The sequence below is a fragment of the Streptomyces sp. 5K101 genome (assembly GCF_046506645.1).
In the GTDB taxonomy this organism is placed as follows: domain Bacteria; phylum Actinomycetota; class Actinomycetes; order Streptomycetales; family Streptomycetaceae; genus Streptomyces.
On record NZ_JBKFFO010000014.1, the window covers coordinates 112,152 to 166,753 of the forward strand.

Genomic DNA, 54,602 nt, shown 5'->3' on the forward strand with positions numbered 1-54,602 from the left:
TGTCCACGCCCTCTCCCGCGTACTGGTCCACGCCCAGGTAGCCGGGCGGCTTCCGGTGGGCCGCGCCGAGGTCCAGCGCGAGCAGTCCCCGGCGCTGGGTCCAGGCGAGGGCGTTGGCCTCGATGTACTTGTCGTACAGGGCGACTGTCTCGCGCTGGATGTGGGCGTTGATCTCCGGGTCGCGCTGGGTGTTCGCGCGGTGGATCCGCTGGAGGTACAGGCAGCGGGTGATGTGGTGGAAGTCGCCGACGTGGAACAGACGGCACATCAGGTCCTGATCGTCCAGGACCGTACGCGTGGCGTCGTACCCGCCGACCTTCTCGTAGGCGTCCTTGCGGAACGCCCGTACGTGGTTGGGCGCGTACCAGATGTAGGCGACGTTGTGCGGCGTCGGTTCCATGGACTTGGCCGCCAGCAGCTTGCGGCCGTCGACGCGCACCTCCTCGTACTGCCAGCCGTGCGTCGCGTTGAAGCGGGACTCCTCCCGCTTCCCGTCCTCGGTGATGTGCGCGGTGTTGCTGTAGACGAAGACGGCGTCGGGATGCGCGTCGAATGCCTTGCCGAGCTGCGTCAGACACGCCTTTGCCAGGAGATCGTCGTGGTCGAGTTCCACGAGGATCTCGCCGCGCGCCAGTTCACAGGCCCGGCGCTTGGCCGCACCGACGCCGCGGATCTCGTCCGCGATCTCCACACGGACACGCTCGTCGGGCCGCTCCGGCCGCCACCGGGCGCCGTTGTTGAGGACGACGATCCACTCCCAGTCCGAACAGGTCTGCGCCTGCAGCGTCGCCAGGCACTCGTCGAGAAAACGCGGCTGGTGGCTGGGAGTGAAGACGGAGAACCTCGGTGTCGCAGTCGACGTCATCTGGTACCTGCCCGGCTAGGTGTAGGTGAGGGTGAGGGACTTACGGAATCCTGGAAGGATTCCGGCAGTTGGGAATGCAGCGAGGGATCGGCCGCAACGGCACGACGGAAGGAGGCCTCGGCCTCTTCGTCGCGGTCCTTCTTCGCCAGGATGTTCCCGATGTGCAGATGGGCGGTGGCGGCCTTCGGGTTGACGGCAATGGCACGCTTCAGCAGCGTGAGAGCCCGGTCGGGCTCACTCGATTTCAGCAGCAGCGCCTGATTGAAGAGAGCCGACGTGAACGACGAGTCGATCTTCAGCGCCTTGTCATAAGCAGCATGGGCATCAGCCGTCCTGCCGTCCTGCTGCGCGAGGACACCCAGGTTGTACCAGGCGTGCTTGCTGCGAGGATCCAGTTCCAGCACTCGCCTGTAGGTACGGGCCGCGCCGTCGTAATCCTGGTACTGCCCCTGCATGATGCCGGCCTGCAGAAGTGCTTTCGCCTCCGTGGTCTTCCGGATCGCCGACGCGGCCTCGGATTCCGGGGCAGGGGCCGACTGGGACTGAATCGCCCAGATGACGACCCCGGTGGCAGCCGCCGCCGTGCCGGCGAGCCCTGCCCACAATCGCCTACGTTTCACTTGGTCACATCTCATGGAGTCGGTGAGGGAAGGGATGAATGTGGCTGATTCGGGTGGCTGACGTGCAGGAGCCCGTGGGTGGTGCCGGCAATACCGGATTCCGAACCACCGTGATGCTCACCAAAGTTACGAGGTGGTCCTTGTGTCGCCGCTGTGCGTCGGGGACTTAGGGCGTACAGTCCACCCGAATGTACGCATCGACTATGCGGTACGCGGGCATGGAAGTGGCGAACGCCCGGCCGACGTCGTGTCCTTGGGCGTGCCTGTTCCGCAATGCGTCGTCGCCGGCAAGGCCGTTGCCATGGGCCGGCGGTATGCGCCCGCGGTCGAATGCGTATTGTCGCGCTGTGTTTTGATCACGGCAGTTCTGATCACTGCAGTGCGCACTGCGGATGGTGAAGATTGCCTGATGTCCGGTCAGTTCGGATCCGCGGCGACGGTCTCTGCGACGCGAAGGCGGCCCTGACGGCGTCGCGCGTCAGCGGCGCGCTCTGCGGCGTCACCCGTCGGGCGTCGAGGCAGCGATGAGGGCAGGCGGGCTCACGCGATGTCCGGTGGCAACCCGGTCCGCGCGCCTCCCTCGGCACGCGGACCGGGGCCGTCAGGGAGCGCCGATCAGCTGCGTGTCGCGCAGCGCGGCGGTGTGCGCGTCCATCCGCTCGGCGGCGAGGATCGCGGCAGCTGTGTCGGCGCGGGACGCGGCGACCACCAGGGCGCGGCCCGCGAGCGCGTGCGCCCGCTGGTGGAGCGCGGCGGGATCGGCGTGGGTCAGGGCGGCATGCCGGGCGGGCGGCGCGCCGCGCAGCCGGGACACCTGGGTCGCGATGGCGTCCGCCGCGGTGTCGAGACCGAGCTCGTCGGTGACGGCGAGGAGTGCGGCGAGATGACCGGCGAGCTGGATGTCCAACTCCTCCTCGCGGCTGCGGTGCGGGTACTGCGCCTGGTCGGCCATCGAGTGGACCGACTTGGTGCGGATCGGCTCGTACATGGGGATGGCCTCCTGCTCACGATCAGGAGACCATCCTACATTGGATTCAGTCTAAAGTTGAAGCCGATCGGGACTTCGTCAGCTGCAGGCCGTATCCGAGCCCGACTCCGTCACCTCACGCACGGTGCTCAGTGCTGGCTGTAGCCGTCCAGGAAGGAGCCGATCCGGGTCACCGCGCCGGCCAGATCCTTCGCCGACGGCAGGGTCACGATGCGGAAGTGGTCCGGCTCGGGCCAGTTGAAGCCCGTCCCGTGCACGACCATGATCTTCTCGGCCCGCAGCAGGTCGAGGACCATCTGCCGGTCGTCCTTGATCTTGTAGACCGACGGGTCCAGCCTCGGGAAGAGGTACAGGGCGCCCTTCGGCTTCACACACGTGATTCCCGGGATCCGCGTCAGCAGCTCGTACGCGGTGTCGCGCTGCTCCAGCAGCCGCCCGCCCGGCAGGACGAGCTGTTCGATGGACTGCCGGCCGCCGAGCGCGGTGGCCACCGCGTGCTGCGAGGGCATGTTGGCGCACAGCCGCATGTTGGCGAGGATCGTCAGACCCTCGATGTACGAGGTCGCGTGCGCCTTCGGACCGCACACCGCAAGCCATCCGGACCGGTAGCCGGCGACGCGGTAGTTCTTGGAGAGCCCGTTGAAGGTGAGCACCAGCAGGTCGGGGGCGATCGCCGCCGTCGGCGTGTGCGTGGCGCCGTCGTAGAGGATCTTGTCGTAGATCTCGTCGGAGCAGACGACGAGACGGTGCCGCCGGGCGATCTCGGTGAGGCCGCGCAGCACCTCGTCGTCGTAGACGGCGCCGGTCGGATTGTTCGGGTTGATGATCACGATCGCCTTGGTGCGGTCGGTGATCTTGCGCTCGATGTCCGCGAGGTCGGGCATCCAGTCCGACTGCTCGTCGCAGCGGTAGTGCACGGCGGTGCCGCCGGACAGCGAGACGGACGCCGTCCACAGCGGATAGTCGGGCGCCGGTACGAGCACCTCGTCGCCGTCGTCCAGCAGCGCCTGCATCGACATCTGGATCAGCTCGGAGACGCCGTTGCCGAGGTAGACGTCCTCGACGTCGAGGTCGATGCCCTTGGTCTGGTAGTGCTGCATCACGGCGCGTCGGGCGGACAGCAGTCCTTTCGCGTCGCCGTAGCCGTGCGCGCTGCCGACGTTGCGCAGGATGTCCTCGAGGATCTCCGGCGGGCACTCGAAACCGAAGGCCGCCGGGTTGCCCGTGTTGAGCTTGAGGATGCGGTGACCTGCCGCCTCGAGCCGCATCGCCTCCTCGAGGACCGGGCCCCGGATTTCGTAACAGACGTTTGCGAGCTTCGTGGACTGGATCACCTGCATGCCGAGAGCTTACGGGCGCCCGCGAGTGATCGCTTCGTGTTTCGGGCCACGCGATCACGGCGCGAATGTCCGATTTGGCGGCTTCCTGTGGTGGCGGCCCCCGCACCCCTTCGATTGCGCTGAGTGAACGGCTGGATCGCCTGTGATTTCGCAGCCCGACAGCGAGGTGTTGCGCTCGTCACCTTGGGGACCGGAGCGGCGGTCCGGAACCGGTAGGGTGATCGTCCCGCAGTGCACGGACCGACCCGGGAGGTGAGACCCGTTTCCGCAGCAGCAGTCAGGGTGCTCCCCTCCCGTGGCCGTACGGTCGGCCGGGCGTGATCAGGCCGGGTGACCGCGGGAGTGCCCTTCGGTTCCCGAAAGGCTTTCCATGCCGGTTCCCCCCAGTTCCGTCTCCCACGTCGTCACCACCCTCCGCGCCGCAGGCTGTGTCTTCGCCGAGGACGAGGCGCGCCTGCTGATCTCCACCGCCCGCGACGCCGCCGACCTCATTGCGATGATCCGACGCCGCGTCGTGGGCCTGCCCCTCGAACACGTTCTCGGCTGGGCCGAGTTCCGCGGGATGCGCGTGGCCGTCGACTCCGGGGTGTTCGTACCCCGCAGACGCAGCGTGTTCCTCGTCGATCGCGCCGTCGCACTCGCCCCGCCGGGTGCCCTCGTCGTCGACCTCTGCTGCGGCTCGGGCGCTCTCGGCGCGGCCGTGGTGGACGCGATCGGCGGTGGCGAACTGCACGCGGCGGACATCGAGCCCGCCGCCGTCCGGTGCGCCCGCCGCAATGTCGCCGCCGTCGGCGGGCACGTCCATGAGGGGGACCTCTACGGGGCCCTGCCGAAGAAGCTCGCCGGCCGCGTCGACGTCCTCGTCGCCAACGCCCCGTACGTGCCGACCGGCGAGATCGGCTTCCTGCCGCCCGAGGCGCGGGACCACGAGCCGCTCATCGCGCTCGACGGCGGCGCCGACGGGCTCGACATCCAGCGCCGGGTGACCGCGGAAGCGGCGCGTTGGCTGGCGCCGCGCGGTGTGCTGCTCGTCGAGACGAGCGAACGCCAGGCCCCGAGGACGGCCGCCGCGTTCGCCGAGCACGGCCTGGCCCCACGGGTCGAAGTGTGCGAGGAGCTGGACGCCACCGTGGTGATCGGCGCGAGACCCGCGTAGCCCGTCGCACGGCGAGGCCCCGGGGAGCCGGTCGCTCCCCGGGGCCGAGCCGTCAGCGCGCCCGAGCGGCGCGGTGCGGCAGGTCTCAGTCGCTGAGGCAGGCGTTGCCGACGGCGGGGCTCAGCAGACCGAGGACGCTGAGGCTGTTGCCGCAGAGGTTCGCGCCGAGGTCGATCGGGACCTGGACGACGTTGCCGGACAGCAGGCCCGGGGAACCGATCGAGTAGCCCTCGGCGCCGGAGTCGGCCATGGCGGGCGCCGCGGTGCCCAGGGCCATGACGAGACCCGCGACGACGGCTGCGGCCTTCGTGTGCTTCATTTCGATCCTTTCAGCAGGGGCGCGTACGCGGTACGGCCTTCGTGCCGCGCAGCCGCATTCAGGCATGCAGGCGTGCGCTTCCGCAGAACTAGTATCGATTTGGTTCCCGCGGGGAAACCGGTACGCGACTACCGGTTGGAAAAGTCACTCGTATGCCTCACGCATAATGCGCCGAACCGTTCCGTGCAAATCCGGCCGGCGAATTTCCGGGACTTTACGGGAATTTCGATTTCCGGCACGGGGCCGGCCCCGTGCACCGGCACGTCCTCCAGGGACGTGGCGTTCGCGAGGCCGACGAGGGAGGACAGGTTCTTGATCACTTACTTGTCCCTTTTTGTTGGATAGTTTGGTTCCGCGGCGTCACTCGGATGCCGCGCACGCCCCGCGCCGTGTGGTGCCGGTGCCGCGTTCACTCGTATTGCCGAATGGATTCTCCAACTCCGGGGGTCGTCTTCCGGTGCGGCACAATAGGTGAATCCATCGGGTCGAACGAGTGGTGAATTCAATATGACAATGACAACTGCCGGATCCTTGTCCGTCGAACAGAGGGGGAAGCGGCACCGGGCGCCCACGGCCCCCGGTGAGGGCGGCGTCGGTGCGGGGCGTGGGTTCGCGTGGATGCTGGTGGTCACGGGTGCGGCGGGGCTGCTGGCGGCGTGGGTGATCACGATCGACAAGTTCAAGCTGCTGGAGGATCCGGGGTTCACGCCGGGGTGCAGTCTGAATCCGGTGGTGTCGTGCGGCAGCATCATGAAGAGCGAGCAGGCGGCGGTGTTCGGGTTCCCGAACCCGATGCTGGGTCTGGTCGCGTACGGCATGGTGATCGCGATCGGGGTGGCGCTGCTGGCGGGGGCGCGTTTTCGGCGGTGGTACTGGCTGGGGCTGGACGCGGGGACGCTGTTCGGCGTCGGGTTCTGCATGTGGCTGATGCAGCAGTCGTTGTACGAGATCAACGCGCTGTGCCTGTGGTGCTGTCTGGCGTGGGTCGCCACGATCGTCATGTTCTGGTACGTGACCTCGCACAACGTCCGTCATGGGCTGCTGCCCGCGCCGGCTGTGGTGCGGGGGTTCCTGGACGAGTTCACGTGGGTGCTGCCGGTGCTGCACGTCGGGATCATCGGGATGCTGGTGCTGACCCGCTGGTGGGACTTCTGGACCGGCTGAGGCCCCGCCCTTTTGCGGGCAGCCCGCCGCGACGCGGGGAGTGACGTGTCACCTTCTTGATCGTTGACCGGATGCGGCCGACTGGGCGGGTGCCGTCGCCTTCGGGAAGGTGTGGGTGCAGGCCGGGCCGGGCGAGGACCGTCAGGCCGTACGGTCGTGGAGCCAGCCGCGGCGGGGCGGCGGCGGAGACGGGCGCAGCCCCTGTTCCTCCGGCGGCGGCGCGGGGAAGAGGGTGAGCCGTGTCCACTCCCCGTCCGGCCGGCCCGGCAGGGTCCGGCCGGCGGCCGCCCACTCGCGCGTCAGCTGTTCGTAGATCGGGCTGCCGCCGGGCGGCGGCGCCACCGGTGCCGAGTCGGTTCTCGTGTGTACGCGCTGCCAACGAGCCGGCGCGGTAGTCGTTGCCATACAGCGGCCAACGCGCGCCCGGCTGTCGAGGTCACTGCCGCGCCCGGGCCGTGGGGTACGTGAGGAACGGCCTTTCGAAGCTGTCGCCCACGCGGTGAGTCGCCACGTGAGGGGTCGACCACACCGCCGACGGCGTCTCACCGATCCGGCTGCTGGTCCAGGCCGGTCAGGCGGTCGTCACGATGCCGTACGCGAACGCGCAGTGCTCCGCCCCCGCCGAGTGGCCGGCCGGCCGGCTGCGCGGCCGGCGGCGTGCTGCTGCTGCGCTGAGCGCATCCGGTGTCCGCGCGTACGACACAGGGGCCGGCCGGGAGATTCCCGGCCGGCCCCTGCGTGCGCTGCGTGCGTCCGCAGCCGTGGACGACCGCGGCCGCCCCCCCGGGGGGGGGCGGCCGCGACGGGGCGTGGGCCGGCTGGGCCCGGAACGTCAGGCCGCGGTGGAGCCATTGACGCCACGACGGCGCAGCATGTACGCACCGGCGCCGAGGCCTCCGAGCAGCAGGACCGAACCAGCGGCGAGGCCACCACCGGAGAGGGCCGTGCCACCGCCACCGGTGTGCACGCCACCGTTCGGCTTGTCGTGGTCGTCCTTCTTGTCGTCGTCCTTGTCGTAGTCGTCCTTCTTGTAGTCGTCCTTCTTGTCGTAGTCGTCCTTCTTGTAGTCGTCCTTCTTGTCGTAGTCGTCCTTCTTGTAGTCGTCCTTCTTGTCGTAGTCGTCCTTCTTGTAGTCGTCCTTCTTGTCGTCGTCCTTGTCCCAGTCGTCCGCGTTCACGAACGACAGGGCACCGCCACCGGTGTGCACGCCACCGTTCGGCTTGTCGTGGTCATCCTTCTTGTCGTCGTCCTTGTCATAGTCGTCCTTCTTGTCGTAGTCCTTCTTGTCCCACTTCTTGTCGTAGTCGTCCTTCTTCTCGTAGTCCTTCTTGTCCCACTTCTTGTCGTGGTCGTCCTTCTTCTCGTCGTCCTTCTTGTCGTGGTCCGACGAGTAGTCGTCCTTCTTCTCGTCGTCCTTGTCCTCGTCGTCGGCCATGACACGCGCCAGCGCGCCGCCACCGGTGTGCACGCCACCGTCAGGCTTGTCGTGGTCGTCCTTCTTGTCGTCGTCCTTGTCGTAGTCGTCCTTCTTGTCGTGGTCCTTCTTGTCCCACTTCTTGTCGTGGTCGTCCTTGTCCCACTTCTTGTCGTGGTCGTCCTTGTCCCACTTCTTGTCGTGGTCGTCCTTCTTCTCGTCGTCCTTCTTGTCGTGGTCCGACGAGTAGTCGTCCTTCTTCTCGTCGTCCGACGAGTAGTCGTCCTTCTTGTCGCTGTCCGACGAGTAGGAGTCGTCCTTGCTCCAGTCGTCGGCCATGGCTACCGCGAAGGTGGGTCCGGAGACGGCGAGGGCCGCCGTGGCGACGGCCGAGGCGAGCAGGATGCGGGCAGAGCGCATAGTGAGCCTTTCCTTTCGCCGCGACTGCGAGGCCCGACACGTCATCGGCTCATCTGATCGCAGTGGCGACGTGATTCACCGTCAGCCAAATCGCGAAGGCCCACCACTGGAGAGCCCGGCATCCGGGCGACACCATGGGCCCGATGAGTGACCCTCGGCGGGATTTTCACCCGAGGGACTGCACGCCACGCCGGGTGCAGGTTTGGCCGCCCGCCGCAGCGAAAATGCGGGGCGCTCGACCCCGGACCCGGCCGCGCGACCACGCTTCTCTCACCTCGCGCGCCGCCCCAGCACGTCCACCGCGGCAATCACCCGGTCCCAGAACCTGTCGGCGTCGAGGCGGACCGCGACCTGCGCGTTCACGGGCCGGCCTGTGTACCGGTGCAGGTCCACCACGGTCGCTCCCCGGGTGTACCGCCCGCACAGCTCGACGGCCACATGCGCGTCCACGCAGCGCACGGTCTCGGGGTCGATGACCCGCGTCACGGCCACGGGGTCGTGCACCGGCGGCGCGGGGAAGCCCCACAGCCGTCGGTAGGTCGACCCGAAGTAGGTCAGCAACTCGACACAGATCCGGGCGAGGTCGGTGTCCAGGGCTTCGATGCGCGCCAGTACGGCGGGGGTGGCGAGGGCCTGGTGGGTGACATTGAGCCCGCACATGGTGACCGGCACGCCACTCGTGAGCACGATGTCGGCGGCCTCGGGGTCCGCGTGGACGTTGAACTCGGCGGCCGGGGTCGTGTTGCCGCGCTCGGTGGAGCCGCCCATGAACACGATCTCGCGGATGTGCGCGGTGGCGTCCGGGTACCGCGTGAGCAACAGCGCCACATTGGTCAGGGGGCCGGTGGGGACGAGGGTGACCGGCTCCGGATGCCCGGTCAGGACGCGGTGCATCAGCTCCACGGCGTGCTCCGGGACGACGTCCACGGCCGGTGCCGGGAACCGCGGGCCGTCCAGTCCGGAGTCGCCGTGCACGTCGTCCGCGACCGTCAGGGGCTGCACCAGGGGTCGGGCGCAGCCGGCCGCGAGGGGGACGCCGGTGATGTCGGCGACGGTGCACACCCTGCGCGCGTTGAGCGTGGTCTTCTCGACGGTCTGGTTGCCGGCGACGGTGGTGATCGCAAGCAGGTCGACCGCCGGATCGGCCGCGGCGAGCATGAGGGCGAGGGCGTCGTCGTGCCCGGGGTCGCAGTCGATGATGATCGGAACGGACACGGCTCTCCTCGGCTCGCGGGGCGTGGACGCCCTCAGTCTCCGCTCGTGCGCGGCGTTTTCCGGCCGTCGGCCCTTCACCTCTTCGTCCCATCCGTGCCCGCCCCCTAGGCCCATCGGCCGACAGAACGGGCCCGGCAGATCACCCGCTTGTAGCGTCGCTTTCGCGGGCGCCGGCCGGCGCCGCGTCGATGCTCGCCGCTTTTCGCGGAGGCGGGCGGACAATCGGAAGGGTAAAGGGCCGATGCTCAGTGAGACGATGTCGAAAGTGATCGCGGGAACGATTCCCGTCGCAGCCGCCCTTGCCCTTTCCTTATCCGCTACGGCGCCCTTTCCGGATTCCGACCCGTATTCCGCCCGGCGTCCGGCGTCGGCTGCTCCCTCCGATGCGGCGTCGGCGCCGGCCCATGCTCCCGCGGCCGCCCGCGGGAAGGGGAGTCCGGAAACCACCGTGCAGCGGCTCAGGGGCGAGCTCATCCAATGCGCTTCCGGGAAACCCCGGCTGGCCCGGGCCCTGACCCGGGATATAGCCCGCTCCCTGGCCGACCGCACCAGCCGGGCCTCGCTCGTGCTGTACGACCGGACCACGCGCACGTCCTGCACGTACCGGGCCGATGAGCGCTACGACTCGGCGAGCATCGTCAAGCCGATCGTCCTGGGCGCACTGCTTCACGTCAGAGACGGGGAACTCTCCGCAGAGGAGCAGCGTCTCGCCCGGAAAATGATCGCGAATTCAGACAACGCATCGACGTACGTGTTGTGGGACATCGTCGGCCCCGACACCATCGAGTGCTTTCTGGACGACGTCGGTATGACGAACACCGCCGTCGACGAAGCCGGCTACATGGGCCTGACGCAGGTCACCGCCCGGGACCAGGCGAGCCTGCTCGCCATGCTCACGGGCGAGGACGATGCGGTCCTGGACGAGGACGAGCGCGCCTACATCCTCGGTCTGATGCACGATGTGCAGGAGGACCAGCGCTGGGGAGCCCCCGCCGGGGCGCCCGCGGACGCCGCCGTCCAGGTCAAGAACGGATGGCTCCGGCGTTCCGACGCGAACCTCAGGGACCCCTCGGACCGCGGGGACTGGAAGGTCAACAGCATGAGCGCGCTGACGGGACGGGCGTACGACTCCGGCCTGGTGGTGCTCACCGAGAACAACCGGGTCCCCGAGGACGCGCACCCGGATGCGGGGTGGTTCTACGGCATGGACACGATCGAGGGCGTGGCGCGGTCCATCCACCGGAACCTGTATCCCCGCCGGTGAAGCAGGGCGAGGCCACGGCGTCGCGGCTCGACGCGCGTGAGGAAGGGCGCTGGGCTTCAGGCTCAGCGCCCTGGCGCCGTTGGCTCCCGCCCGCGCAGCGGCTGACGGCCTTTCTCCGCGTCCCTGGCCATTCCGCAGGAAGTGGAAGAGCATTCACGTGAAAAGTTTTCACCTTTCGTCAGACGTGCCGGTCGGGCTCGGACAGGAAGGGGTGGTACGCGACATGCCCGGCATCAGGCTCACCGTGAGCACCTGATGCAGGGCCGGTGAGGTTCCCGACCTGGTCGGGCTACGATCGATCGCCGCGGACGCGCCGAGATGGGAGAGAGCCACCGTGTTCTATTACGTGCTCAAGTACGTCCTTCTGGGGCCATTGCTGCGGCTGCTGTTCCGCCCCAGGATCGAGGGACTGGAGCACATCCCCGCCGAGGGTGCGGCGATCGTCGCCGGGAACCATCTGTCGTTCTCCGATCACTTCCTGATGCCCGCGATCCTCAAGCGGCGCATCACCTTCCTGGCGAAGGCCGAGTACTTCACCGGCCCGGGCCTCAAGGGCCGGCTGACCGCCGCGTTCTTCCGCAGCGCCGGCCAGATTCCGGTGGACCGCTCCGGCAAGGAGGCCGGGCAGGCCGCCATCCGTGAGGGCCTCGGGGTCCTGAGCAAGGGCGAGTTGCTGGGCATCTACCCGGAGGGCACCCGTTCGCACGACGGCAGGCTGTACAAGGGCAAGGTAGGCGTCGCGGTGATGGCGCTCAAGGCCGGTGTGCCGGTGGTGCCGTGCGCGATGGTGGGCACGTTCGAGATCCAGCCGCCGGGTCAGGTGCTGCCCAAGATCAAGCGGGTCACGGTCCGGTTCGGCGAGCCGCTGGACTTCTCGCGGTACGCGGGCATGGAGAACCAGAAGGCGGCGATCCGGGCGGTCACGGACGAGATCATGTACGCCATCCTCGAACTGTCCGGCCAGGAGTACGTGGACCGGTACGCGGCCGAGGTCAAGGCGGAGCAGCAGGAGCTGGAGCAGCAGCAGCGGCCGAAGAGGTTCCCGACGCGACGCAATCGCTGACCGGTCCGGCCCTACGAAACGCCGCGCGGGTCGATGCCGACCGACGTCGTATGTCTTCGCCGGATTCCGCTCAGCGGTACAGGTCCGCGGCCGCCACGGCCAGCCCCTCGTCGAGCAGCTTCCGCAGGGCGCGCGCGTCGGCCGCAACGGCCGTGACCAGGACTGCCGGTCCGGCCAGCGGGGCGAGTGCGGCGGTCGGGCCGAGCACCAGCGGTTCGAGTGGTTTGTCGGTGTACGCCGGGTCGACGACCAGCAGTTGGCCGACGGCCCGGTGCCCGGCGAGCACGGCCGGGCCGTCCCAGCCGCCGGGCGCGCCGGGGCCGCAGGCCAGCTCCGTGTCGAGCAGGGGGCGGCCGGCTCGGTGGGCGGTGAGGCGCGTCACGAGCGTGCCCGGCTCCTCGCCGTGGCGGCCCAGGATCTGTTCCTCGCGCAGCACCAGCCGTGCGCCGGGCGCGAGTTCGACGCGGGTGCGCTGGTGGAGAGTGCTGCCCCGGGCCGCGATGAGCTGCTCGGGCAGCCAGTGCAGCACGGAGTCCTCCCCCGCCTTCAGGGTCACGTCGTAGCGGGCGAGCTCGCCGGTGGGTCCGGGCAGCGCGATGGTCGCGGCGGCGGAGTCCACGGTGAGCCGGGCCCCCTCGCACACCTCGGCCTCGATGGCGAGCCGGTCCCCGCCGAGCGGCGCGCTCATCGCGCCGACGACGGTGACCTTGCTGCCCGGGCCGGTGGCGCGGGTACGGCGCAGGGCGAGCGGCCCGTCGCTGACGAGGACGGGCAGACCGCTCCGGTCGGCGACGACGCGGGCCGTGGCTTCGATGCTCATCCGGCGCGATCAGGCGGTCCAGGCGGCGAGCTGTGCCCGTACCCAGTCGGCGACCGGGCGGACGCCGTCGGTCTCGCGCAACGAGGTGAAGACGACGGGCAGTTCGCCGCGCTGTTCCTTGGCGTCGCGGGCCATGCGCCCGAGGTCGGAGCCGACGTACGGCGCGAGGTCTGTCTTGTTGACGACGAGCAGGTCGGCGGTGGTGACACCGGGGCCGCCCTTGCGCGGGATGTCGTCGCCCCCGGCGACGTCGATCACGAAGATCTGGGCGTCGACCAGCCCCTTGGAGAAGGTGGCGGTGAGATTGTCGCCGCCGGACTCGACCAGGACGAGGTCCAGCGGGCCGACGCCGTCCTCCAGGTCCTCCACCGCTTCGAGGTTGGCGGAGATGTCGTCGCGGATGGCGGTGTGCGGGCAGGCTCCGGTCTCGACCGCCTGGATGCGTTCGGGCGGCAGCACGGCGTTGCGCAGCAGGAACTCGGCGTCCTCGCGCGTGTAGATGTCGTTGGTGACGACCGCGATGGACAACTGGTCACGCAGGGCGGTGCACAGCGCGGCGACGGTGGCGGTCTTGCCGGAGCCGACCGGCCCGCCGAGCCCGATCCGCAGGGCCCGCGGTGTGCCGTCGGGGCGCACGGCGTCGGCGCCGACGGCGGATGCGCCGGCTTCGTCGTGGCGGTGGTCGAGATGCATGGGGTGCGGCTCCTTGGTGGGGGTTCTAGGACGCGAAGAGGCGTACGGGCCAGGTCGTGTGCTGCTCGGCGGTGATGTCGAGCAGCGGGGCGGACGCGGCGGGAAGGGCGTCCATTCCTTCGTGGGCGGCTGCGGCGGCGCGGGCGGCGACCTCGTCCATCTCGGGCGCGAGGCGGGCGAGCACCGCCGTGGCCTGGAAGGGGTCGAGGCTGAGCAGCCGTAGGGCGGCGGTCGCCGGGCCGCTCACGCTCTCGTAGACGACGCAGTGGGCGGCGTCGTACGGCCCGAGGCCGGCCGCGCGGGCGGCGGTGCCGAGCACGATGGGCTGGTGTGTTCCGCGGGGGAACGCGGCGGCCAGTGCGTCGAGTTCGGGCCCCGGCCAGGCGGCGCGGGCGGCGCGCATCATCTGGCGCCCGAGCTTGCGTGCGGCGCCCCGCAGGGCGGGTGAGGGCGTACGCGCGTCTGCGGCGCGGTCGAGTTCGACGGGGTCGTGTCCGAGGGCGGCAGCGGCGGCGAGCGCGGCGGAGGTGAGGGCAGTGGTGTGCAGGCGCCCGCGGCAGAAGTCCGCGAGGCCCGCGGCGTCCCGTATCCGGCCCTCCCGTACGGCGGGCTCGGCACCGCCGGAGTGCGCGTGCCCTCCGGCGGGGAACCGTCCGTCGGCCAGCACGAGCAGCGCGGCGCGGCTCATGCGGCACCCGCCGGGGGCGCGTCGCGGGCATGGCGCTCCGGCCCCTGCCGGTGGCGGGCCGGACGCGGCTCGGCCGCCCGTGCCTGGCGGCGAAGCCGCCGCACCGGGCCCACGACGTACCCGGCACGCATCGGACCACCCGCACGCGTCGGGCCACCGGCACGCGTCGGACCATCCGCACGCGTCGGGGCACCGGCACGCGGCCGGGCCGCGGGAGCGGTCGCGGGTCGCCTCGGCCCTCGGTCACGGGCCCGCGGGCGCGCCGCCGGGTCGGTGCCGAGGCGCGGGGGCGCGGGCGGGCCGATGGGCCTCAGTGGTCTCGTTCGTGTGCGCATCAGAACAGGAAGTACCGCTGGGCCATGGGCAGTTCCGCGGCGGGCGCGGGCTCGACCGGCTCGCCGTCGATCGTCACCGTGAACGTGTCCGCGTCGACCTCGACCCGCGGCAGTGCGTCGTTCTCCCGCATGTCCGCCTTCGTGACCCGCCGGGTGCTCGCGATCGGTACGAACGTCTTCGCCAGCCCGAGCCGTTCCGGCAGGTCGTCCTCGATCGCCGCCCGGGCCACGAAGTTGAACGACCCGTGCGCCGCCGCGCGCCCCAGCGCGCCGAACATCGGCCGAGGCATGACCGGCTGCGGCGTGGGGATGGAGGCGTTGGCGTCGCCCATCTGCGCGTACGCGATCTGCCCGCCCTTGATGACGAGTTGGGGCTTCACGCCGAAGAACGCCGGTTCCCACAGCACCAGGTCCGCCAGTTTCCCGGTCTCGACCGAGCCGATCTCGTGGGCGAGGCCCTGCGCGACCGCCGGGTTGATCGTGTATTTGGCGACATAGCGACGGACTCGGTGGTTGTCGGCGCGTCCGTCACCCGGCAGTGGCCCGCGCCGCTTCTTCATCACGTGCGCGGTCTGCCAGGTCCGCATGACCACCTCGCCGATGCGGCCCATGGCCTGCGAGTCGGAGGAGATGATCGAGATGGCGCCGAGGTCGTGCAGGACGTCCTCGGCCGCGATGGTGGAGGGCCGGATACGGGACTCGGCGAAGGCGAGGTCCTCGGGCACGGCGGGGTTGAGGTGGTGGCAGACCATCAGCATGTCGAGGTGTTCCTCGATGGTGTTGACGGTGTGCGGCCTGGTCGGGTTGGTGGAGCTGGGCAGGACGTGCGGCTCGGACACCACGGTGATGATGTCGGGGGCGTGGCCGCCGCCCGCGCCCTCGGTGTGGTACGCGTGGATCGTGCGGCCGGCGATGGCGGCGAGCGTGTCGCCGACGAATCCGGCCTCGTTCAACGTGTCGGTGTGGATGGCCAGTTGGGCGCCGGTCTCGTCGCACACGGACAGGCAGGCGTCGATGACGGCGGGGGTGGCGCCCCAGTCCTCGTGGATCTTGAACCCGAGCGCTCCGCCGCGCAGCTGCGCGTGCATGGCCTCGCGCGACATCGTGTTGCCCTTGCCGAGCAGACCGATATTGACCGGGTACGTGTCCAGTGCCTCGAACATCCGGGCGAGGTGCCACGAGCCGGGTGTGATGGTGGTGGCCTTCGTGCCCTCGGCGGGTCCCGTGCCGCCGCCGACGAGCGTCGTCACGCCGGTGGCGAGAGCCTGTTCGACGAGGGTCGGCGAGATGAAGTGGACATGCGCGTCGACCGCCCCGGCCGTGAGGATCTTCCCGTTGCCCGAGATGATCTCGGTCTCGGGCCCGATGACGAGGTCGGGGTGGACGCCCTCCATGGTGTCGGGGTTGCCGGCCTTGCCGATGCCGGTGATACGCCCGTCCCGGATGCCGATGTCGGCCTTGACGATGCCCCAGTGGTCGATGACGACGGCGCCGGTGACGACGGTGTCCGGGGTTCCGTCGGCCCGTGTCGCACGGGACTGGCCCATGGATTCCCGGATCACCTTGCCGCCGCCGAACACGGCCTCGTCGCCCGCCCGGCCGGGCCCGCCGGAGCGGTCGTCCTCGATCTCGACGAGCAGATCGGTGTCGGCGAGGCGGATGCGGTCGCCGGTGGTGGGCCCGAAGAGATCCGCGTACACGGCGCGACTCAGCTCAGCCATCGAGGTGCCCTCCGGTCTCCCCGCGCAGCCCGGCGACGATGCGGCGGCCGGCCAGCGGGACGAGTTCGACGTCGACGGGGATGCCCGGCTCGAACCGTACGGCGGTGCCGGCCGCGATCGCGAGCCGCTTGCCGCGGGCGGCCGCCCGGTCGAACGCCAGGCCCGGGTTGGCCTCGGCGAAGTGGTAGTGGGAGCCGACCTGGACGGGCCGGTCGGCGGCGTTGACGACGGTGAGGCGGGTGGTCTCGCGGCCCGCGTTGAGCACGACGGGCTCGTCGGCGAAGAGGATCTCTCCTGGAATCATTGGCTCCGCCCCTCAGACGATCGGGTCGTGGACGGTGACGAGCTTGGTGCCGTCCGGGAAGGTGGCCTCGACCTGCACGTCGTGGATCATCTCGGGCACGCCCTCCATGACGTCGGCGCGGGTGAGCACCGTGCGGCCCGACGCCATGAGTTCGCCGACGGTGCGTCCGTCCCGGGCGCCTTCGAGGATGTGCGAGGTGATGAGGGCGACGGATTCGGGGTGGTTCAGCTTCACACCGCGCGCCCTGCGCTTCTCGGCCACGTCGGCGGCCACGTGGATGAAAAGTCGTTCCTGCTCGTGCGGGGAGAGTTGCACGCGTCCACCTCACTGTCGTCCGGCCCGGGGGCGTGGGACCCCAGGCCACGACGGTGTTGACCTGGGCACGGGGATCTCACGACCAGGGGTTGAACGTTAGGACGCAAGTTTTTCCTGCGCGTTAACTGATCTTGGGAACCTGCAGGGACATCAGTGACGCGCAGACCGTCCTTCAGCGCCTCGACGCGCACGTGGCCGACTCCATCAGGCCGGCCGCGGCCGCCCGGGCCGCCGTCGAGGACCGGGTCGTATACGGAGCGGTCGAGGACGCGCCCGGCCCGGAAGGGGACGCGCCCCCGCGGGGTCAGGCGTGGCGGTCGCCGGGGGCGCGGTGCTCGGCCGTCAGGCCGAACCGGCCGCGTGCGGCCGGCGCGGGCGACGACGAGCCGAGCGACGACACCGAGCGGACCACCTGCTCCTCCGCCGCCTCCCGTTCGCCCTCCAGTCGCTCCAGGTCGGCCGCGGACACCAGCGCCACGAGCGGCTTCCCGTGGCGGGTCACCACGACGCGCTCCCCGCCGTAGACGACGCGGTTGATCAGTTCGGCGAGCTCTGCGCGCGCTTGCGTCACCGGAATCTCGTAGGCCATGCCCCCATCATAACTGTCTGTACGTCCTGTACATTTTTTACAGAGCCCATCTCGCCACAGGCCCGAGGAGGCATGTCATGTACCGTTCCGCCGCCCGCTACGTCCTGCCCGAGTTCACCGAGCGCACCAGCTCGGGGACCCGCACCCTCGATCCGTACGCGCAGCTGCTCGACGAACGGATCGTCTTTCTCGGCACCGCCGTCGACGACACGGCGGCGAACGACGTCATCGCCCAGCTGCTGCATCTCGAGTACGCGGCCCCCGATCAGGACATCTGCCTGTACATCAACTCCCCCGGCGGCCCCCTCGGCGCCATGACCGCGATCTACGACACCCTGCAGGTCATCACGTGCGACATCGCCACCACCTGCCTGGGCCAGGCCGCTTCGACCGCCGCCGTACTGCTCGCCGCGGGCACCCCGGGCAAGCGGTCGGCGCTGCCGGGGGCACGCGTCGTGGTCCAGCAGCCCGCCATGGAGGAGCCGTTGCGCGGCCAGCCGTCCGATCTGGAGATCCACGCCGCCGAGTTGCTGCGCCTGCGGGAGCAACTGGCGGCCATGCTCGTGCGCCACACCGGACAGGACGCCGCGCGCATCGCGGCCGACCTGGAACGAGACAGGATCTTCGACGCCGAGGCGGCCAGGACGTACGGCCTGGTGGATCACGTCGTCGGGAGCCGCAAGGGCTCGCCGGCCGGGGCGAGGTGAGCGACGGGTGCTGCCTCCGGAGCTGCCGCCGCTGCCCGCGCTGACCCGCGCGGAGGCGGAGTTGATCGACAGCTATCTCGAAGTGGTCGATCTGCTGGGGCGGATCAACCCCGCCCGCGCCACCCACACCTACGGCGCGCTGCGCGCCGCGCAGGCGCTGGTGGGGCGGGCGACCGCCCTGAAGGACGCCCTGACGCTCATGCATCTGCGCGGGGAGAGCGAGGTCTACGCGGACACCCTCGCCGAGGCGCTGCGGATCCTCGACGGGGAACGCCGGGCGAACCGCGTGACCATGCCCCCGGCTACGACGAGTTGACGGTCGGTCCACTGCACCGCCGGCACCCAAGCGGTAGTGGCTTTCCTACCCCGTTCGGTGGAGCTTCGGCGAAATTGTCGCGCGCCCCAGGACTTGCGCCGCACGCACCACCGATTTGGCGGAATCGACGGTTTCGATGCTGGTACGACCATGATTCCGCGTCAGGCGAGACGACCCCCAACACCCGTGCCCACCTGAACAGATCAGTCGTGAATGACTTCACAAAAGCCGTTTCAACTCGGAAATCGGACATTTGTGAGTCACGATCACTGAGACGACAAGCCCCCGTCACCTTGACGGGGCGGTCCGGGCGGACGCTGAGTCCTGCCGCCGCACCGGGCGTGGGTCGACAGAAGTGCATCGGCAGGAGTGGAGGACCCGAGCAGCACGGGGTGACCGGTGATCCCGGTAGGCCCCTTGGGGTGAAGCCGCTTCGGCGGCCGGGCGTCTTCGCCGGTCCGAACCCGACAGGTCATCCTTCACAGGCGGCTGACGAAGGGTTGCGCATGACTGCGCAGAAGAATGTCCCGTTCCTGCTCACCCGCGCGGGCGCCGTATCGGCACTGACCATCGCCGCCGTCGGCGGCACGCTCCTCGCTCCCGGCGCCGCCCCTGAGGCGTACGCGATCACCAGCCACGCGAGCAAGGCACTGGAAGTGGCAGCGTCGAAGAAGGGGTCGCCGTACAGATTCGGCGCCGTCGGCCCCCAACGCTTCGACTGCTCCGGGTTGACGCAGTACTCGTACAAGAAGGCCGGCAAGAAGCTGCCGCGGACCGCTCAGCAGCAGTACAACCGCACGCGCCATGTCCCCGCTTCCCAACGGAAACGCGGTGACCTGGTCTTTTTCCACTCCAGCGGCTACGTCTACCACGTGGGCATCTACGCCGGCAGGGGTCGGATGTGGCATTCGCCGAAGACGGGCGACGTCGTACAGCTGGCCAAGATCTGGACCAGGAGCGTCTCGTACGGCCGCGTCCGCTGACGCGCCGGGCGGTCAGGCGGCCCCCGGCGGCGTCCGGCCGGCTGAGAGGACGTCAGCGCGTCGGCGCACGGTGCTGTGACCGACCGGCACCGGTCAGTGCGCCAGCGGCTGGACCAGCAGGGTCGCGCCGAGCGCGGTGAGCGCACCGCCCGTGACGCCTTCCACGGCACGTGTGGTGCGCGGCCGGCGCAGCCACCGGCCCAGCTGGTCCACCAGGAGTGCCACGGCCGGGAACCAGATCAGCGCCAGCGCGACGACGATCGCGGCGAGCAGCAGCGTGCGCGGCAGCACCGCCGCGCCGTCCGGCACGAACTGCGGCAGCAGACTCAGGAACAGCACCGGCGCCTTCGGATTGAGGACATTGGTGAGGAAGCCCTGCCGCAAGCAGCGAGCGACGCCGTGGGAGGGCGTGTCGCCGTCGGGGGCGGCGGGCCCGCCGAGCGGGCGCAGCGCGGAGCGCACGGCGCGCAGGCCGAGCCACAGCACGTAGATCCCGCCCGCGATCTGCAGCGTCCGGTACAGCACGGGCACCGCCACCAGCACCGCGGCGAGCCCCGCCACGGCCAGTGCGGTGTGCACCAGCAGCCCGCCCGCCACCCCGACCGCGCAGGCGACGCCCGCGCGTCGTGAGGCGAGCGCACTGCGCACCACCACGGTGAAGTCGGTGCCCGGCATGGCGACCATGCCCGCAGCGATGCCGGTGAAAGCGATGAGCTGTGCGTCCATGCCTCTCAGCGTGCCGCCTGCGGGCCTTCACCATGTACTTGGAATATCCTGGGTCAGCCGAAAGCAATGCTTAAGGGGAGCGATGTACGACCCCATCCGGCTGGCCGCACTGGTCGCTGTCGCCGAAGCCGGTTCGATCACCCGCGCCGCGGCCCGCCTCGGCTACACCGCGCCGGCGCTCTCCCAGCAGCTGGCCAAACTGGAGCGCGAGGCCGGAGCACCCCTGCTCGTACGCCACCACCGCGGGGCGCGGCTCACGGCCGCGGGTGAGCTGCTCGCCGAGCGGGCGCGCCGGGTGCTGGACGAGATGGACCGGGCGCGGCACGAGCTGGCCCGGCTGTCGGGGCTCGCCGGCGGCCGGCTGCGGGTGGCCACTTTCACCACCGTGGGCATCCATCTGCTGCCCCCGGTGCTGAGCGCCTTCCGCCGCGCCCATCCGGACGTGGAACTGACCGTCGCGGAGTACGAGCCTCCGCACGGGGTCACGGCGGTCGCGCGCGGCGAGATGGATCTGGCGCTGACGCATGCCTACGAGCCGGCCGAACCGGCACCGCTTCTCCCGGGAGTGGTCATGGAAACGCTATTGGTGGAGGAGTTGGTGCTCGTCACCGCTCCCGGGCACGCCCTGGCGGGCGGTTCGGGGCGGCTGCCGGTGAGCGCTCTCGCCGGGCAGCCGCTGATCAGCAGCGCTCCGGCGCATCCGCCGCGCAAGGGGGTGGAGGGTGCGCTGGCCGAGGCGGGGGCGACGCCCGCCGTGGTGTGCGAGTCGCCCGGTTACGCGCTGGTGTGCGCCCTGGTGAGCGCGGGGATAGGGGTGGCGGTGGTGCCGGAGATGGTGGCGGCGATGTCCAGCACGCCGTTGCAGGTACGGCAGTTGGAGCCGGCGGCCTTCCGCCGGACGATCTCGGTGGCGCACCGGGGCGAGGAGTCGGGGCCGGCGGCCCAGTCGCTGCGCGCTCTGCTGCGGGGCTCGTTCGGCCGGGCGGGTCAGCAGGGCGCCGGTGGCAGAGTGTGGTGAACCGGGGTGGGCCGGCAGGGCGTTCCTGCCAGGGTGTGGTGAACCGGGGCCGGTCAACAGGGCGTTGGGAACCGGAAGCGCGTCAGCTCTGCACGGGTGCGGTCCACGGCAGGGCGATCCACACCGTCTTGCCGCCCTCCTCGGTGGGTGTCACGGAGAGCCGCCCTCCGTACTGCGCGGTGAGACTGCGGATGATGACCATCCCCCGGCCGTTGTCCTGACGGACGGCGGCGGGCAGCCGGCGCGGCCAGCGCGGGTGGCTGTCGGTGACGCCGATGCGCAGCCGCTCGTCACGTTCAAGACGCAGGTCGACGGTGAAGGTGGGCGACTGGCCGAAGGTGTGCTGGACGGCGTTGGTGGCCAGTTCGGAGACGATCAGCCGCAGGGTGTCGACGGCCTCGGTGCCGTCGGTCAGGCCCCATCCGCAGACGACGTCGGTGACGTATTTCCGGGCGGCCGAGACCGATGCCGGATCGCTCGGCAGAGTGACGGATGCTTCTTGACTGTCTGCCATGGCGACGCTGTCCCTTTCCCACCGGGCCGGGCTCCGACTCATAGCGGATGACATGCGAGGACGGCCACGGATTGCGCTTCGGCGTCAGACTGCCACTTGTCGCCCGGCTGGTGCGGCGATCCACTGAGATATACGGATACCTGTCGCTCAAAGCGGTGAACTCTCCGACGAGAGACCGTATTTGGGACGGACCCGCACCCATCGGACCTACCCGCCCGGCCAACGGGCCTGCCCTCCCGACCAGCGGCCTCAGCGGCGCGGTGCGGACGCGATGATCGTCGCGACGGCGGTGTCGATCTGCCGGGCGGTCAGATCGGCGCGAGCGGTGAGCCGGATGCGCGAGATGCCGTCCGGCACCGACGGAGGCCGGAAGCAGCCCACGACCAGACCCGCCGTCCGGCAGTCCGCCGCCCACCGCAGCGCCGCCTCCGGCGAGGGCGCCTGCACGGACACGACGGCCGCGTCCGGCCGCGCGGCGGTCAGTCCGGCGTCCGTCAGCCGCCGGTGCAGCACGGCCGCGACCTCCCGTGCCCGCCCGGCGAGCTCCGGTTCGCGGCGCAGCACCCCGAGGGCGGCGAGCGCGCCGCCCGCCGCCGCCGGTGCGAGTCCGGTGTCGAAGATGAAGGTCCTGGCCGTGTTGACCAGGTGCTGGATGACCCGGGCCGGGCCGAGCACCGCGCCGCCCTGGCTGCCGAGTGACTTGGAGAGGGTCAGGGTGGCGACGACTCCGGTCGCGCCTGCCAGGCCGGCGGCGTCGAGCGCGCCCCGGCCGCCGTCGCCGAGGACGCCGAGGCCGTGGGCGTCGTCGACCAACAGCGCCGCGCCGTGTGCGCGGCAGGCCGCGGCGAGGGCGGGCAGCGGCGCGGCGTCGCCGTCGACGGAGAACACCGAGTCGGTGACGACGAGGGCGCGGTGGTCCGGGTGGGCGCCGAGAATCTTGCGTACGGCGTCGGGGTCGGCGTGCGGGACGACCACGGTCTCGGCGCGGGCCAGCCGGCAGCCGTCGACGATGGAGGCGTGGTTGCCGGCGTCGGACACCACGAGGGCGTCGCGTCCGCCGAGGGCGGTCACGGCGGCGAGGTTCGCCGCGTAGCCGGAGGACAGGACGAGGGCCGCCTCGAAACCGCAGAACACGGCGAGTTCGCGTTCCAGCTCGGCGTGGAGCGCGGTGGTGCCGGTGACCAGGCGGGAGCCGGTGGCGCCCGCGCCCCAGCGGCGGGCCGCGTCGGCGGCCGCTGCGGTGACCTCGGGCCGGCGGGTCAGTCCCAGGTAGTCGTTGCTCGCCAGGTCGAGCAGGGGCGAGTCGGCGGTGCGCGGCCGGAGCGTACGGACGAGCCCGGCGCGCTCGCGGCGGCGCGCCTCGTCGTCGATCCAGTCGAAAGGATCCTGCGTGGCCTGCGGCATGAGGGTCCGGTCCTTTTGTAGGCAGCGCACAGACCCTAACCGCGTGCGGGCGGGGAGCCGATGTGGCCATGCACACACCTCATTCCGCCGCTGTTGTGGGGTTCCTCCTTGGCCACGGCGGCCGTGGTGGGTAAGGATCAGCGCCATGGACCTGCTGAACACGCTGGTGGAAAAGGGGCTGCGGCGCGAGCTGCCGACCCGTGAAGAAGCGCTCGCCGTGCTGGCGACCTCCGACGACGATCTGCTCGAAGTGGTGGCCGCGGCCGGCAAGGTGCGCCGCCAGTGGTTCGGACGGCGGGTGAAGCTCAACTATCTGGTCAACCTGAAGTCCGGCCTGTGCCCCGAGGACTGCTCGTACTGCTCGCAGCGGCTCGGGTCGAAGGCGGAGATCCTCAAGTACACCTGGCTGAAGCCGGACGAGGCGTCCCGCGCCGCGGCCGCCGGTGTGGCGGGCGGCGCCAAGCGGGTCTGCCTGGTGGCGAGCGGGCGCGGCCCGACGGACCGGGACGTCGACCGGGTGTCGAAGACGATCGAGACGATCAAGGAGGAGAACGAGGGCGTCGAGGTGTGCGCCTGTCTCGGTCTGCTCTCCGACGGCCAGGCCGAGCGGCTCCGCGAGGCCGGCGCCGACGCCTACAACCACAATCTGAACACGTCCGAGGGGACGTACGGGGACATCACGACCACCCACACCTATGCCGACCGCGTGGACACGGTGAACAAGGCGCACGCCGCGGGTCTGTCCGCGTGCTCCGGTCTGATCGCCGGCATGGGCGAGAGCGACGAGGACCTGGTGGACGTGGTCTTCGCGCTGCGCGAGCTGGACCCGGACTCGGTGCCGGTGAACTTCCTGATCCCCTTCGAGGGCACCCCGCTCGCCAAGGAGTGGAACCTGACCCCGCAGCGGGCGCTGCGCATCCTGGCGATGGTGCGCTTCGTCTGTCCCGACGTCGAGGTGCGTCTCGCGGGCGGGCGCGAGGTGCATCTGCGCACGCTCCAGCCGCTCGCGCTGCACCTGGCCAACTCGATCTTCCTCGGCGACTACCTGACCAGCGAGGGCCAGGCGGGCAAGGCCGACCTGGAGATGATCGCGGACGCCGGCTTCGAGGTGGAGGGCGCCGGCACGACGACGCTGCCGGAGCACCGTGCGACGGGCGGTGGCTGCGGTTCCGTGTGCGGGGACGGCGGCGCGGGCGGCTGCCACGACGAGCCCGCCGCGGCGGAGGCGGAGGCGTCCGAGCTCCCCGCCGCGCGTACGGACCTGGTCGCCGTGCGCCGCCGCGGCGCCGGGACGGACCTCGCGCCCAATGCCTGAGTTCGCGCCCGGCGAGCTGCGCGCCCTGGACCGCGCCCACGTGTGGCATCCGTACGGTCCGATGCCCGGCCGGGACGAGCCGCTGGTCGTCGAGTCCGCGGCCGGGGTGCGGCTGAGGCTCGCCGAAGAGGTCCACGGCCGGCGCGAGTTGATCGACGGCATGTCGTCGTGGTGGTCGGCGGTGCACGGCTACAACCACCCCGTCCTCAACGAGGCGGCGACGGCGCAGCTGGGCCGCATGAGCCATGTGATGTTCGGCGGGCTCACGCACGAGCCCGCCGTGCGGCTGGCGGCCCGGCTGGTGGAGATCACGCCCGAGCCCCTGCAGCACGTCTTCCTGTCCGACTCGGGCTCGGTGTCCGTCGAGGTCGCGGTGAAGATGTGCCTGCAGTACTGGCGGTCGGTGGGCCGCCCGGCCAAGCAGCGGCTGCTGACCTGGCGCGGCGGCTACCACGGCGACACCTGGCAGCCGATGTCGGTGTGCGACCCCGAGGGCGGCATGCACGGTCTGTGGCAGGGCGTGCTGCCGCGGCAGATCTTCGCTCCCGCCCCGCCGGCCGACTACGACGAGGTCTACGCGGACGGGCTGCGCGAGCTGATCGGGCGGCACGCGGACGAGCTGGCCGCGGTGATCGTGGAGCCGGTGGTGCAGGGCGCGGGCGGCATGCGCTTCCACTCCCCCGCGTACCTGAGGGTGCTGCGCGAGGCGTGCGACGAGCACGGCGTGCTGCTGGTCTTCGACGAGATCGCGACCGGTTTCGGCCGCACGGGCACGCTGTTCGCGGCCGGACACGCCGGTGTGGCCCCGGACGTGATGTGCCTGGGCAAGGCGCTGACCGGCGGCTACCTGTCGCTGGCGGCGACGCTGTGCACGTCGCGGGTGGCGGACGGGATCTCGCGGGGTGAGGTGCCCGTGCTCGCGCACGGCCCGACGTTCATGGGCAACCCGCTCGCCTCGGCAGTGGCGTGCGCGTCGATCGACCTGCTGCTCGGCCAGGACTGGCAGCGGGAGGTGGAGCGCCTGGAGACGGGCCTTCGGGACGGGCTGGCCGAGGCCGCCGCCCTGCCGGGCGTGAAGGACGTCCGCGTGCTCGGCGGCATCGGTGTCGTACAGCTGGACTGCGCCCTTGACTCGGCGGCCATGGCGGCGGCGACGGCGGCCGCGGTGCGGGAGGGTGTGTGGTTGCGCCCGTTCCGCGACCTCGTGTACACGATGCCGCCGTACGTGACGGGCGACGAGGACCTGGCGCGGGTGTGCCGCGCGGTCCGGGCGGCGGCGGCAGCGGGCTCACGGCCCGAGGAGCGAGTGGACGAGACAGGACAGGAAAGCGCACCATGCCAGTGATCGTCGTGACCGGGACCGGGACCGAGATCGGGAAGACCGTCGTGACGGCGGCCGTCGCCGCGCTCGCCGTGGCCCAAGGCCGGTCGGTCGCCGTGGTCAAGCCCGCGCAGACCGGGGTCGAGCCGCACGAAGCGGGCGACGTCGACGACGTCCGGCGGCTCGCCGGCCCGGTCACCGGTGTCGAACTGACCCGGTTCCCCGAGCCGTTGGCGCCCGCGACGGCCGCCCGGCGGGCGGGGCTCGCCCCGGTCACGCCCGAGGCGGTGGCCGAGGCGGCCGGGAAGCTCGCCGCGGAGCACGATCTCGTCCTGGTCGAGGGGGCGGGCGGCCTCCTCGTACGGTTCGACGACGCGGGCGCGACGCTCGCCGACGTGGCGGGCCTGCTCGGCGCTCCCGTGCTGGTCGTCGTGCCAGCCGGCCTCGGGACCCTGAACACGACCGCGCTGACCGCCGAAGCCCTGCGCGCCCGCGGGCTGGACCAGCTGGGCGTGGTGGTCGGCAGCTGGCCCGGCCGGCCGGACCTCGCGGCGCGCTGCAACCTCGCGGACCTGCCCGAGGTGGCGGGCGCTCCGCTGCTGGGCGCGGTCCCGGAGGGCGCCGGGGCGCTCGCGCCGGCCGAGTTCCGGGCGCGGGCCGGGCAGTGGCTGGCGCCGCGACTCGGCGGCGGATGGGACGCGGGGGCATTCGGCTCGGCCGTACGCTGAGGTCCATGCGCGCACGGATCGACGAGATCGTCTTCGACTGTCACGAGCCCGCCCGCCTCGTCCGGTTCTGGGCGGCGCTCCTCGGGGGCGAGCCGGTGGACCGCAGCGCGGGCTGGTCGTACGTCGATCCGCCGGAGTTCGCCCGCGTGGCGTTCCAACTGGTGCCCGAGGGCAAGATGGTGAAGAACCGGCTCCATCTGGACCTGTACGCGGGCGATGTGGACGCCGCGGCAGACGAGGCGGTGCGGCTGGGCGCGCAGCGCGTCGGCCCCGTGGTCCCCGATGAGCACGGCCGTTTCCAGGTTTCGAAGGACCCCGAGGGCAACGAATTCTGCTTCGTGGCGGGCGAGGACGGCTGAGCGGAGGCTTCGCGGGGGAGAATGGCCCTGACCGGTCCGCCGCGTCCGAGGAGGTCCGCGATGCCGCCGCGCAGCACGAAGGCGCCCCGGGACGCCGTCCACCATCCCGTCTTCGCCCGTTTCTACGCGCGCATGAGCGTCTCGGCGGACGTGAAGGGCGGCATCGCCGCCTACCGCGCCGAGCTCCTGTCGGGCCTGTCCGGCCGCGTCATCGAGATCGGCGCGGGCAACGGTCTCAACTTCGCCCACTACCCGGCGGCCGTCTCCGAGGTCGTCGCCCTCGAACCGGAGCGCACTCTGCGGAAGTTGGCCGTCGAGGCGGGGCTGCGCGCCGGGGTCCCGGTGGACGTCGTGCCGGGTGCGGCGGAGGCGCTGCCGGTCAAGAGCGAGGCGTTCGACGCGGCGGTGGCCTCGCTCGTGCTGTGCACCGTACGGAACCTGCCGCGGGCACTCTCGGAGATCCGGCGCGTGCTGCGGCCGGGCGGGGAGTTGCGGTTCTTCGAGCACGGCCTGGCCGGCAGCCCGGGCCTGGCGCGGACGCAGCGCGCCCTGGACCGCACGGTGTGGCCCCGCCTGTTCGGCGGCTGCCACACGGCCAGGGACACGCTCGCCGCGATCGAGGCGGCGGGCTTCGAGCTCGGCACGCACCGCCGGTTCAATGTGCCGGAGGGCCGGCTGCGGCTGCCGACCTCGCCGTGCGTGCTCGGCGTGGCGCGCCGCCCGTTCACGTCCTAGCCGAGCAGCTGCGGGATCACTCGCTCCACTGGCGCAGTTCGTCCGCGACCGCGTGGACGTCGGCCTTGCCCTCCTTGACCAGGCGGGCGAGATCCCGCACCTGCTCGGGCGAGGTGACCACCTTGAGCCCGCTGGCGACGAGGTAGCCGTAGGCGACGGCGGAGGCGAACATCGCGTTGGAGTGCTCCAACGCGGGCACGTGCAGGAGCAGTTGGAGCAGGGCCGCGGCGCGGGCGTGCGGATCTGCGTAAACGGGCGTGCCGAATATCTCCGCGTCGTGCCGGCTGACGGCGGCGACGAGCGCACCCCAGTCGGTGACCTGGGGGTCGCCGGGGGTCTTGTACTCGGCGACCATGAGCAGCCAGGCGAGATCGATCGTCAGGTTCAACGCTTCTCGCCGAACTCCTCGGCGAACACCGACTCGTACTGCTTCATGAAGTCGGCCGCCGCGTCCACGAAGGAGCGGCCCACCTCGCCCGCGTCCTGCTTGACGAGCTCCTCGATGTAGCGGTTCACGCTCATCCCGCGCTGGAGCGCCTGTCGGCGGGCGGCCTCCGCGGTGGTCTCGTCCACCCGTACGTTCAACTGAGTCTTCGCCACATCATCAAGCTAGCGCGCGGGCGCTAGCACGGCAAGGTCCGGCCTCCGGGCGCGGCCGCGACCCGTTCCGCCTGCTGGAAGTCGCTGGCGCGGGTCGCGGCCGGCGTGCTTGGCTCCCGGCATGACCGACCTGCGCATACGTACCGCCTCCGTCGAGGACGCCGAGTCCGTGCTGGCCTTCTGGCGGGAGGCGGCGGAGGGCACGAGCATCACAGACGACGTGGACGGCGTCACCCGGCTCGTCACCCGGGATCCCGAGGCCCTGATCCTGGCCGAGGCCGACGGGGTGCTGGTCGGGTCGGTGATCGCCGGGTTCGACGGATGGCGCTGCTCGCTGTACCGCCTCGCCGTCCTCCCCTCGCACCGGCGCCGCGGTATCTCCGCGGCCCTGCTGGAGGCGGCCGAGAAGCGGTTCGTGGCGGCGGGCGGGCGGCGCGGGGACGCGATGGTGCTGGAGGCCAACGAGCGGGCGCACCGGGCGTGGGCCTCGGCCGGCTACCACCGCGAGGACCACTGGCGCCGCTGGGTCAAGCGGTTCGCCTGAGCGCCCGCCCGAGCCGTTTGCCCCGGCGGCGGGCCCCGTCCCGCCACTGAGGCGGCTTTGCCGGTCCTTTACCATGGGTGGACCATCCACTTCCCGTACGAAAGGTGTGAGCGTCCGCCCATGGGCGAGCCTCCCAGTAGCCGACATCGCGCATTCCACCTCCCCCTGTCCGACCATGGGACGGAGGTGACCCGATGACCGAAGTGCTTCTGCTCGCCGTGGCCGTGCTGCTCTCGCTCGCCTGTGGCGCCTTCGTCGCGGCGGAGTTCTCCCTCACGACGGTCGAGCGCGGCGAGCTCGAACGGGCGGCCGAGCGCGGCGAACGGGGCGCGGCCGGCGCCCTCAAGGCCGTACGGAGCCTCACGTTCCAGCTCTCCGGCGCCCAGCTCGGCATCACCGTCACGAACCTGGTCGTCGGCATGCTCGCCGAGCCCTCCATCGCCACGCTCATCCGCGGCCCGGTCGAGGCGCTCGGACTGTCGCGTTCCGTCGCGTCGTCCACGGCGCTGGTCATCGGCACCGCGCTGTCCACGGTCGTCCTGATGGTCGTCGGCGAGCTGGTCCCCAAGAACTGGGCGATCTCCTCCCCGCTGGCCGTCGCCAAGGTGGTGGCCACGCCGCAGCGGATCTTCACCGCCGCGTTCCGGCCGCTGATCGCCCACCTCAACAACACCGCCAACCGCATCGTGACCCGCCTCGGCATGGAGCCCACGGAAGAGCTCGCGTCCGCGCGCAGCCCCAAGGAACTCGCGGCGCTGGCCCGGCACTCCGCCAAGGCGGGCGCGCTGGAGGCGGACACCGCCGAGCTGTTCGTGCGCTCGCTGGGACTGGCGGAGCTGACCGCGGAGAACGTCATGACGCCGCGCGTCCAGGTCATGGCGCTCGACGCGTCCGCCACCGCCGAGGACGTCGCCAACGTCACCCGCGCGACCGGCCTGTCCCGCTTCCCGGTCTACCGGGGCAGCCTGGACACCGTCGTCGGCATAGCCCACATCAAGGACATCCTGACCGTCCCGGCGGAGCTCCGGGCCCGCCATCCGGTCTCGGACCTGCTGCGCGAGCCCGTGCTGGTGCCCGAGACGCTCACCGTGGACCGGCTGCTCGACCGGCTGTCGGGCAAGTCCACGATGGCCGTCGTCATCGACGAGTACGGCGGCACGGCCGGCGTGGTGACCCTGGAGGACATCGTCGAGGAGGTCGTCGGCGAGGTGCGCGACGAACACGACCCGCACGAGACGCCCGACCTCGCGCGGGCCGGTGAGGACGCGGACGGCCGCACGCTGTGGTCGGCGGACGGCGCCGCCCGTACCGACCAGCTGGAGACCATAGGGCTGCGCGTTCCCGACGGCCCCTACGAGACCCTCGCCGGTCTCATCGCCACCGAGCTGGGCCGCATCCCCGCCAAGGGCGACCGGATCGATCTCGGGGGATGGCAGATGGACGTGATCGACGCCTCCGGGCGGCGCGCCGCGCGCGTGCTGATGCACGCACCGCTGGACGCCGCCGAAGGCGATGTGGCCGAGGAGGCCGGACGATGATCGTGATCCAGCTCTTCATCGGTCTGCTGACCCTGGTGCTCAACGCCTTCTTCGTCGGCGCCGAGTTCGCGCTGATCTCGGTGCGCCGCAGCCAGATCGAGCCGGAGGCGCAGGCCGGCAACCGGCGGGCGCGCAGCGTGCTGTGGGGTCTGGAGCACGTCTCGGCGCTGATGGCGGCGGCACAGCTGGGCATCACGCTGTGCACCCTGGTGCTCGGCATCGTCGCCGAGCCGGCCATCGCGCATCTGCTGGAGCCGGTGTTCGACGCGGTGGGCGTGCCGCACGGCGCCGTCCACCCCATCTCGTTCGTGATCGCGCTGGCGCTCGCGACGTATCTGCACATGCTGCTCGGCGAGATGGTGCCGAAGAACGTCGCGCTGTCGGAGCCCGTGCGCAGCGCGCTGCTCTTCGGGCCTCCGCTGGTCGCACTGGCGCGGGCGCTGCGCCCGGTGATCTTCACGGTCAACGCCCTCGCGAACGGGCTGCTCAAGCTGCTCAGGGTCGAGACGAGGGACGAGGTGTCCGCCACGTTCTCCGACGACGAGCTGGCGAGCCTCGTGCAGGACTCGGGCGAGGCGGGCCTGCTCGACGACCGCGCGGCGGAACGGTTGCGGGACGCGCTGGAGCTCGGACGCCGGCCGGTGCGCGATGTGGTGATGCCGGTCGAGCAGGTCGTGTACGCGCAGGACGGGACGACGCCGGAGCAGCTGGAGCAGTTGTCGGTGGAGTCCGGGTACTCCCGCTTCCCGGTCGTGGACGCGGGAGGCCACATCCTCGGGTACCTCCATGTGAAGGACGCGCTGGACGCCGCTCCCCGTGACGTGCCGTTCCCGGTGGGCGCGATGCGCCCGATCGCCCGTGTGCGGGCGACGACCCCGCTGGACGACGTGCTCACCGCGATGCGCCGCAGCCGTACCCACCTGGCGGCCGTCCTCGACGAGCAGGGCAGGCCGGAGGGCCTGGTGACGATGGAGGACATCCTGCGGGAGCTGGTGGGCCGCCCCGCCTGACGCGCGACGCCGCGGGCGGGCCGGGCGCCGGGAGGGCGCGAGCCCTGCCGGCCCCCAGGCCGCGGGTCGTCGCTCAGAACGCCGTCGCGGCGAGCCAGGACGCCGGCACGGACGGGTCGCCCGTGACCGTGAAGCGCGGGTCGTCCGCCGAGCGGCGGCCGTACGTCAGCAGCAGCAGGTCACCGGCGGGCCCCTCGACGCGTGCCGACGCGTCGTCCGTCGCGGACTTGGACCAGCCGAATCCCGCCTCGCCGAACCCGACCGTCCACGACGCTCCCGTGTCCGTCGCCGACAGAACGACGGAGCCGTCCGCGAGGCGCGACACCGGTTCGGCGAGCCAGGGGAAGTACGGAAGGTTCTCGAGGAACTCCTCGATCCCGTCGGCCGCCGTGCCCGGGCCGATGCTCGGTTCACGCCCGAGCGACAGCTCCGCGTCGGCGAGGTGGACCACCGCCTCGAACAGCAGCCGGCGCGGGAAGTAGGCCACCCGCTGGTCCGCCCCGTCGGACCACATCGGGGTGTCCGGGTCGGCTTTGCGCAGCGTCCCGAGCACGCTCTCCGCGCCGCGGGCGAGCCAGTCCGGATACGCGGCCGCGTCGTCGGGCAGGTTGAGGGGGATCTCCCGCGACCAGACGCGCTCGGCGGCCCGGATCCGTATCAGGTGCTCCATCCAGCGGTGCGTGGTGCCGTGGTGGCGTACGAGGTCGGCGAAGGTCCAGCCCGGGCACGTGGTCACCGGTGTGGCCGGATCCGCTTCCCGTGCGGTCGCCACGAAGCGCCCCTCGACGTGCTCGATGGCGTCGCAGTACAGCTCGTGCTGGTCGTCGTCGAGGCCGAAGCCCTCGGGCATGCGCAGCAGCTCGTCGCGCCAGGCCCCTGCGGGGTGCCGATGGGCGGCGCGCCGGAAGAGGCGGGCGAGCTCACGCCGGTCGGCGGGCGGGAGCCGGTCGAGCGGGTACCCCGTGGTCTCCAGCCACTTCACCGCGGTGTCCGGGTCGAGTACGTCGTCGTCACAGGTGTCGATCGAGATCACCACGTCGGCCAGCGCCTCGGCCAGCGCGTTGAGCAGTGCGTCGCTCACGAATGCTCCCCTCCCGGTACGGAACCGACGGACCTTACCGCGCGGTAGGATCGCTCCGCCATGGAGACGCATGCCAATTACACGAGCTTTGTCGCGGTGGGTGATTCGTTCACCGAGGGGATGTCGGACCTGCTCCCCGACGGCTCCTACCGCGGGTGGGCCGATCTGCTGGCGGCGCGCCTGGCCGCCCGTACGCCGGGCTTCCGCTACGCGAACCTCGCGGTGCGCGGGAAGCTGATCGGCCAGATCGTCTCCGAGCAGGTCGACGTGGCGGCCGCGATGCGGGCCGATGTGGTCACCCTCGTCGGCGGGCTCAACGACACCCTGCGCCCCACGTGCGACATGGCAAGGGTGCGCGGTCTGCTGGAGGAGGCGGTGGAGCGGCTCGCGCCCTCGTGCGGGACCCTGGTCCTGATGCGCAGCCCGGGCCGCAACGGCCCCGTGATGGAACGCTTCCGCCCGCGCATGGAGGAACTGTTCGTCCACGTCGACGCGCTGGCGGCGCGGCACGGCGCGCTGGTGGTCGACCTGTACGGCTCGCCGGTGCTGGGCGACCAGCGGATGTGGGACGTGGACCGGCTGCACCTGACGGCCGAGGGGCACGCACGTGTCGCCGAGGCCGTGTGGCAGACGCTGGGCCTGGACGCCGAGACCGACTGGCAGGCGCTGCTGCCCCCGGCGGCGCGGGCGGGCTGGGCGGCGCACAGGGCGGCCGACCTGCGCTTCGCACGCGAGCACCTGGGGCCCTGGATCGGGCGGCGGCTGACGGGACGCTCGTCGGGTGACGGCCGGCCGGCGAAGCGGCCCGAGCTGCTGCCGTACGAGCCGCCGGCCATGTGAGGCCGGGTGGCCCGGCGGGACGGTGAACCCGGGCACCCGCCGGCGGATGCCGGCGGATCGCGGTGGCGGGCGGACCCCGAGCCCGAATACAGCGGTGCCCACACTGGACACTGCACGCCGACGTAGCCCCGCACGACGAAGTCCCGCCGGACACCGGCGGGACTTCGTCGTGTCACGCGCTCCGCCGGAGAGGCACCTCAGGAGGTCGACCACGCATCGTCTCGGACCTGGCCGGACAGCGTCGACATTCATACCCCCCAGGGGTACGATCGGCGTCGGCGTAACAAGGAAAGGAGTGGCTATGGTTCACGACGTGTACGAAGTGAAGGGCATGACGTGCGACCACTGCGTGCGCGCGGTGACCGCCGAGGTCAGCGCTCTGAGCGGCGTCGAGCAGGTGAAGGTCAACCTCACGACGGGCGAGGTGACCGTCACCAGCAAGGGCCGCCTCCAGTACCGCGAGGTGGCAGCCGCCGTGGACGAAGCCGGCTACGAGCTTGCCGGGCGTGAGGAGAAGTGACCCTCGGCTCACGGGACGCCTTGCGCAGAGCGGCAGCGCACCCCTTGGTCCGGGCCGTCGCTGTCGCACTGCTGCAGTACGCCGCGGCGCGACTGACAGAGCCCGGCTCAGCCTCACCAAGTGCGCGCACCGGATGCGGGAACGACAGATCACCCGCGGCGAAGACCACGGACAGCCAGCGCTGAGCACGAGATGCACCAGAAGGGCGGAACGAACCGGTCCGCCCCTTCCTCGTCCGCACCACACCCTCTGGGCCCCGGTGCCCGTCAATGACGCAGAGGACAGGAGCGGGCACGGCTGAGGGCCGACGTCACCGCCGACCCTCACCCCGCTCGGGGGCAGCAGTTGCCGCGTCCCGCCGCACCAGTCAGTGCCGGTGCTCGCCCGCCCCCTCGTCGTCGCGGCCCGGCTCCTGGGCAGCGGGGCCACCCGCGTGGACGGTGAACGCCGCCGTGCGGACCTTGCCCTCGTGCTGGAAGTCGAGGAAGAGGCGGTAGGCACCCTTGCTGGGAGCCGTTGCCGTGAAGGAGATCTCAGGGCCCGGCTTGGTCCTGCCGTCGCCCGGCTCGCCGTTGGGGTGGGTGACCATGCCTCCTCCCCCGGTTTCTCCGAAGCGTTCGTTCACCACATGCACTGCTCGTGTTCGTATGTCCATGTCCACTGTCCTCTCCGGGTTGATCACGCGAAACGGGAAAAGGGCCGCCCGATGCCTGCGGTGAGACATCGGGCGGCCCCTGAGGTCGGACCTCTCCACTCCCCTGGCTGCACGGCAGCCCATCGGCTATACGCCGACCTGCTCACCGTGCGCGGCAAGGGCGGCCTGGACGGCAGCCGCGGCCGACTTGTCGCTCCGCATCACGAGCAGGGTGACGAGACCACCGATCGCGGCAATCGCGGCGGCGGCGATGAACGCGGCGGAGAATCCGTCGGTGAGGGCGGGCAGGTTGCCGAGTTCTCCGGCGCCCTGGGACATGGCGAGCGCCGTGAGAGCGGCGAGGCCCAGTGCGGAGCCGACGTTGTAGGTGGTGTTGACGATGCCGGACGCGAGGCCGGCCTGCTCCTGCGGCGCTCCGGACAGGGCCGCCATCATCGCGGGGATGTAGGCGAGCGACATGCCCAGCGCGGCGACGAGCGAGGCGGGCAGGACGTCGACCAGGAACGTGCCGGTCGGCTCCACGGCCGACAGCCACACCAGTCCGGCCGCGAGGACGAACAGACCGCCGGCGATCAGGGGCTTGGCCCCGAACTTCGCCAGCAGACGGGCGGTGATCGCGGTCATGAAGATCATGAGGAGCACCGTCATGGGAAGCAGCGCCGCTCCCGAGGCGAAGGCGCCGTAGCCGAGGACCTGCTGCAGGTACAGGTTGAGGAAGTACCACATCGGGATCCACGCGGCGCCGAGCAGCGTCATGGCCAGGTTGGCCGAGCCGAGGCGCGGAACGCGCCAGATGCGGAGCGGCATCAGTGGCGTGCGAACCGACTTCTGGATCACGAAGAACAGAATCAGCAGGGCGGCCGCGCCGACCAGCTGCAGGATCGTGCCCGTCGAGCCCCATCCGACCTCGGGCGCCCGGACCACGGCGAACACGGCGAGCGCCAGGCCGGCGGTGACGGCGACGGCACCCAGGATGTCGACGGAACCGCGGCGGCCCTCGACGGCGGGAAGCAACTTCGTGGCGGCCAGCGTGGCCAGGCCGATGGGCACATAGATGATGAACACCCACGGCCAGCTCAGCCACTCGGTGAACACACCGCCGAGGAACACGCCCGCCGTGCCGCCGGCGGGCGCCGCGGCTCCGTAGAGCGCCATCGCCTTGCCGAGCTCCTTCGGGTTGCGCCCGAAGAGCATCATCAGCAGCGTCATCGCGGCGGGGGCGATGAGGGCGCCACCCACGCCCTGCACGGCGCGGCCTACGACCTCGACCCAGGCCGTCTGGGCAGCCGCCGCGACGACGGAACCGGCGATCATGACGGCCCAGCCGGCATTGAAGACCTTGCGTGCCCCGAGAAGGTCCGACAGGCGCCCACCGAGCAGCAGCAGACCGCCGAAGGCGATGACGTAGGCGTTGAACACCCACTGGAGTTCGCCCTGCGAGAAGCCCAGATCCTTCTGCATCTCGGGCAGCGCCACACCGATGATGGACGTGTCCATGATCACCATGAACTGCGCGGCCGCGAGCACTGTGAGCGCCCACCACCGCCGCGGATTGACCGTTGGCGTTGACATGACCCTATCTCCCCTTTGGAACTTATACCCCTGGGGGGTACCTGTGAAGCGCACCATAACATACCCCCAAGGGGTATGCGAGAGCAAGAGTTCCCGGTCGATCAGCCGCCAGGGGTGGCAGCGGGGGTGACCACCCGTCCGCTGCTCCGGTGGAGCCGAAGAGGGACCACGTACCTGGTCGGCCGGCGGCCGAGGAAGAAGGAGCCCGCCTCCGTGGCGTCCCACCGTCGTCCCAAGCAGCCGAATCCGAGCTACGCGACTGCCCTCACCGTGACCGCTGCTGCGGCCGTCGCGTCGCTATCGACCCAGTCGGCCTCGGCGGACCCTCTTCCCGACCCGAACAAGAAGGGCGTGAAGGCAGAGGTCGACCGGCTCCACGAAGACGCGACGCAGGCCACCGAGAAGTACAACGGGGCGAAGGAGAATTCCGACCGCCTGCAGGAGCAGGTCGAGTTCCTTCAGGACACCGCCGCGCGCAAGCAGGCCGGGCTCAATGAGCTGCGGGACCGACTGGGCTCGATCGCGGCCGGTCAGTACCGCAGCGGCGGGCTGGATCCGTCGGTGCAGTTGTTGCTCTCCGAGGACCCGGACACGTATCTGCAGAAGGCATCGGACATCGACCGGCTGAGCGCCCGGCAGGTCAGTCTGCTCCAGCAGTTCCTGTCCCAGCAGCGTGCGCTGCAGCAACAGCGCAGCCAGGCCGCCGAGAAGCTCAGCGACCTCGAGGACACGCGCAGGGAACTGGGCAGCAGGAAGCAGGAGATCCAGGGAAAGCCGGCCAAGGCACAGCAGTTGCTGAACACCCTCACGGCCGAGGAGCGGGCGAGGATCGCGGCCGAGGAGGAGCGCGCGAACCGCTCCAGCGCCCGGGTGACCTCGGCAACGAGGCCAGTGCGTCACAGCGCGCCGCGGCAGCCTTCAGTGCGGCGGCGTTCGGCCCGAGAACGCGACGGAGGCGGATCACGGCGTTGTGGCCGCCGACCGAGAAGGCACCGCGCGGCGGGTGGACAGTCGCCATTTCGTGGCGAGTCCATAGTAGGACCCTGGAGCCCTCACTTCTGGCTGCCGGAGGCATCAGGCGAAGCGGGTCAGGTCCGCCGACTGCAGCCGCCTCCGTGAATGGTGAGGTGTTCCGTCAGGAAGCCCCAGACGGCAGGTGTCACTGCCCGCGCCTGGTCATCGGCGGTGCGCATGGCGGCGGACAGACCGACCTCCGCCAGGTGTCCGTGCGGCAGCGTGCGAGCGACTGCAGCCGCCAAGGCCGTGGAACGCCACGCGTCGGCGTCCGGGACGATCAGGGTCGGCACCTCGACCGACCGGAGGTCCCCGACGCTCCGAAAGGAGCGGTCGTCAGGTATGGCCGCCTCTCCCTCGTCGTCCTCAGTGTCTTCGACGCTGATCACAACGGCGGCGCGCAGGCGTTGCGGATATGCCATGGCCGCGCGCAACGTGATCGTCCCTCCGAGGCCCCCTGTTGCCTTTGAGCGCAGCCCGCCGAAGGCCGAGGTGATCCATGAGCGCGCCGACATCGTCGACGTACTGCGACCAGGTGTGGCGCGCAGGGCCCACACACACGGAGCGTCCATAACCGCGCACGTCCGGCAGGACCACGGTGTAGGTGTCCGCGAGACGGTGCGCCAGGGGCAGCAGACTCTGATGGTCGGGACGGCCACCGTGCAACAGGATGAGGGCCGGTCCACCACCGAGTACGGCGGCGTGAAGGCGGCAGTCATCACTGCCGCGATAGACGAACTCGCGCATGTGAGCCTCAGGACATGAGATTCCCTCCCAGAGAGCGAGATATACCCCCGAGGGGTACTGCACCTACCCGCACATGTATACCCCCTACCGGTATCGCTGACAAGCGTCGGACCGACGGTGCCGTACCGCGGCGAGCCCCATGCCAGACACGCCGTTCACACCGCCGCTCGGCTCACGCCGACCGGTGGATGCAGAAAGAGCCAGTCAGCCGGGGCGCAAATGCGGAGCGCCGCATCCGGAGGAACGCCCCGGATGCGGCGATTGCCCGCGGTTTCCGCAGGCACCCGGTACAACACCGGGGCCGCGCATGAGGTGATCACGTCAAACGACGCCTCGGCACTAGTGGTTGTTCGCCACTGCCCCAGGGCGGTGCAGCACTTGCCAACTACGCCCCCCGTCCTGCGACTCGTAGACCACATCCCCGGTGTCGGCTGCGAAGAGCTGCGCGGAGCTCACGGCGGCCAACCAGCACCGTCGGCTCCGCGTCCTTCGGCAGCCGGCCGCGTGCGTCCATGCCCGGCCGTCATCGCCGACGAGGACCTGACCATCCGCCCCCAGTGCAACCAGCACACCGGAGTCGGGACTGTCGATCGCGACCAAGTCCGGGACATCGGGGACGGGAGTGAAGGTGTGACCGCCGTCGACGCTCGTCCTCAATCCGTCTGGAGTCGTGGCCGACAGCTGCTGCGGCTTGCTCGCGTGGGCGGCCAGGTCGCCGATGGGAAGTTGTGCCCGGCGATCCCACGTCGCACCTCCATCACTGCTTGCCCAAACCTGGCAGGTCTGACTGTCGAAGCCGTAGAGCATGTCGCCCGCCGACTGCAGTGAGTGGAAATCGGCCCTCCCTTCGGCGGACACGGTCGTCCAGGTGTTGCCGGCGTCAGTGCTGCGGATCAGTCCAAGGTGCGGGGACGTGGCTGTGCGGTCGGTGGCTGAGGGATGACCGCTGGCCAGAAAGGTGCGCGGGCCGGTGACGGTGAAGCCCATCGTGTCCTGACAGCGGTTCGCGACGCGTACGGCTTCGCTGCCGGTCAGGCGGAAGACGCCCAGGTGCCCCCCGGCATAGACCGTGCCGTCGGCCGGGTCGAGACCCAGGCCGTGGAGGTGTCCGGTGCGCGGCTCGGGAGCAGCGGTGGAGGGATCATCACTAGGGTGGAGCCGCACGCCGCCAAGAAAAGCAGGCCAAAGGTCATGAGAGTCGTCACCGTCCGTCGCCGGCGGGACAGGGGCAGCGCAAAGGAACGCACCTGCTGACTCATGCCCCGCATCCTCATCGGGATGCTTCGCCGTCGCCGACGGCAGCGATCCGGGCAACCGAGACCGGTGGTTCGATGCACGGGGCGAAGCCCGGCCGGAGTGACCGCGACGAGTCGGCGGACCGCGGCTTCGGAGAGCCGGAGCCGACTGCGGTGAGGGCATGGAGGCAGTAGCTCGCGAGCTCGTCGGTTGCGACGTCGTCCCGGAGGTGACCGCTCGCCACCGCCTCCGCCGACACACCGCGGAAGAGATCGACGGTCGTGACATATTGATACCCCTAGAGACACAGTGTCTCGTAAACTGCCGTTCGGAGATTTCGCCCCGTGGAGGACGTCTCATGACCGACCCGTCCCAGCCACCTCGCAGCAACCCGCCAGGGGCGCCCCGCTGGGCGAAGGTGTCCGCCATCGTCGTCGGCGTCCTGATCCTGTTGGCCGTAGTCGTGAAGCTCACCGGCCTCGGCGGCGACCACGGCCCCGGCCGGCACATGGGCAACGGAGACACGGCTTCGACCGGCGTCACCGTGATCCAGACGTCCAGCGGCCACCCGGCCGCGTACGCACCGGAGGGTCACCGCTGATGTCCATGCCGCCGCGCCTCCGCAAGGCGGTGCTCACCGCCCACGTCATTACCTCGGTGGGCTGGCTCGGCGCCGTCTTCGCCTACCTCGCTCTCGACGTCACGGCGGTGACCGGCCAGGACCCGTCGACGGTACGCGGCGCCTATGCCGCGATGGAAGTGACGGTGCGGTCCGCCATCGTCCCTCTGGCCCTCGCGTCGGTGTTGATCGGGATCATCAACGCCCTGGGCACTCCATGGGGCCTTTTCCAGCACTACTGGGTGCTGGTGAAGCTCCTCCTCACCGTCGTCGCCACGGCCGTCCTGTTGATCGAGACACGGACAGTGAGCCACCTGGCAGAGACGGCGGCAACCATCGCCGATCCGCGCGGACTACCGGGGACGCTGCCCCATTCCGTGGGTGGACTGGTGGTCCTGCTCCTCATCGTGATCCTCTCGGTGTTCAAGCCGAAGGGCCTGACCCGGTACGGGTGGCGCAAGCACGAGGAGCAGCGGCACAACGGGCGCACCCAGAACACTACGGTCTCCGCGAGGTAGCCCTGGACGCGTACGCAGCGAAATCCTCATGGCCCGGCGGTCGCTGCATGACGACGGTGTGACGGAAGTCCGGTGAGAATCCGGCTCGGAGGGTGGGTTGGGGGCCTCTGACCTGGACCTCTATGGACTGTGTGGACGTTCACGAGCCGCTCAAGACGGCGGGTAGACTCAGGTCACGTGACTGCTGTGTCTGCGAAGCCTCGCATCCCCAATGTCCTGGCCGGCCGCTACGCCTCCACGGAGCTCGCCGTCCTCTGGTCCCCCGAGCAGAAGGTCAGGCTTGAGCGTCAGCTCTGGCTCGCGGTGCTGCGCGCCCAGAAGGACCTGGGGATCGACGTGCCGGACGCGGCGATCGCCGACTACGAGCGCGTGCTCGACCAGGTCGACCTGGCCTCCATCGCCGAGCGCGAGAAGGTCACGCGCCACGATGTGAAGGCCCGCATCGAGGAGTTCAACGCCCTCGCGGGCCACGAGCACGTCCATAAGGGCATGACCTCGCGCGACCTGACCGAGAACGTCGAGCAGCTGCAGATCCGGCTGTCCCTGGAGCTGATGCGCGACCGCACCGTGGCGGTGCTCGCGCGCCTGGGCAAGCTGTCCGGCGAGTACGCGGAGCTGGTCATGGCGGGCCGCTCGCACAACGTGGCCGCGCAGGCCACGACGCTCGGCAAGCGGTTCGCGACGGCAGCCGACGAGTTGCTGGTCGCCTACAGCCGCCTGGAGGACCTCCTCGGCCGCTACCCGCTGCGCGGGATCAAGGGACCGGTCGGCACCGCACAGGACATGCTCGACCTGCTGGGCGGCGACGCCGGGAAGCTGGCCGAGCTGGAGCAGCGCATCGCGGCCCACCTCGGCTTCGCGCACGCCTTCACCTCCGTGGGCCAGGTCTACCCGCGCTCACTGGACTACGACGTGGTCTCGGCGCTGGTGCAGCTCGCGGCGGCCCCGTCCTCCGTGGCCAAGACGATCCGCCTGATGGCCGGTCACGAGCTGGTGACCGAGGGCTTCAAGCCGGGCCAGGTCGGCTCCTCCGCCATGCCGCACAAGATGAACACCCGCTCCTGCGAGCGCGTCAACGGGCTCATGGTCATCCTGCGCGGCTACGCCTCGATGACCGGCGAGCTCGCGGGCGACCAGTGGAACGAGGGCGACGTTTCCTGCTCCGTGGTTCGCCGCGTGGCGCTGCCGGACGCGTTCTTCGCGTTCGACGGCCTGGTCGAGACGTTCCTGACGGTGCTCGACGAGTTCGGCGCCTTCCCGGCCGTGGTCGCCCGCGAGCTGGACCGCTACCTGCCGTTCCTCGCCACGACCAAGGTGCTGATGGGCGCGGTGCGCGCCGGCGTCGGCCGCGAGGTCGCGCACGAGGCCATCAAGGAGAACGCGGTGGCGTCCGCGCTCGCGATGCGCGAGCAGGGCGCGGAGCGCAACGAGCTGCTCGACAAGCTGGCCGGCGACGAGCGCATCCCGCTGGACCGGGCGCAGCTGGACGAACTGATGGCGGACAAGCTGTCGTTCACCGGCGCCGCCGCCGACCAGGTGGCCGTGCTGGTCTCCCGTATCGAGGAGATCGCCAAGCAGCACCCCGAGGCCGCGGGCTACACGCCGGGAGCGATCCTCTGACCCGGCTCCGACCGGCGGACCTGGAGGCCGCCCGCGACCGGCTCGTGCCGGACGTGGTCGCGGACGGCCTCCGTGTTCTGTTCTGCGGGATCAATCCGGGACTCATGACGGCCGCCACGGGCCACCATTTCGCCCGTCCCGGCAACCGGTTCTGGCCGGTCCTTCACCTGTCGGGGTTCACGCCCCGGCAGCTGAAGCCGTCGGAGCAGCACGAGCTGCCGGCTCTCGGGCTGGGGATCACGAACGTGGTGGCGCGGGCCACGGCACGCGCCGACGAGCTGAGCGCGCAGGAGTACCGCGAGGGCGGGCGGATTCTCACGGCGAAGGTGGAGCGGCTGCGGCCGCGCTGGCTCGCGGTGGTGGGAGTGACCGCGTACCGCACGGCCTTCGGCGAGCGCGGGGCCGCGATCGGGCCGCAGGAGCGGACGATCGGTGACACCCGGATCTGGGTGCTGCCCAACCCGAGCGGGCTGAACGCCCACTGGACGGCGCAGACCATGGCGGCGGCGTACGGGGAGCTGCGCGAGGCGGCCGGCGCCGCTGTCCGAGCGGGCCGCCGGGGCGGCCTCAGGGCGGGTCCGTCTCCGTGACGACCGCGAGCAGTTCCCACCGGTGCTCGTCCGCGCGTGCGACGCCGACGGCAATCCAGTGGCCGTCCACCCGCCAGAGGTGCAGGTCGTCGGTGAGATGACTGAGCTCCTCCCACGGGTCCGGTATGTCCTCCCCCGAGATGCTTCTCACGAACACCGACCACAGGGCGACCCGCTGCGGCTCACCCCAGCGGATGGCGACCGCGTCCGCCAGCGCCTCGAACTCGGCGTCGCACTGCTCGCCCGCCTCCTCCTGCCGCATGCCGCACTCCTGCCCCTCCTCCGCCGCCGTGGGGAGCCGGGCGAGATGGAAACCGGGGCCACTGTCGCCGAGCTCCGACCGGCCGCGCTGGGCCGGGAACGCCCGGCCTCGCAGCAGGTCGATCGCAGCGAGGTGCTGTGCCGTGGTCATGACGCCAGTAAAGCGGCCCCTACTGACAATTGGCACACCGTCAGGCGGCGTTCGGCCACGGCGGGCGCCGCTTCACGCCTCGGCGGCCCGTACCGCGCCAGGAGCCGGCCGTCCCTGCGGGCCTCCGGGACGGGCGCGCGGCGGGCGGCGGCAGCGAGTACGATCCGGCAGACACGCGCTCGAGCTGGAAGGACACACAGTGGGGCGGCTGACCGGCGGAGACCCGTCGCTGCTGCGGCGGATCAACTCCGCAGTGGTACTCCATTCCCTGCGGGGCGCCGACACCTCCACGCTCACGGATCTGACCCGGATCACGGGACTGTCCAGGCCGACGGTCGAGGGTGTGGTCGAGGGGCTGATCGAGGCCGGTCTGGTCGTCGAGAGCGTTCCCGAGGAGGGCGAGGCGCGCCGGCAGGGGCGCCCGGCCCGCCGGTTCCGGTTCCGCGCCGAGGCCGGTCATCTGCTGGGCGTCGAGATCGGGGCGCACCGGGTCGCGGTCCTCATGTCGGGTCTCGACGGGCGCATCATCGGCGCCGGTTCCCGGGACGTGTCCGAGACGGCGTCCGCCGACGACAGGCTGGAGAAGGTGCGCACCGTCGTCGCGGACGTGCTCCGCAGGACCGGTGTGGCGCGCAGCAGTCTGTGGGCGGTGGGCGTGGGCTCACCGGGAATCGTGGAGGCCGACGGCACGGTGCGGCTGTCCACCGCGCTGCCCGGCTGGACGGGACTGCCGCTCGGGGACCGGCTGCGCCGGTCCTTCCGCTGTCCGGTACTGGTGGAGAACGACGCCAACGCGGCCGCGGTCGCCGAGCACTGGAAGGGCGCGGCCACGGACTCGGACGACATCGTGTTCGTCCTCGCCGGGCTGAGCCCGGGTGCCGGATCGCTGATCGGCGGCAGGCTGCACCGGGGCTACGGCGGCGCGGCGGGCGAGATCGGGGCGCTGCACCTGCTGGGCCGCGAGGTGACGCCGGAGAAGTTGCTGTCGACGACGGACGAGCCGCTGCACCCGCTGGACGAACAGGCGGTCGCCGACGTGTTCTCGCTCGCGAGGAGCGGCGACGAGCGGGCACGGGCCGCTGTCGACCGTTTCAACCAGCGCCTGGTGCACGACGTCGCCGCGCTGGTGCTCGCGCTCGATCCGGAACTGGTGGTGATCGGCGGCTGGGCGGCCGGTCTCGACGGCGTACTGGAGCCGCTGCGCGACGAGTTGTCCCGCTACTGCCTGCGGCCGCCACGGGTGACGCTGTCGCGGCTGGGCGAGGCGGCGGTGGCGACGGGTGCACTGCGGTTGGCGCTCGACCACGTGGAGGAGCAGCTGTTCGCCGTGGAGGGCACGGTGACGGCCCGCCGTTGAGACCGGCCGGGCCCGAACTGTCCACGGGCGGACGGCCCGCCGCCGGACGATAGCTGCGCGGGCACCGCACACCGTCGTCCGGAGGCGGACGCCCCGCCGTCGTCCGGGCGCGTACCTCCAGTGCGCCGGACACCCGCCCGCAGGCGGACGGCCCGCCGCCCGGCGATTGCCCCGCGGCGGGCCGCAGGAGAAGACGGCGGGGCCTCCGTCAGGAGGCGCGGCGTTCCTCGGACCCGTGGCTGATCTCCAGGTCCCCGTAGGCGCCGAAGGTGAGCCGGCAGGTGTCGGCGCGGTACGTCGCGACGGACAGGGCGGCCGTGCGGCCCTCGGCGAAGTAGCGCGTGGTGACGACCAGGACGGGGGCGCCGGGCAGCCGGTCCAGCTCCTTGGCGTCGACGGCGCCGGCGGAGCCCAGCTCCACCGCGCGGTCCTGGCCCTCCAGGTCGAGGCGCGCCAGTTCGCGCAGGACGCCGCGGGCGAGCGCGGGGCCCGAGGGGGCGTCGATGGCCGGAAGGTCGGGCACGGAGGAGGCCGGGACGTACAGCAGCTCCGTGGCGACGGGCTGGCCGTGGTCGGCGCGCAAACGGCGCACCACGTGCGTCTCCTCGTCGCCGTCGAGGTCCAGCAGGCGCGCGACGGACGCGGGCGGTACCGCCGGGCCGCACTCGGTGGGCTGCCACGCGTCGGTCGCACCGGCGCCCGGCCACTCGTGCGGCGACGGCGAGACGTCGACGCCCATGCGGGGCGGGGCGACGGTGGTGCCGACACCGCGGCGGCGCTGGAGGCGGCCTTCGAGCTCCAGTTGTTCGAGCGCCTGCCGGAGCGTGGCGCGGGCGACTCCGAAACGGGCGGCGAGATCACGCTCGTTGGGCAGGATCTCGCCCACCGTGAAGTCGGAGTCGAGCGCTTCGCCGATCACGGTCTTGAGGTGCCAGTACTTAGGTTCCGGCACCGTGTCCAGCTGCGTGGTCCCCACCCTGATCCTCCGCAATCGCCGTGCCCGGCGGCTTTCCGCGCCCTTGTTTATTAAAGGTCCCTGCACTATCCCTGCGACCATAGGACGGGCCCCACCCTTGGTCAAGACCAATACCGCGGCGGTCACGCAGCGGTGCCGCTCGGCTTCGCAGAGCGTTCACGCCGGTTCGTACCGAAGGCGTCGCGGACAGCACAAGACCCCGCGTCCGAAAGCGGACACGGGGTCTGACGTGCGGCGCGGGCGGTTTCAGGCCGCGTCGGCGGGGACGAGCGAGGTGAGCTTGTCGGGGTTGCGGACGATGTAGACGCAGCTGATGCGCCCGTTGAGGACCTCCAGCTGGAAGACGGTGTCCGGCCGCCCGTCCGACAGGACCAGCACCGCGGGGGCACCGTTGAGCTCGACGAACCGGACCTCCATGGCCGCGAGCGGCTCGCGGGCCACCGCGAACAGGAAGCGGCCCACCTTGTCGGCGCTGTGCATGACGCGCAGCGGCGCCTTGGTCTTGCCGCCGCTGTCGCCGACCAGGGTCACGTCGGGGGCGAGCAGGGAGAGCAGTCCGGACAGGTCGCCGCCGGACGCCGCGGCGAGGAACCGTTCGGTGAGGGCCCGGCATTCATCGGGGTCGACGTCGTAGCGGTGCCTGCGCTCGTCGACGTGCTTGCGCGCCCGGCCGGCCAGTTGGCGCACGGCCGCCTCGGACTTCTCCAGGATCGCCGCGATCTCCGCGTGCGGGAAGCCGAAGGCCTCCCGCAGCACGAACACCGCGCGTTCGAGCGGGGAGAGGGATTCGAGGACCACGAGCACGGCCAGCGAGACGGAGTCCGCGAGGACGGCCTGCTCGGCGGTGTCGGGGACCGACGGGCCGAAGTCGGTGACGATCGGCTCGGGCAGCCAGGGCCCCACGTACGACTCGCGGCGCGACTGGACGTGCCGCAGCCGGTCGATGGCGAGGCGGGTCGTGATGCGCACCAGGAAGCCGCGCGGCTCGCGCACGTCGTCGCGGGCGTCCGCGGACCAGCGCAGCCATGCCTCCTGAACCACGTCCTCCGCGTCGGCGACGCGCCCGAGCATGCGGTAGGCCACGCCGGTCAGGACGGGCCGGTGTTCTTCGAAGACGTCGGTCACGGTGTCTGTTGCCACGATTCCATCCCAACCGACGCAGCCCCTGGGTGTCCAGGAGGTATTGGTGCGGCACGCGGCACATCGGCCCCGTCCTGCCGCGGTTCTTGAACTGCGGCCTACCGAGCGGTAATTGTTACTGACAAGCCGTCTACAGCCTTAGGGTGCTCAGGGAGCTGGCGTACATGGCCGAAGAGATCTCGTTCGCCGTCCGGGCCGCCGACGGCAGCCGCACGCTGTCCCTGCACTACGAGCGCAGGGGCGCCGGCGAACCCCTGCTGCTGCTCCACGGTATCGGCCACCACTGGCAGGCCTGGGAGCCCGTGATGGACATCCTCGCCACGGAGCGGGACGTGGTCGCCGTGGACCTGCCCGGCTTCGGGGCGTCGCCCGCGCTGCCGGACGGGCTGCCGTACAGCCTCGGCACGGTCGGTGCCGCGCTGGGCGCGTTCTGCGAGGCCATCGGCATCGAGCGCCCGCACGCCGCGGGCAATTCGCTGGGCGGCCTGCTCGCCCTGGAGCTCGGCCGCGAGAAGCTCGTCCGGTCGGTGACGGCCCTGTCCCCCGGCGGCTTCTGGTCGGAGCGCGAGCGGATCTACGCCTTCGGGCTGCTGCGCGCGATGCGGGTGGGCGCCACGTCGATGCCCGGGCCGGTGATCGAGCGGCTGTCCCGCTCGGCCGCCGGCCGGACGGCGCTGGTGAGCACCATCTACGCCCGGCCCGCACGCCGTTCGCCCGAGGCCGCCGTCGCCGAGACGTACGCCCTGCGCAGGGCCACCGGCTTCCACCAGACCCTCGCGGCCGGCCGGGACGTGCTGTTCACCGACGACATCCGCGACATCCCCGTCACGATCGGCTGGGGCACCAAGGACCGGCTGCTGCTGCGCCGCCAGGGGGTGCGCGCCAAGCAGGTGATCCCCGGCGCACGGCTCGTACGGCTGCCCGGCTGCGGCCACGTGCCGATGAGCGACGACCCGGCGCTCGTCGCCCGCGTCCTGCTGGACGGCAGCCGCTGACGCCTCCCCGGGTGCCCGGTCGGAGCGGTGCGCGGGCACCGGGCACCAGGCGGGTCCCGCTGTTCACTTGGGGTTCGTGTCCCGGCCGTGGCCGGGCACTAGGCATGGCGGCAGACCGTCCGGACCCCCCGTATGGAGGCGCAGCGATGTCCCAGACCCCCCGGAGATTCACCCCCGCCCGCCGTTCCGTCCTGCGTGGCACGGCCGCCGCTTCGGCCGCGCTGGCCCTGCCGGCCGTGGGATCGACCCCCGCCCTGGCGCTGTCGGGCCGGCCTCGCGCGGCGTGGGGGGTGCAGACCGGCGACGTGACGACGACGTCGGGGCTCGTCTGGGTGCGTTCCGACCGGCCCGCCCGCATGATCGTGGAGACCTCGGCGACGGAGTCCTTCCGCCGGCCGCGCACCTGGCACGGTCCGCTGCTGGGCCCGGACACCGACTTCACCGGGACGACCGCGCTGCGCGGGCTGCCGCCCGGCGAGCAGGTCCACTACCGGGTCACGCTCGCCGACCCGGACGACCCCCGGCGCACCGGCGAGGCGGTCCGCGGCACCTTCCGCACCGCGCCCGCGCGACGCCGGCAGGGTGTGCGGTTCCTGTGGTCCGGCGACATCGCCGGGCAGGGCTGGGGCATCAACCCGGACATCGGCGGCTACCGCGCGTACGAGGAGATGCGCCGTCTCGATCCGGACTTCTTCCTGTGCAGCGGCGACACTGTCTACGCGGACGGGCCGCTCGTGCCGGCCGTGACCCTGCCGGACGGGCGGGTGTGGCGCAATCTGATGACCGAGGAGAAGTCCAAGGTCGCCGAGACGCTGGACGAGTACCGCGGGAACTTCCGCTACAACCTGCTCGACGAGAACGTGCGGCGGTTCAACGCGCAGGTCCCGACCATCGTGCAGTGGGACGACCACGAGGTGCGCAACAACTGGTATCCGGGCCAGATCCTCGATGACGCGCGGTACACGGAGAAGAACGTCGACGTGCTCGCGCGGCGCTCGATGCGGGCGTTCGCCGAGTACTTCCCCGTCGGAACGCTGTCCGCGCGCGGCAGCGAGGGCCGCATCCACCGGGTGGTGCACCACGGGCCGCTGCTGGACGTGTTCGTCCTCGACATGCGCAGCTTCCGCAACGCCAACTCGCCGGGCCGGCAGGCGGACGACTCCCAGGGCATCCTCGGCGCGGAGCAGCTCGCCTGGCTCAAGCGCGAGCTGTCCCGGTCGCGGGCGGTGTGGAAGGTGATCGCCTCCGACATGCCGCTCGGCCTGATCGTGCCGGACGGCTCGGCGAACTTCGAGGCCGTGGCGCAGGGCGACCCGGGGGCGCCGCTCGGACGCGAACTGCAGATCGCCGACCTGCTGCGGTACATCAAGCACCGCCGTATCACCGGCACGGTGTGGCTGACCGCCGACGTGCACTACACGTCGGCCCAGCACTACGCGCCCGAGCGTGCAGCGTTCAAGGACTTCGCGCCGTTCTGGGAGTTCGTCTCCGGCCCGCTCGCCGCGGGCGGTTTCCCGGCGAACGCGCTCGATGCGACGTTCGGCCCCGACCGGGTCTTCGTACGCGCCCCGCAGCGGGCGAACGTGTCCCCGATGGAGTCGCCGCAGTACTTCGGCGAGGTGGACATCGACGGCGACAGCGGCGAGTTGACGGTGCGGCTGCGCGCCGAGGGCGGATCGGTCCTGTTCACGAAGACGCTCCAGCCGGGGCGCGTGGGGCAGTAGCCGCGGGCGCGACCGGGAGCGCGGGCGACACAGGACCACATGGTTGACAGGGGGTCAGTGGATCCGGTGAACGCCGGATGTCGGCCTGTCCCCCGCCGCGGCGAACCTGCTAGCTGTGAGCGCCGTAGCGAAATGTACACGCTACGACAAATTGCCCGGAAAGACCGCATTGCTCTCCGGGCTCGATGTCCTCAAGAAAGGTCTGGGATGCCCAAAATCTTCCCTGTGGCCCTCCTCGCGCTCACTCTTGCCGCCGCCCCGCTGACCGCGGCGGTGGCCAAGGCTCCTCCGCAGTCCGACCAGGTCCCCGGCAGTTACATCGTGACTCTCAAGGCCGCAGCCGATGCCGACGACGCCGGCGCCGACGCGGAGGCGGCTGTGAATGCGGCGGTCGAGCAGGCCACCACCCTGGGTGCCGATGTGCGGCACGTGTACCGCTACGCCCTCCAGGGCTACTCCGCGTCCATGAGCCCGGACGTCGCGGCCACGCTCGCCGACGACCCGCGGGTGAAGTCGGTGGAGCCCGACCGGCGGGTACAGGCCACCGCTCAGTCCGTTCCGACCGGGGTGGACCGGGTGGAGGCCGACAAGAGCCCCACAGCGGCCATCGACGGCGCCGACACCCGGGTGAACGCCGACGTCGCCGTCATCGACACCGGGATCAACCCGGACCACGCGGACCTCAATGTCCACGAGGCCGGCGGCAAGAACTGCTGGCTGCCCATCCTGGCCCCCAACGACTGGCACGGCCACGGCACGCATGTCGCCGGAACCATCGGCGCCCTGGACAACGGCACCGGGGTGGTCGGTACGGCACCGGGCGTCCGGCTCTGGCCGGTGCAGGTGCTCGACCCCCTGGGCAGCGGCACCACCTCGGCGGTCGTCTGCGGCATCGACTACGTCACCCAGCACGCCGACGAGATCGAGGTCGCCAACATGAGCCTCGGCGGCGCCGGCACCGACGACGGCAACTGCGGCAGGAGCAACAACGACGCCATGCACCAGGCGATCTGCAATTCCGTCGCCAAGGGCGTCACCTACACCGTGGCGGCCGGCAACAACCACGCCGACGCCAAGAACATGATCCCCGCCGCGTACGACGAAGTGATCACCGTCAGCGCCCTGGCCGACTTCGACGGCAAGCCGGGGGGTCTCGGCCGGCCGACGTGCCTCAGCGACCAGGACGACACCTTCGCCGACTTCTCCAACTACGGCTCCGACGTCGACCTGATCGCGCCCGGCGTGTGCATCCGCTCCACCTCCAACACCGGCGGCTACACCACGCTGTCCGGCACGTCGATGGCCGCTCCCCACGTCGCGGGCGGCGCCGCGCTGTACCGGGCCAAGAACCCCGGCGCACTGCCGCAGAACGTCAAGACGGCTCTGCAGGGCGCCGGCAGCCTCGACTGGACCTGGCCCTCGCAGGACGGCGACAGCACCAAGGAACGTCTGCTCGACCTGACGTCCTTCTGACGGCGGTCACCTGCCCCATGGCGTGGACGCGCACCGGTGCGGGTGCGCGCTCATGCCACGGGTCTGTGGTCAGGAGCCGCGAGCGGCGCTCCGGCGAACGGACCACGCAGGAACCGGCAGCAACGAGGGCCGCCATCCCGTACCGGGGTGGCGGCCCTCGCCGTTCCCGTCGCCGGGAGCGGCCGGTTCCGTGCGACGGCCCTGGCGGGCTCCCCGCCGCCGGTGCCCGGCGGGCCGCTTCGTGCGGAAGGCGGGCCGGTGTCGCGCTCGATGACCACCGGGACCGCGTACCACGGTCGGTGTCAGTGGTGCGTTCTACGGTCCTGCCATGACGCGATCACTGCAGGCGTTCGCCTATTCCCGTGCGTCCGCTCTCGTTTCCGCCCAGGACGGCCGGCTGCTCGGTCTGGAGACGTCGAGCGGGCTCACGCCCAGGGGTGCCGAGGCCCACCCGCACTTCTTCTCCGGCTTCCTCGCCTCGCCGCAGGCCGCCGCCCGCGGCCTGCTCGCCGTGGCCGACGTCGCCGCGGCGCGGTACCACGACCACACGCTCCGCCCGATACTGGACCCGGTCGTCACGGGCAACGGCGACCGGCTGCGCTTCGAGTCCTTCTCCGGCTGCAACGGGGTCTACGCCCGCCTGGACGTGCTGCCCGACGGTCTGGACGGCGCCGACACGGGCCACGGCACGACGAACGTGGACGTCAACAACCCCCTGCGGGAGGCGCTTTCCCGGCTGACCGGCGACGATCCGCTCCATCTGCGGGTCGGGCCGGACGAGTTGGCGGTCACGACTCTCGCTGGCGCGGTGGTGGAGAAGAAGGTGCCCCTTCCCGACCGGTGGCTGCGCGGCTTCGCCGAGGCCCAGGTCGCGACCGTCGGCTTCGACCTGCGGGCCGAGCTGCCCGCGGCCGAGGCGGTGCGCTTCCTGCGGTCGCTGCCGCGTGGTTCGGGCGGCGCCGCGCGGGGCGTGCAGTGGGTCGTGCCCGCCGGCCGGACGCTGCGTCCCACCACCCGGCCGGCCCCCGGTGCGGTGTGCCTGCCGGGTCCCGAGCGGCTCGCCGCGCTCCAGCGGGTGCTGCGCCAGGCGCGGTCACTGCGGGTGTACGGCCCGGTGGCCGACGGGCTGCCGACGGCGAGCGCGTGGGAGGTCGTGCTGCCCGGCATGCGACTGACCCTCACCCTGTCCCCCGACGCCTCGCGCGGCTTCTCCGGAGAGGGCGGCGTGCTGGAGGCCCTGGCCACGGAGGAGGCCGCGGCGGACGCGGAGCTCGTCTCGGTGCTGCTGGCCTGGGAGCCACGGATCGACCCCGCGGACCTCGCGGACCGAAGCGGTCTGACGACCGGGCGGGTGCGCGCGGCGCTGACCCGGCTCGGCACGGCGGGCCGCGTCGGGTACGACCTGGCCGACGCGGCGTACTTCCACCGCGAACTGCCCTGCGACGCCGACCGCGCCGAGCGGCACAACCCCCGCCTGACGGCCGCCCGGGACCTCGTCTCGGCCGGCGCGGTCGACCTGTCCGGCGAGCCGGCGACGGTGTTCTCGGGCGAGCGGCGCTACCAGGTGAGGGACGCGGGCGGGGCGCTGAGCTGCACCTGTCAGTGGTGGACCGGCCATCAGGGCAGGCGCGGACCGTGCAAGCACGCCCTGGCGGTGCGGATGGCCCGGCGCGGTGCGGCGGTCACGGCGCAGACGCTCTCCTCGACGACGGGAGCGATCCGATGACCGGCCTCGCAGCGGCGGTGGGCGAGGGCCGGGTCCGCGATGTGCGCGGACACCTCGCCACGATGACCAGCGAGGAGCGCAAGGCGGCGCTGCCCGTGCTGAAGGAGATCCGGGCCGAGATCCGCGGCTGGGACTGGGACCGCTGGCGCGAGCGCGGCGCCGTCCAGGACGCGCTGCTGGTCGCCGGAGCGGGCTGCCTGTCCGGGGCCGCCGCGGCGGCGGCCTGGATCGGCGCGCGCGACCTGCGCAGTGCGACGGTCGTGCCGTACGGGGTCGTCGCTTCCGTCCTCGCGGACCGGGACTCCGCCTGGCTGGCGGACGTCGCCCATCGGCTCGCCGCCCGCGCCTCCACCGCCCGGGAGGACGCCGCGCTCATCCACGAGCTGGTCGAGATGTCCGGCTGCGAGACGCCGACGACGGACGAGTACGTCGACGGCTGGGCGCTCTCGGTGACCCCGGCCAGGGTCGGCCCGGAAGCCCTGCCCAAGGACCGGCACGCACCGGTCCTTGTGCCCCGCGTGTTCGAGGCGACACCGCTGCCGTCCGCCCTGACCACGTACGACGATCCGGACCATCCCCTGCACTGGCCGTCGACCCTGGCCCGGCTGGCCGAGGAGGGCGTGGTGGACCGCGCGGCGCTGGTCGACGGATGCGTTCTGCGGCTGCTGCGCGGCGGACGCCCCGGCGAGATGCGTTCTCTCCTGCACGTCCTGGGCGCCCTGCGTCTCACCCCGGCCGAGGAGAGCGCCCGCGTCGCCGACTGGTCCGGCATGGCCGCCGACGGCCTGTCGACGGTCGCCGCGCACGCCCAGCAGGTGCTGGGACGGGTCGCCGCGCGCGGCGAACTGTCCACGCGGGCACTGGCCGAGGCGTCGGCGGGTGTGCTGTTCCGTACTGAGAAGAAGCTGGTGCGCGCCCAGTTGGCGCTGCTGGGCAGGGAGCTGCGCCGTGACGCCGCCGCCGCGCCGGAGCTGCTTCCGGTGATCGCCGAGGCGTTCCGCCACGAGGACACCGATGTCCGGGCCCGCGCGCTGAAGCTCGTCGCACGGTACGTCCCGGCGGTGGACGACGACGTCCGGGAGGAGCTCGCCGCATCGGCCGTGCTGCTCGGCCCGGCGCACCGCGCCGAGACGGAGGCGGTGTTCGGCGCGCTCGTGGACGGCGGCGGGGCCGTGTACGAGGAGTACGAGGAGAGCCTGCCGCCGGTGCCGTCGCCCCGGCGACTGGACCCGGCGCCCGCGTCGGTCGCCGAGGTGGTCGAGCAGCTGCTGGTGCTCGTGCGCGGTGAGGAGGACGTGGTCGCCTTCGAGCGCGTCCTGGACGGTGTTGTGCGGGTGGCGTACCGGGAACGGGAGGCGCTGGCCGAGGCGTTGCGCGCCGCGATGACGGGCCGGTGGTGGACGGCCGGCGAGGCCGAGTGGGCCGACGAGAGCTTCTCGCAGCGCACGCGCGGCCTGGAGGTGGTCGCCGCGGCGCTGATGGGCCGGCTGTCGGCCCGGATGCTCGACCGGGCCAGGTCGCGTCCCGTCCGTCCCGGGCTCTGCGCCCACGCGGGCCTGGCGCACGCGGTCGACTCCCGCCTGTGGGAGGCGGCCTGCTTCCTGATCACGCGGCCGCTGCCGTTCCTGCTCGCGACGCCCACCTGGCACACGGGGGCGCTGGACGCGGAGGTGCTCGTCGACCGGCTCCGGGAGTACGGACGGCTGGGGGCGCAGCCGGCTCCGGTGGACTTCACGCAGGCCCTGCTGCGCGTGCGGCGGGACGGGGCCGAGGCCGCCGCGAAGGCCGCCGCGGGGCTGGGCACGCCGGAGGGCGACCGGCTGGCCGCGTGGCTGGCCGAGCCGGAGTCCGCGGTCCCGGCGCTCCGCGCGGCCACCGCGGACGACGACGGCGGCGCGCAGGCTACGGCAGGGGCCGGGCTGGGCCGGCGCATCGTCGAGACACGGGAGAGGCTGGCGTTCAAACGGGAGTTCCCGCGCCCGCTCCAGTGGCTCGGTCACGCGCAGGACGCGCCGTCGCAGCGCTGCTACCACTGGGAGGGCGGGTCGCGGTACTGGCCCGCCGTGCTGCCGCAGGACCGGGAGGCGCTGGCGATGTGGCTGCTGCCGGGGGTGACGGCGACGGCCCGTGACGACGCCCGGGGGGACGCCTGGTGTCTGCCGGTGCTCGCCGAGGCGGAGGGCCGCCCGGGCCCGTATCTGCAGCGCGCCCTGGCCGCCGGGCTCGGCGCGCGGTACGGCGAGGACCGGCTGGCCGCGGTGGACGCGCTGCTCGTGCTGGCCGCACGGCGGCAGCTCGACACGGAGCTGGTGGGCCGGGAGGTGGCGGAGCTGGTGCGGCACGGCACGGTCAAGCCCAACCGCTCTGCGGACGCGGCCCGTACGGCTGCGGCGACCGGGGCGTACGGGACGGTGTGGGCACTGCTGTCGGCCGCTCTGCCCGCGCTGTCGGCTCTTCGACCCGCTCCCCGAGCCCTGGGCGAGATACTGGAGGTGGCCGCCGACTGTGTGGAGCGCTGCCGTCCGGCTCCCGCGTCGGGGGGCGGGGGCTCCGGCCTGGTTCCGTGGCTCACGGAGCAGGCGGTACGGGGCGGTTCGTCGCGGCTCGTGGTCCAGGCGCCGCGGCTGCTGGCCGCACTGTGTCAGGGAACCGAACAGCGCACGCCAGAAACGGCCA

55 protein-coding genes, 3 pseudogenes and 1 riboswitch (2 of these 59 cut by a window edge) are annotated in these 54,602 nt (G+C 71.6%); of the genes and pseudogenes, 30 read left to right on the forward strand and 28 right to left on the reverse strand.

The genetic code is table 11. The annotated features are described in order from the left end of the window. From ACLB9X_RS25470 to ACLB9X_RS25485, 4 genes are all read right to left on the reverse strand, one after another. Positions 1–865, reverse strand: partial view of a glycosyltransferase gene (locus ACLB9X_RS25470; RefSeq protein ID WP_410362717.1) — the 5' portion only. It extends 410 nt beyond the left edge of the window; only the first 865 of its 1,275 coding nucleotides appear in the window; its start codon is at positions 863–865; its stop codon lies off the left edge, out of view. Next, positions 862–1,485 carry a tetratricopeptide repeat protein gene (locus tag ACLB9X_RS25475; protein ID WP_410362718.1) on the reverse strand — a complete coding sequence of 208 codons (624 nt, stop codon included), beginning with the start codon at positions 1,483–1,485 and terminating at the stop codon, positions 862–864. The genes ACLB9X_RS25470 and ACLB9X_RS25475 overlap by 4 nt, the downstream gene beginning before the upstream one ends. A gap of 601 nt (positions 1,486–2,086) precedes the next feature. Continuing rightward, entirely contained in the window at positions 2,087–2,473 is a 387-nt protein-coding gene (locus ACLB9X_RS25480; protein WP_410362719.1) for a hypothetical protein, read from the reverse strand. 128 nt (positions 2,474–2,601) lie between these two features. Continuing rightward, complete coding sequence (locus tag ACLB9X_RS25485) at positions 2,602–3,813, reverse strand: pyridoxal phosphate-dependent aminotransferase (protein WP_410362720.1); 1,212 nt, start codon at positions 3,811–3,813, stop codon at positions 2,602–2,604. A 370-nt stretch (positions 3,814–4,183) separates the two neighbouring features. Here ACLB9X_RS25485 and ACLB9X_RS25490 point away from each other — a divergent pair, with 370 nt between their 5' ends. Then, positions 4,184–4,969, forward strand: coding sequence for a putative protein N(5)-glutamine methyltransferase (locus tag ACLB9X_RS25490; RefSeq protein ID WP_410362721.1), 786 nt, complete (start codon positions 4,184–4,186; stop codon positions 4,967–4,969). 85 nt (positions 4,970–5,054) lie between these two features. On the opposite strand, the gene ACLB9X_RS25495 is transcribed toward ACLB9X_RS25490, so the two are convergent. Then, the gene (locus ACLB9X_RS25495) at positions 5,055–5,288 is read right to left on the reverse strand and encodes a chaplin (RefSeq protein ID WP_410362722.1); all 234 of its coding nucleotides are present in this window, start codon (positions 5,286–5,288) and stop codon (positions 5,055–5,057) included. Between the two features lie 507 nt (positions 5,289–5,795). Between ACLB9X_RS25495 and ACLB9X_RS25500 the strand changes: the two genes are divergently transcribed. Beyond that, on the forward strand, positions 5,796–6,452 hold the full coding sequence (locus ACLB9X_RS25500) for a vitamin K epoxide reductase family protein (protein WP_410362723.1): 657 nt from the start codon (positions 5,796–5,798) through the stop codon (positions 6,450–6,452). Between the two features lie 141 nt (positions 6,453–6,593). On the opposite strand, the gene ACLB9X_RS25505 is transcribed toward ACLB9X_RS25500, so the two are convergent. Next, positions 6,594–6,794 (reverse strand): hypothetical protein, encoded by a 201-nt coding sequence (locus ACLB9X_RS25505; RefSeq protein WP_410362724.1) that lies wholly within the window; start codon positions 6,792–6,794, stop codon positions 6,594–6,596. Positions 6,795–6,982: 188 nt separating this feature from the next. Between ACLB9X_RS25505 and ACLB9X_RS25510 the strand changes: the two are divergent. Continuing rightward, a pseudogene (locus ACLB9X_RS25510) lies at positions 6,983–7,078 on the forward strand (DUF5949 family protein); the annotation flags it as partial. 206 nt (positions 7,079–7,284) lie between these two features. On the opposite strand, the gene ACLB9X_RS25515 reads toward ACLB9X_RS25510, so the two are convergent. Then, positions 7,285–8,286, reverse strand: a complete 1,002-nt coding sequence (locus tag ACLB9X_RS25515) for a hypothetical protein (protein WP_410362725.1) — start codon at positions 8,284–8,286, stop codon at positions 7,285–7,287. A gap of 270 nt (positions 8,287–8,556) precedes the next feature. After that, a complete protein-coding gene (locus ACLB9X_RS25520; RefSeq protein WP_410362726.1) occupies positions 8,557–9,501 on the reverse strand; it encodes a nucleoside hydrolase in 945 nt (314 codons plus the stop codon). 448 nt (positions 9,502–9,949) lie between these two features. Here ACLB9X_RS25520 and ACLB9X_RS25525 point away from each other — a divergent pair, with 448 nt between their 5' ends. Together ACLB9X_RS25525 and ACLB9X_RS25530 are read left to right on the forward strand one after the other, a co-directional pair. Beyond that, positions 9,950–10,765 carry a serine hydrolase gene (locus ACLB9X_RS25525; protein WP_410362727.1) on the forward strand — a complete coding sequence of 272 codons (816 nt, stop codon included), beginning with the start codon at positions 9,950–9,952 and terminating at the stop codon, positions 10,763–10,765. 334 nt (positions 10,766–11,099) lie between these two features. Further along, positions 11,100–11,828, forward strand: coding sequence for a lysophospholipid acyltransferase family protein (locus ACLB9X_RS25530; RefSeq protein ID WP_410362728.1), 729 nt, complete (start codon positions 11,100–11,102; stop codon positions 11,826–11,828). A 70-nt stretch (positions 11,829–11,898) separates the two neighbouring features. On the opposite strand, the gene ACLB9X_RS25535 is transcribed toward ACLB9X_RS25530, so the two are convergent. From ACLB9X_RS25535 to ACLB9X_RS25565, 7 genes are all read right to left on the reverse strand, one after another. Beyond that, entirely contained in the window at positions 11,899–12,648 is a 750-nt protein-coding gene (locus tag ACLB9X_RS25535; RefSeq protein ID WP_410362729.1) for an urease accessory protein UreD, read from the reverse strand. 9 nt (positions 12,649–12,657) lie between these two features. Further along, positions 12,658–13,341 carry an urease accessory protein UreG gene (ureG, locus tag ACLB9X_RS25540; RefSeq protein WP_410362730.1) on the reverse strand — a complete coding sequence of 228 codons (684 nt, stop codon included), beginning with the start codon at positions 13,339–13,341 and terminating at the stop codon, positions 12,658–12,660. Positions 13,342–13,366: 25 nt separating this feature from the next. Then, positions 13,367–14,029, reverse strand: coding sequence for an urease accessory protein UreF (locus ACLB9X_RS25545; protein ID WP_410362731.1), 663 nt, complete (start codon positions 14,027–14,029; stop codon positions 13,367–13,369). Between the two features lie 334 nt (positions 14,030–14,363). Next, a complete protein-coding gene (locus ACLB9X_RS25550) occupies positions 14,364–16,085 on the reverse strand; it encodes an urease subunit alpha (protein WP_410362732.1) in 1,722 nt (573 codons plus the stop codon). Next, on the reverse strand, positions 16,078–16,389 hold the full coding sequence (locus tag ACLB9X_RS25555; protein WP_410362733.1) for an urease subunit beta: 312 nt from the start codon (positions 16,387–16,389) through the stop codon (positions 16,078–16,080). The genes ACLB9X_RS25550 and ACLB9X_RS25555 overlap by 8 nt, the downstream gene beginning before the upstream one ends. A gap of 12 nt (positions 16,390–16,401) precedes the next feature. Beyond that, positions 16,402–16,704: an urease subunit gamma gene (locus ACLB9X_RS25560; protein WP_410362734.1), complete on the reverse strand. Its 303-nt coding sequence runs from the start codon at positions 16,702–16,704 to the stop codon at positions 16,402–16,404. Between the two features lie 304 nt (positions 16,705–17,008). Beyond that, positions 17,009–17,293 carry a type II toxin-antitoxin system Phd/YefM family antitoxin gene (locus ACLB9X_RS25565; RefSeq protein WP_410362735.1) on the reverse strand — a complete coding sequence of 95 codons (285 nt, stop codon included), beginning with the start codon at positions 17,291–17,293 and terminating at the stop codon, positions 17,009–17,011. Positions 17,294–17,370: 77 nt separating this feature from the next. On the opposite strand from ACLB9X_RS25565, the gene ACLB9X_RS25570 reads away from it, so the two are divergent. From ACLB9X_RS25570 to ACLB9X_RS25580, 3 genes are all read left to right on the forward strand, one after another. Continuing rightward, a complete protein-coding gene (locus ACLB9X_RS25570) occupies positions 17,371–18,000 on the forward strand; it encodes an ATP-dependent Clp protease proteolytic subunit (protein WP_410362736.1) in 630 nt (209 codons plus the stop codon). Between the two features lie 7 nt (positions 18,001–18,007). After that, the gene (locus ACLB9X_RS25575; RefSeq protein ID WP_410362737.1) at positions 18,008–18,316 is read left to right on the forward strand and encodes a hypothetical protein; all 309 of its coding nucleotides are present in this window, start codon (positions 18,008–18,010) and stop codon (positions 18,314–18,316) included. 346 nt (positions 18,317–18,662) lie between these two features. Continuing rightward, positions 18,663–18,820: riboswitch (cyclic di-AMP (ydaO/yuaA leader) on the forward strand. A gap of 2 nt (positions 18,821–18,822) precedes the next feature. Beyond that, on the forward strand, positions 18,823–19,299 hold the full coding sequence (locus tag ACLB9X_RS25580) for a C40 family peptidase (protein WP_410362738.1): 477 nt from the start codon (positions 18,823–18,825) through the stop codon (positions 19,297–19,299). 93 nt (positions 19,300–19,392) lie between these two features. On the opposite strand, the gene ACLB9X_RS25585 is transcribed toward ACLB9X_RS25580, so the two are convergent. Further along, on the reverse strand, positions 19,393–20,025 hold the full coding sequence (locus tag ACLB9X_RS25585; protein ID WP_410362739.1) for a LysE family translocator: 633 nt from the start codon (positions 20,023–20,025) through the stop codon (positions 19,393–19,395). A gap of 82 nt (positions 20,026–20,107) precedes the next feature. Between ACLB9X_RS25585 and ACLB9X_RS25590 the strand changes: the two genes are divergently transcribed. Beyond that, positions 20,108–21,043 carry a LysR family transcriptional regulator gene (locus ACLB9X_RS25590; RefSeq protein ID WP_410362740.1) on the forward strand — a complete coding sequence of 312 codons (936 nt, stop codon included), beginning with the start codon at positions 20,108–20,110 and terminating at the stop codon, positions 21,041–21,043. Positions 21,044–21,125: 82 nt separating this feature from the next. Here ACLB9X_RS25590 and ACLB9X_RS25595 read toward each other — a convergent pair whose 3' ends face one another. After that, positions 21,126–21,557 carry an ATP-binding protein gene (locus ACLB9X_RS25595; RefSeq protein WP_410362741.1) on the reverse strand — a complete coding sequence of 144 codons (432 nt, stop codon included), beginning with the start codon at positions 21,555–21,557 and terminating at the stop codon, positions 21,126–21,128. 249 nt (positions 21,558–21,806) lie between these two features. Further along, positions 21,807–22,961: an 8-amino-7-oxononanoate synthase gene (locus tag ACLB9X_RS25600; RefSeq protein WP_410362742.1), complete on the reverse strand. Its 1,155-nt coding sequence runs from the start codon at positions 22,959–22,961 to the stop codon at positions 21,807–21,809. A 145-nt stretch (positions 22,962–23,106) separates the two neighbouring features. Here ACLB9X_RS25600 and bioB point away from each other — a divergent pair, with 145 nt between their 5' ends. Genes bioB through ACLB9X_RS25625 form a run of 5 tightly spaced genes read left to right on the forward strand, consistent with a single transcriptional unit; the run spans position 23,107 to position 27,419 of the window. Continuing rightward, positions 23,107–24,276, forward strand: a complete 1,170-nt coding sequence (gene bioB / locus ACLB9X_RS25605; RefSeq protein WP_410362743.1) for a biotin synthase BioB — start codon at positions 23,107–23,109, stop codon at positions 24,274–24,276. After that, on the forward strand, positions 24,269–25,621 hold the full coding sequence (locus tag ACLB9X_RS25610; RefSeq protein ID WP_410362744.1) for an adenosylmethionine--8-amino-7-oxononanoate transaminase: 1,353 nt from the start codon (positions 24,269–24,271) through the stop codon (positions 25,619–25,621). Before bioB ends, ACLB9X_RS25610 begins: the two co-directional genes overlap by 8 nt. Further along, positions 25,612–26,325, forward strand: coding sequence for a dethiobiotin synthase (gene bioD / locus ACLB9X_RS25615; RefSeq protein WP_410362745.1), 714 nt, complete (start codon positions 25,612–25,614; stop codon positions 26,323–26,325). Before ACLB9X_RS25610 ends, bioD begins: the two co-directional genes overlap by 10 nt. A 5-nt stretch (positions 26,326–26,330) precedes the next feature. Then, entirely contained in the window at positions 26,331–26,684 is a 354-nt protein-coding gene (locus tag ACLB9X_RS25620) for a VOC family protein (protein ID WP_410362746.1), read from the forward strand. Between the two features lie 60 nt (positions 26,685–26,744). Continuing rightward, the gene (locus ACLB9X_RS25625; protein WP_410362747.1) at positions 26,745–27,419 is read left to right on the forward strand and encodes a class I SAM-dependent methyltransferase; all 675 of its coding nucleotides are present in this window, start codon (positions 26,745–26,747) and stop codon (positions 27,417–27,419) included. 16 nt (positions 27,420–27,435) lie between these two features. Here the strand turns inward: ACLB9X_RS25625 and ACLB9X_RS25630 are convergent, their stop codons facing one another. Beyond that, positions 27,436–27,807, reverse strand: a complete 372-nt coding sequence (locus tag ACLB9X_RS25630) for a fic family toxin-antitoxin system, toxin component (RefSeq protein ID WP_410362748.1) — start codon at positions 27,805–27,807, stop codon at positions 27,436–27,438. Further along, a complete protein-coding gene (locus ACLB9X_RS25635; protein ID WP_410362749.1) occupies positions 27,804–28,019 on the reverse strand; it encodes an antitoxin in 216 nt (71 codons plus the stop codon). The genes ACLB9X_RS25630 and ACLB9X_RS25635 overlap by 4 nt, the downstream gene beginning before the upstream one ends. Positions 28,020–28,140: 121 nt before the next feature. Here ACLB9X_RS25635 and ACLB9X_RS25640 point away from each other — a divergent pair, with 121 nt between their 5' ends. From ACLB9X_RS25640 to ACLB9X_RS25650, 3 genes are all read left to right on the forward strand, one after another. After that, on the forward strand, positions 28,141–28,563 hold the full coding sequence (locus ACLB9X_RS25640; RefSeq protein ID WP_410362750.1) for a GNAT family N-acetyltransferase: 423 nt from the start codon (positions 28,141–28,143) through the stop codon (positions 28,561–28,563). Positions 28,564–28,757: 194 nt separating this feature from the next. Then, a complete protein-coding gene (locus tag ACLB9X_RS25645) occupies positions 28,758–30,101 on the forward strand; it encodes a hemolysin family protein (RefSeq protein WP_410362751.1) in 1,344 nt (447 codons plus the stop codon). After that, positions 30,098–31,111, forward strand: coding sequence for a hemolysin family protein (locus ACLB9X_RS25650; RefSeq protein WP_410362752.1), 1,014 nt, complete (start codon positions 30,098–30,100; stop codon positions 31,109–31,111). Before ACLB9X_RS25645 ends, ACLB9X_RS25650 begins: the two co-directional genes overlap by 4 nt. Before the next feature lie 73 nt (positions 31,112–31,184). On the opposite strand, the gene ACLB9X_RS25655 is transcribed toward ACLB9X_RS25650, so the two are convergent. Further along, positions 31,185–32,192 (reverse strand): maleylpyruvate isomerase family mycothiol-dependent enzyme, encoded by a 1,008-nt coding sequence (locus ACLB9X_RS25655; protein ID WP_410362753.1) that lies wholly within the window; start codon positions 32,190–32,192, stop codon positions 31,185–31,187. A gap of 60 nt (positions 32,193–32,252) precedes the next feature. Here ACLB9X_RS25655 and ACLB9X_RS25660 point away from each other — a divergent pair, with 60 nt between their 5' ends. Further along, on the forward strand, positions 32,253–33,032 hold the full coding sequence (locus ACLB9X_RS25660) for an SGNH/GDSL hydrolase family protein (RefSeq protein ID WP_410362754.1): 780 nt from the start codon (positions 32,253–32,255) through the stop codon (positions 33,030–33,032). A 301-nt stretch (positions 33,033–33,333) separates the two neighbouring features. Further along, entirely contained in the window at positions 33,334–33,552 is a 219-nt protein-coding gene (locus tag ACLB9X_RS25665) for a heavy-metal-associated domain-containing protein (protein WP_410362755.1), read from the forward strand. A 367-nt stretch (positions 33,553–33,919) separates the two neighbouring features. Here ACLB9X_RS25665 and ACLB9X_RS25670 read toward each other — a convergent pair. Both ACLB9X_RS25670 and ACLB9X_RS25675 read right to left on the reverse strand, forming a co-directional pair. Next, positions 33,920–34,183: pseudogene (locus ACLB9X_RS25670) on the reverse strand (hypothetical protein); the annotation flags it as partial. A 150-nt stretch (positions 34,184–34,333) separates the two neighbouring features. Then, entirely contained in the window at positions 34,334–35,779 is a 1,446-nt protein-coding gene (locus ACLB9X_RS25675) for an MFS transporter (RefSeq protein ID WP_410362756.1), read from the reverse strand. A gap of 213 nt (positions 35,780–35,992) precedes the next feature. Here ACLB9X_RS25675 and ACLB9X_RS25680 point away from each other — a divergent pair. Then, positions 35,993–36,708 (forward strand): annotated as a pseudogene (locus ACLB9X_RS25680) (coiled-coil domain-containing protein); the annotation flags it as partial. Between the two features lie 451 nt (positions 36,709–37,159). Here ACLB9X_RS25680 and ACLB9X_RS25685 read toward each other — a convergent pair. Both ACLB9X_RS25685 and ACLB9X_RS25690 read right to left on the reverse strand, forming a co-directional pair. Then, complete coding sequence (locus ACLB9X_RS25685; RefSeq protein WP_410362757.1) at positions 37,160–37,540, reverse strand: alpha/beta fold hydrolase; 381 nt, start codon at positions 37,538–37,540, stop codon at positions 37,160–37,162. 339 nt (positions 37,541–37,879) lie between these two features. Continuing rightward, positions 37,880–38,854: a F510_1955 family glycosylhydrolase gene (locus ACLB9X_RS25690; protein WP_410362758.1), complete on the reverse strand. Its 975-nt coding sequence runs from the start codon at positions 38,852–38,854 to the stop codon at positions 37,880–37,882. 280 nt (positions 38,855–39,134) lie between these two features. Between ACLB9X_RS25690 and ACLB9X_RS25695 the strand changes: the two genes are divergently transcribed. The 4 genes from ACLB9X_RS25695 (at position 39,135) to mug (ending at position 42,123) form a co-directional block, all read left to right on the forward strand. Continuing rightward, positions 39,135–39,377: a hypothetical protein gene (locus tag ACLB9X_RS25695; protein ID WP_410362759.1), complete on the forward strand. Its 243-nt coding sequence runs from the start codon at positions 39,135–39,137 to the stop codon at positions 39,375–39,377. Further along, the gene (locus ACLB9X_RS25700) at positions 39,377–39,913 is read left to right on the forward strand and encodes a hypothetical protein (protein WP_410362760.1); all 537 of its coding nucleotides are present in this window, start codon (positions 39,377–39,379) and stop codon (positions 39,911–39,913) included. The genes ACLB9X_RS25695 and ACLB9X_RS25700 overlap by 1 nt, the downstream gene beginning before the upstream one ends. Positions 39,914–40,090: 177 nt before the next feature. Further along, positions 40,091–41,533: an adenylosuccinate lyase gene (gene purB, locus ACLB9X_RS25705; RefSeq protein WP_410362761.1), complete on the forward strand. Its 1,443-nt coding sequence runs from the start codon at positions 40,091–40,093 to the stop codon at positions 41,531–41,533. After that, entirely contained in the window at positions 41,530–42,123 is a 594-nt protein-coding gene (gene mug, locus ACLB9X_RS25710; RefSeq protein WP_410362795.1) for a G/U mismatch-specific DNA glycosylase, read from the forward strand. The genes purB and mug overlap by 4 nt, the downstream gene beginning before the upstream one ends. Here mug and ACLB9X_RS25715 read toward each other — a convergent pair. After that, on the reverse strand, positions 42,101–42,535 hold the full coding sequence (locus ACLB9X_RS25715) for a hypothetical protein (RefSeq protein ID WP_410362762.1): 435 nt from the start codon (positions 42,533–42,535) through the stop codon (positions 42,101–42,103). The two genes, mug and ACLB9X_RS25715, sit on opposite strands and share 23 nt — an antisense overlap. 199 nt (positions 42,536–42,734) lie before the next feature. Here ACLB9X_RS25715 and ACLB9X_RS25720 point away from each other — a divergent pair, with 199 nt between their 5' ends. Continuing rightward, positions 42,735–43,892 carry an ROK family transcriptional regulator gene (locus tag ACLB9X_RS25720; protein WP_410362763.1) on the forward strand — a complete coding sequence of 386 codons (1,158 nt, stop codon included), beginning with the start codon at positions 42,735–42,737 and terminating at the stop codon, positions 43,890–43,892. A gap of 208 nt (positions 43,893–44,100) precedes the next feature. Here the strand turns inward: ACLB9X_RS25720 and ACLB9X_RS25725 are convergent, their stop codons facing one another. Together ACLB9X_RS25725 and ACLB9X_RS25730 are read right to left on the reverse strand one after the other, a co-directional pair. Beyond that, complete coding sequence (locus ACLB9X_RS25725) at positions 44,101–44,868, reverse strand: GntR family transcriptional regulator (protein ID WP_410362764.1); 768 nt, start codon at positions 44,866–44,868, stop codon at positions 44,101–44,103. Between the two features lie 246 nt (positions 44,869–45,114). Then, positions 45,115–46,008, reverse strand: coding sequence for an RNA polymerase sigma-70 factor (locus tag ACLB9X_RS25730; RefSeq protein ID WP_410362765.1), 894 nt, complete (start codon positions 46,006–46,008; stop codon positions 45,115–45,117). Positions 46,009–46,172: 164 nt separating this feature from the next. Between ACLB9X_RS25730 and ACLB9X_RS25735 the strand changes: the two genes are divergently transcribed. The 5 genes from ACLB9X_RS25735 to ACLB9X_RS25755 all read left to right on the forward strand — a co-directional run. Further along, entirely contained in the window at positions 46,173–47,003 is an 831-nt protein-coding gene (locus ACLB9X_RS25735) for an alpha/beta fold hydrolase (RefSeq protein WP_410362766.1), read from the forward strand. A gap of 146 nt (positions 47,004–47,149) precedes the next feature. Continuing rightward, the gene (locus ACLB9X_RS25740; RefSeq protein ID WP_410362767.1) at positions 47,150–48,727 is read left to right on the forward strand and encodes an alkaline phosphatase D family protein; all 1,578 of its coding nucleotides are present in this window, start codon (positions 47,150–47,152) and stop codon (positions 48,725–48,727) included. 207 nt (positions 48,728–48,934) lie between these two features. After that, positions 48,935–50,200, forward strand: a complete 1,266-nt coding sequence (locus ACLB9X_RS25745; protein ID WP_410362768.1) for a S8 family serine peptidase — start codon at positions 48,935–48,937, stop codon at positions 50,198–50,200. Between the two features lie 328 nt (positions 50,201–50,528). Then, a complete protein-coding gene (locus ACLB9X_RS25750; protein WP_410362769.1) occupies positions 50,529–51,926 on the forward strand; it encodes an SWIM zinc finger domain-containing protein in 1,398 nt (465 codons plus the stop codon). Then, positions 51,923–54,602 carry the 5' portion of a DUF6493 family protein gene (locus ACLB9X_RS25755; protein ID WP_410362770.1) on the forward strand. It continues 14 nt past the right edge of the window, so only the first 2,680 of its 2,694 coding nucleotides appear in the window; it begins with the start codon at positions 51,923–51,925; the stop codon falls past the right edge of the window. The genes ACLB9X_RS25750 and ACLB9X_RS25755 overlap by 4 nt, the downstream gene beginning before the upstream one ends.

What these genes read in the sequence shown, in the direction of transcription:
- ACLB9X_RS25480 (WP_410362719.1), bottom strand. Translation starts at nt 2,473, where the DNA reads ATGTACGAGCCGATCCGCACCAAGTCGGTCCACTCGATGGCCGACCAG.
- ACLB9X_RS25620 (WP_410362746.1), top strand. Translation starts at nt 26,331, where the DNA reads ATGCGCGCACGGATCGACGAGATCGTCTTCGACTGTCACGAGCCCGCC.
- bioB (WP_410362743.1), top strand. Translation starts at nt 23,107, where the DNA reads ATGGACCTGCTGAACACGCTGGTGGAAAAGGGGCTGCGGCGCGAGCTG.
- ACLB9X_RS25700 (WP_410362760.1), top strand. Translation starts at nt 39,377, where the DNA reads ATGTCCATGCCGCCGCGCCTCCGCAAGGCGGTGCTCACCGCCCACGTC.
- bioD (WP_410362745.1), top strand. Translation starts at nt 25,612, where the DNA reads ATGCCAGTGATCGTCGTGACCGGGACCGGGACCGAGATCGGGAAGACC.
- ACLB9X_RS25515 (WP_410362725.1), bottom strand. Translation starts at nt 8,286, where the DNA reads ATGCGCTCTGCCCGCATCCTGCTCGCCTCGGCCGTCGCCACGGCGGCC.
- ACLB9X_RS25715 (WP_410362762.1), bottom strand. Translation starts at nt 42,535, where the DNA reads ATGACCACGGCACAGCACCTCGCTGCGATCGACCTGCTGCGAGGCCGG.
- ACLB9X_RS25590 (WP_410362740.1), top strand. Translation starts at nt 20,108, where the DNA reads ATGTACGACCCCATCCGGCTGGCCGCACTGGTCGCTGTCGCCGAAGCC.
- ACLB9X_RS25550 (WP_410362732.1), bottom strand. Translation starts at nt 16,085, where the DNA reads ATGGCTGAGCTGAGTCGCGCCGTGTACGCGGATCTCTTCGGGCCCACC.
- ACLB9X_RS25595 (WP_410362741.1), bottom strand. Translation starts at nt 21,557, where the DNA reads ATGGCAGACAGTCAAGAAGCATCCGTCACTCTGCCGAGCGATCCGGCA.
- ACLB9X_RS25495 (WP_410362722.1), bottom strand. Translation starts at nt 5,288, where the DNA reads ATGAAGCACACGAAGGCCGCAGCCGTCGTCGCGGGTCTCGTCATGGCC.
- ACLB9X_RS25565 (WP_410362735.1), bottom strand. Translation starts at nt 17,293, where the DNA reads ATGGCCTACGAGATTCCGGTGACGCAAGCGCGCGCAGAGCTCGCCGAA.
- ACLB9X_RS25650 (WP_410362752.1), top strand. Translation starts at nt 30,098, where the DNA reads ATGATCGTGATCCAGCTCTTCATCGGTCTGCTGACCCTGGTGCTCAAC.
- ACLB9X_RS25675 (WP_410362756.1), bottom strand. Translation starts at nt 35,779, where the DNA reads ATGTCAACGCCAACGGTCAATCCGCGGCGGTGGTGGGCGCTCACAGTG.
- ACLB9X_RS25600 (WP_410362742.1), bottom strand. Translation starts at nt 22,961, where the DNA reads ATGCCGCAGGCCACGCAGGATCCTTTCGACTGGATCGACGACGAGGCG.
- ACLB9X_RS25500 (WP_410362723.1), top strand. Translation starts at nt 5,796, where the DNA reads ATGACAATGACAACTGCCGGATCCTTGTCCGTCGAACAGAGGGGGAAG.
- ACLB9X_RS25740 (WP_410362767.1), top strand. Translation starts at nt 47,150, where the DNA reads ATGTCCCAGACCCCCCGGAGATTCACCCCCGCCCGCCGTTCCGTCCTG.
- ACLB9X_RS25685 (WP_410362757.1), bottom strand. Translation starts at nt 37,540, where the DNA reads ATGCGCGAGTTCGTCTATCGCGGCAGTGATGACTGCCGCCTTCACGCC.
- ACLB9X_RS25660 (WP_410362754.1), top strand. Translation starts at nt 32,253, where the DNA reads ATGGAGACGCATGCCAATTACACGAGCTTTGTCGCGGTGGGTGATTCG.
- ACLB9X_RS25545 (WP_410362731.1), bottom strand. Translation starts at nt 14,029, where the DNA reads ATGAGCCGCGCCGCGCTGCTCGTGCTGGCCGACGGACGGTTCCCCGCC.
- ACLB9X_RS25490 (WP_410362721.1), top strand. Translation starts at nt 4,184, where the DNA reads ATGCCGGTTCCCCCCAGTTCCGTCTCCCACGTCGTCACCACCCTCCGC.
- ACLB9X_RS25485 (WP_410362720.1), bottom strand. Translation starts at nt 3,813, where the DNA reads ATGCAGGTGATCCAGTCCACGAAGCTCGCAAACGTCTGTTACGAAATC.
- ACLB9X_RS25610 (WP_410362744.1), top strand. Translation starts at nt 24,269, where the DNA reads ATGCCTGAGTTCGCGCCCGGCGAGCTGCGCGCCCTGGACCGCGCCCAC.
- ACLB9X_RS25750 (WP_410362769.1), top strand. Translation starts at nt 50,529, where the DNA reads ATGACGCGATCACTGCAGGCGTTCGCCTATTCCCGTGCGTCCGCTCTC.
- ACLB9X_RS25665 (WP_410362755.1), top strand. Translation starts at nt 33,334, where the DNA reads ATGGTTCACGACGTGTACGAAGTGAAGGGCATGACGTGCGACCACTGC.
- ACLB9X_RS25695 (WP_410362759.1), top strand. Translation starts at nt 39,135, where the DNA reads ATGACCGACCCGTCCCAGCCACCTCGCAGCAACCCGCCAGGGGCGCCC.
- ACLB9X_RS25585 (WP_410362739.1), bottom strand. Translation starts at nt 20,025, where the DNA reads ATGGACGCACAGCTCATCGCTTTCACCGGCATCGCTGCGGGCATGGTC.
- ACLB9X_RS25735 (WP_410362766.1), top strand. Translation starts at nt 46,173, where the DNA reads ATGGCCGAAGAGATCTCGTTCGCCGTCCGGGCCGCCGACGGCAGCCGC.
- ACLB9X_RS25640 (WP_410362750.1), top strand. Translation starts at nt 28,141, where the DNA reads ATGACCGACCTGCGCATACGTACCGCCTCCGTCGAGGACGCCGAGTCC.
- ACLB9X_RS25580 (WP_410362738.1), top strand. Translation starts at nt 18,823, where the DNA reads ATGACTGCGCAGAAGAATGTCCCGTTCCTGCTCACCCGCGCGGGCGCC.
- ACLB9X_RS25645 (WP_410362751.1), top strand. Translation starts at nt 28,758, where the DNA reads ATGACCGAAGTGCTTCTGCTCGCCGTGGCCGTGCTGCTCTCGCTCGCC.
- ACLB9X_RS25570 (WP_410362736.1), top strand. Translation starts at nt 17,371, where the DNA reads ATGTACCGTTCCGCCGCCCGCTACGTCCTGCCCGAGTTCACCGAGCGC.
- ACLB9X_RS25555 (WP_410362733.1), bottom strand. Translation starts at nt 16,389, where the DNA reads ATGATTCCAGGAGAGATCCTCTTCGCCGACGAGCCCGTCGTGCTCAAC.
- ACLB9X_RS25745 (WP_410362768.1), top strand. Translation starts at nt 48,935, where the DNA reads ATGCCCAAAATCTTCCCTGTGGCCCTCCTCGCGCTCACTCTTGCCGCC.
- ACLB9X_RS25625 (WP_410362747.1), top strand. Translation starts at nt 26,745, where the DNA reads ATGCCGCCGCGCAGCACGAAGGCGCCCCGGGACGCCGTCCACCATCCC.
- ACLB9X_RS25535 (WP_410362729.1), bottom strand. Translation starts at nt 12,648, where the DNA reads ATGAGCATCGAAGCCACGGCCCGCGTCGTCGCCGACCGGAGCGGTCTG.
- ureG (WP_410362730.1), bottom strand. Translation starts at nt 13,341, where the DNA reads ATGCATCTCGACCACCGCCACGACGAAGCCGGCGCATCCGCCGTCGGC.